60 protein-coding genes and 1 pseudogene (1 of these 61 cut by a window edge) are annotated in these 57671 nt (G+C 47.5%); 10 read left to right on the top strand and 51 right to left on the bottom strand.

The genetic code is table 11. The features are described from left to right. The first annotated feature begins 129 nt into the window (after positions 1–129). Entirely contained in the window at positions 130–1332 is a 1203-nt protein-coding gene (locus RUW00_RS09795; protein WP_014419153.1) for a multidrug effflux MFS transporter, read from the top strand. A gap of 32 nt (positions 1333–1364) precedes the next feature. On the opposite strand, the gene RUW00_RS09790 is transcribed toward RUW00_RS09795, so the two are convergent. From RUW00_RS09790 to RUW00_RS09695, 20 genes are all read right to left on the bottom strand, one after another. Then, the gene (locus RUW00_RS09790) at positions 1365–2783 is read right to left on the bottom strand and encodes an amino acid permease (RefSeq protein WP_012118711.1); all 1419 of its coding nucleotides are present in this window, start codon (positions 2781–2783) and stop codon (positions 1365–1367) included. Positions 2784–2807: 24 nt separating this feature from the next. Beyond that, entirely contained in the window at positions 2808–4490 is a 1683-nt protein-coding gene (locus RUW00_RS09785; protein ID WP_104842924.1) for a M20 family metallopeptidase, read from the bottom strand. 71 nt (positions 4491–4561) lie between these two features. Beyond that, positions 4562–6109: an L-glutamate gamma-semialdehyde dehydrogenase gene (pruA, locus tag RUW00_RS09780; protein WP_014419155.1), complete on the bottom strand. Its 1548-nt coding sequence runs from the start codon at positions 6107–6109 to the stop codon at positions 4562–4564. A gap of 207 nt (positions 6110–6316) precedes the next feature. Then, on the bottom strand, positions 6317–7603 hold the full coding sequence (locus tag RUW00_RS09775) for a Glu/Leu/Phe/Val family dehydrogenase (RefSeq protein WP_014419156.1): 1287 nt from the start codon (positions 7601–7603) through the stop codon (positions 6317–6319). Between the two features lie 232 nt (positions 7604–7835). Further along, entirely contained in the window at positions 7836–8771 is a 936-nt protein-coding gene (locus tag RUW00_RS09770; RefSeq protein ID WP_280144711.1) for a sensor histidine kinase, read from the bottom strand. A 1-nt stretch (position 8772) separates the two neighbouring features. Beyond that, a complete protein-coding gene (locus RUW00_RS09765) occupies positions 8773–9471 on the bottom strand; it encodes a response regulator transcription factor (RefSeq protein ID WP_014419158.1) in 699 nt (232 codons plus the stop codon). Between the two features lie 191 nt (positions 9472–9662). After that, on the bottom strand, positions 9663–10529 hold the full coding sequence (locus RUW00_RS09760) for a DUF4097 family beta strand repeat-containing protein (protein ID WP_233662418.1): 867 nt from the start codon (positions 10527–10529) through the stop codon (positions 9663–9665). 20 nt (positions 10530–10549) lie between these two features. After that, positions 10550–11254, bottom strand: coding sequence for an ABC transporter permease (locus RUW00_RS09755; protein ID WP_280144712.1), 705 nt, complete (start codon positions 11252–11254; stop codon positions 10550–10552). 65 nt (positions 11255–11319) lie between these two features. Next, positions 11320–12246, bottom strand: a complete 927-nt coding sequence (locus RUW00_RS09750; RefSeq protein ID WP_025649399.1) for an ABC transporter ATP-binding protein — start codon at positions 12244–12246, stop codon at positions 11320–11322. A 357-nt stretch (positions 12247–12603) separates the two neighbouring features. Further along, positions 12604–13059, bottom strand: a complete 456-nt coding sequence (locus tag RUW00_RS09745; RefSeq protein ID WP_003150986.1) for a dTDP-4-dehydrorhamnose 3,5-epimerase family protein — start codon at positions 13057–13059, stop codon at positions 12604–12606. Beyond that, positions 13056–13904, bottom strand: a complete 849-nt coding sequence (gene rfbD / locus RUW00_RS09740) for a dTDP-4-dehydrorhamnose reductase (protein WP_104842926.1) — start codon at positions 13902–13904, stop codon at positions 13056–13058. The genes RUW00_RS09745 and rfbD overlap by 4 nt, the downstream gene beginning before the upstream one ends. A gap of 20 nt (positions 13905–13924) precedes the next feature. Beyond that, positions 13925–14872: a dTDP-glucose 4,6-dehydratase gene (rfbB, locus tag RUW00_RS09735; RefSeq protein ID WP_021494763.1), complete on the bottom strand. Its 948-nt coding sequence runs from the start codon at positions 14870–14872 to the stop codon at positions 13925–13927. Positions 14873–14874: 2 nt separating this feature from the next. Then, positions 14875–15612, bottom strand: a complete 738-nt coding sequence (locus RUW00_RS09730) for a sugar phosphate nucleotidyltransferase (protein WP_029972897.1) — start codon at positions 15610–15612, stop codon at positions 14875–14877. 27 nt (positions 15613–15639) lie between these two features. Then, positions 15640–16644, bottom strand: coding sequence for a PseG/SpsG family protein (locus tag RUW00_RS09725; protein WP_267543478.1), 1005 nt, complete (start codon positions 16642–16644; stop codon positions 15640–15642). A gap of 1 nt (position 16645) precedes the next feature. Then, positions 16646–17386 carry a cytidylyltransferase domain-containing protein gene (locus RUW00_RS09720; RefSeq protein WP_061861642.1) on the bottom strand — a complete coding sequence of 247 codons (741 nt, stop codon included), beginning with the start codon at positions 17384–17386 and terminating at the stop codon, positions 16646–16648. Beyond that, entirely contained in the window at positions 17379–18500 is a 1122-nt protein-coding gene (locus RUW00_RS09715) for an N-acetylneuraminate synthase family protein (protein WP_061861643.1), read from the bottom strand. The genes RUW00_RS09720 and RUW00_RS09715 overlap by 8 nt, the downstream gene beginning before the upstream one ends. Continuing rightward, positions 18500–19363, bottom strand: a complete 864-nt coding sequence (locus RUW00_RS09710) for a GNAT family N-acetyltransferase (protein WP_017418668.1) — start codon at positions 19361–19363, stop codon at positions 18500–18502. Before RUW00_RS09710 ends, RUW00_RS09715 begins: the two co-directional genes overlap by 1 nt. Then, positions 19364–20533 carry a DegT/DnrJ/EryC1/StrS family aminotransferase gene (locus tag RUW00_RS09705; protein ID WP_061861644.1) on the bottom strand — a complete coding sequence of 390 codons (1170 nt, stop codon included), beginning with the start codon at positions 20531–20533 and terminating at the stop codon, positions 19364–19366. Between the two features lie 22 nt (positions 20534–20555). Continuing rightward, positions 20556–21980: a capsular polysaccharide export protein, LipB/KpsS family gene (locus RUW00_RS09700; RefSeq protein ID WP_267543476.1), complete on the bottom strand. Its 1425-nt coding sequence runs from the start codon at positions 21978–21980 to the stop codon at positions 20556–20558. Between the two features lie 4 nt (positions 21981–21984). Continuing rightward, the gene (locus tag RUW00_RS09695; RefSeq protein ID WP_014419170.1) at positions 21985–22755 is read right to left on the bottom strand and encodes a glycosyltransferase family 2 protein; all 771 of its coding nucleotides are present in this window, start codon (positions 22753–22755) and stop codon (positions 21985–21987) included. Positions 22756–23035: 280 nt separating this feature from the next. On the opposite strand from RUW00_RS09695, the gene gerQ reads away from it, so the two are divergent. Next, positions 23036–23632, top strand: a complete 597-nt coding sequence (gerQ, locus tag RUW00_RS09690) for a spore coat protein GerQ (protein ID WP_014419171.1) — start codon at positions 23036–23038, stop codon at positions 23630–23632. Positions 23633–23678: 46 nt separating this feature from the next. Here gerQ and RUW00_RS09685 read toward each other — a convergent pair whose 3' ends face one another. The 8 genes from RUW00_RS09685 to RUW00_RS09650 all read right to left on the bottom strand — a co-directional run bounded on the left by RUW00_RS09685 (position 23679) and on the right by RUW00_RS09650 (position 29062). Continuing rightward, positions 23679–24050: a DUF423 domain-containing protein gene (locus tag RUW00_RS09685; protein ID WP_003150969.1), complete on the bottom strand. Its 372-nt coding sequence runs from the start codon at positions 24048–24050 to the stop codon at positions 23679–23681. Positions 24051–24113: 63 nt separating this feature from the next. Then, positions 24114–25433, bottom strand: a complete 1320-nt coding sequence (locus RUW00_RS09680; protein WP_029972904.1) for a purine/pyrimidine permease — start codon at positions 25431–25433, stop codon at positions 24114–24116. A gap of 18 nt (positions 25434–25451) precedes the next feature. Beyond that, on the bottom strand, positions 25452–25874 hold the full coding sequence (locus tag RUW00_RS09675) for a YwdI family protein (RefSeq protein WP_315956629.1): 423 nt from the start codon (positions 25872–25874) through the stop codon (positions 25452–25454). A gap of 59 nt (positions 25875–25933) precedes the next feature. Beyond that, positions 25934–26617 carry a uracil-DNA glycosylase gene (locus RUW00_RS09670; protein WP_012118732.1) on the bottom strand — a complete coding sequence of 228 codons (684 nt, stop codon included), beginning with the start codon at positions 26615–26617 and terminating at the stop codon, positions 25934–25936. Between the two features lie 14 nt (positions 26618–26631). Beyond that, positions 26632–27438, bottom strand: coding sequence for a glycosyltransferase family 2 protein (locus RUW00_RS09665; protein ID WP_007407698.1), 807 nt, complete (start codon positions 27436–27438; stop codon positions 26632–26634). A gap of 85 nt (positions 27439–27523) precedes the next feature. Then, positions 27524–28051, bottom strand: a complete 528-nt coding sequence (locus RUW00_RS09660) for a hypothetical protein (protein WP_017418661.1) — start codon at positions 28049–28051, stop codon at positions 27524–27526. 44 nt (positions 28052–28095) lie between these two features. Continuing rightward, the gene (locus tag RUW00_RS09655; protein WP_021494753.1) at positions 28096–28731 is read right to left on the bottom strand and encodes a permease prefix domain 1-containing protein; all 636 of its coding nucleotides are present in this window, start codon (positions 28729–28731) and stop codon (positions 28096–28098) included. Further along, positions 28724–29062 carry a PadR family transcriptional regulator gene (locus RUW00_RS09650; RefSeq protein ID WP_003150960.1) on the bottom strand — a complete coding sequence of 113 codons (339 nt, stop codon included), beginning with the start codon at positions 29060–29062 and terminating at the stop codon, positions 28724–28726. The genes RUW00_RS09655 and RUW00_RS09650 overlap by 8 nt, the downstream gene beginning before the upstream one ends. Positions 29063–29211: 149 nt before the next feature. Here RUW00_RS09650 and RUW00_RS09645 point away from each other — a divergent pair, with 149 nt between their 5' ends. Then, complete coding sequence (locus tag RUW00_RS09645; RefSeq protein WP_095271322.1) at positions 29212–30024, top strand: bifunctional hydroxymethylpyrimidine kinase/phosphomethylpyrimidine kinase; 813 nt, start codon at positions 29212–29214, stop codon at positions 30022–30024. A 30-nt stretch (positions 30025–30054) separates the two neighbouring features. On the opposite strand, the gene RUW00_RS09640 is transcribed toward RUW00_RS09645, so the two are convergent. The 5 genes from RUW00_RS09640 to RUW00_RS09620 all read right to left on the bottom strand — a co-directional run bounded on the left by RUW00_RS09640 (position 30055) and on the right by RUW00_RS09620 (position 34600). Then, positions 30055–30330 carry a hypothetical protein gene (locus RUW00_RS09640; RefSeq protein ID WP_042635591.1) on the bottom strand — a complete coding sequence of 92 codons (276 nt, stop codon included), beginning with the start codon at positions 30328–30330 and terminating at the stop codon, positions 30055–30057. A gap of 63 nt (positions 30331–30393) precedes the next feature. Continuing rightward, positions 30394–31833, bottom strand: a complete 1440-nt coding sequence (locus RUW00_RS09635; protein ID WP_280144713.1) for a sucrose-6-phosphate hydrolase — start codon at positions 31831–31833, stop codon at positions 30394–30396. Next, on the bottom strand, positions 31830–33212 hold the full coding sequence (locus RUW00_RS09630) for a sucrose-specific PTS transporter subunit IIBC (protein WP_014419178.1): 1383 nt from the start codon (positions 33210–33212) through the stop codon (positions 31830–31832). Before RUW00_RS09630 ends, RUW00_RS09635 begins: the two co-directional genes overlap by 4 nt. A gap of 219 nt (positions 33213–33431) precedes the next feature. Further along, positions 33432–34262, bottom strand: a complete 831-nt coding sequence (locus RUW00_RS09625; RefSeq protein ID WP_014419179.1) for a PRD domain-containing protein — start codon at positions 34260–34262, stop codon at positions 33432–33434. 23 nt (positions 34263–34285) lie between these two features. Further along, positions 34286–34600, bottom strand: coding sequence for a hypothetical protein (locus RUW00_RS09620; RefSeq protein WP_089072470.1), 315 nt, complete (start codon positions 34598–34600; stop codon positions 34286–34288). Positions 34601–35125: 525 nt separating this feature from the next. On the opposite strand from RUW00_RS09620, the gene RUW00_RS09615 reads away from it, so the two are divergent. Next, entirely contained in the window at positions 35126–37537 is a 2412-nt protein-coding gene (locus RUW00_RS09615; protein WP_280144714.1) for a S8 family peptidase, read from the top strand. 41 nt (positions 37538–37578) lie between these two features. Here RUW00_RS09615 and RUW00_RS09610 read toward each other — a convergent pair whose 3' ends face one another. From RUW00_RS09610 to RUW00_RS09595, 4 genes are all read right to left on the bottom strand, one after another. Further along, complete coding sequence (locus RUW00_RS09610; RefSeq protein ID WP_094296203.1) at positions 37579–38580, bottom strand: LLM class flavin-dependent oxidoreductase; 1002 nt, start codon at positions 38578–38580, stop codon at positions 37579–37581. 163 nt (positions 38581–38743) lie between these two features. Further along, positions 38744–39493, bottom strand: a complete 750-nt coding sequence (gene nfsA / locus RUW00_RS09605; RefSeq protein WP_007407708.1) for an oxygen-insensitive NADPH nitroreductase — start codon at positions 39491–39493, stop codon at positions 38744–38746. A 102-nt stretch (positions 39494–39595) separates the two neighbouring features. Then, positions 39596–40783 carry an FtsW/RodA/SpoVE family cell cycle protein gene (locus tag RUW00_RS09600; protein ID WP_095060324.1) on the bottom strand — a complete coding sequence of 396 codons (1188 nt, stop codon included), beginning with the start codon at positions 40781–40783 and terminating at the stop codon, positions 39596–39598. A 201-nt stretch (positions 40784–40984) separates the two neighbouring features. Further along, positions 40985–41443, bottom strand: a complete 459-nt coding sequence (locus RUW00_RS09595; RefSeq protein WP_029972914.1) for a GNAT family N-acetyltransferase — start codon at positions 41441–41443, stop codon at positions 40985–40987. A gap of 291 nt (positions 41444–41734) precedes the next feature. On the opposite strand from RUW00_RS09595, the gene RUW00_RS09590 reads away from it, so the two are divergent. Further along, positions 41735–41995, top strand: coding sequence for a spore morphogenesis/germination protein YwcE (locus RUW00_RS09590; RefSeq protein WP_280144715.1), 261 nt, complete (start codon positions 41735–41737; stop codon positions 41993–41995). 43 nt (positions 41996–42038) lie between these two features. Here the strand turns inward: RUW00_RS09590 and qoxD are convergent, their stop codons facing one another. The 4 genes from qoxD to qoxA are packed head-to-tail and all read right to left on the bottom strand — an operon-like array spanning position 42039 to position 45980. After that, on the bottom strand, positions 42039–42407 hold the full coding sequence (qoxD, locus tag RUW00_RS09585) for a cytochrome aa3 quinol oxidase subunit IV (protein ID WP_014419185.1): 369 nt from the start codon (positions 42405–42407) through the stop codon (positions 42039–42041). Between the two features lies 1 nt (position 42408). Beyond that, a complete protein-coding gene (gene qoxC / locus RUW00_RS09580) occupies positions 42409–43023 on the bottom strand; it encodes a cytochrome aa3 quinol oxidase subunit III (protein WP_003150930.1) in 615 nt (204 codons plus the stop codon). Between the two features lie 14 nt (positions 43024–43037). Next, on the bottom strand, positions 43038–44987 hold the full coding sequence (gene qoxB, locus RUW00_RS09575; RefSeq protein ID WP_014419186.1) for a cytochrome aa3 quinol oxidase subunit I: 1950 nt from the start codon (positions 44985–44987) through the stop codon (positions 43038–43040). Positions 44988–45014: 27 nt separating this feature from the next. Continuing rightward, on the bottom strand, positions 45015–45980 hold the full coding sequence (gene qoxA, locus RUW00_RS09570) for a cytochrome aa3 quinol oxidase subunit II (RefSeq protein ID WP_012118744.1): 966 nt from the start codon (positions 45978–45980) through the stop codon (positions 45015–45017). A 503-nt stretch (positions 45981–46483) separates the two neighbouring features. Between qoxA and RUW00_RS09565 the strand changes: the two genes are divergently transcribed. Next, the gene (locus RUW00_RS09565) at positions 46484–46729 is read left to right on the top strand and encodes a GlsB/YeaQ/YmgE family stress response membrane protein (protein WP_014419187.1); all 246 of its coding nucleotides are present in this window, start codon (positions 46484–46486) and stop codon (positions 46727–46729) included. Positions 46730–46745: 16 nt separating this feature from the next. Here RUW00_RS09565 and galT read toward each other — a convergent pair whose 3' ends face one another. From galT to RUW00_RS09545, 4 genes are all read right to left on the bottom strand, one after another. Next, a complete protein-coding gene (gene galT, locus RUW00_RS09560; protein ID WP_280144716.1) occupies positions 46746–48287 on the bottom strand; it encodes a UDP-glucose--hexose-1-phosphate uridylyltransferase in 1542 nt (513 codons plus the stop codon). Beyond that, positions 48277–49461, bottom strand: coding sequence for a galactokinase (locus RUW00_RS09555; protein WP_280144717.1), 1185 nt, complete (start codon positions 49459–49461; stop codon positions 48277–48279). Before RUW00_RS09555 ends, galT begins: the two co-directional genes overlap by 11 nt. A 51-nt stretch (positions 49462–49512) precedes the next feature. Next, positions 49513–49899 carry a GtrA family protein gene (locus tag RUW00_RS09550; RefSeq protein ID WP_025649414.1) on the bottom strand — a complete coding sequence of 129 codons (387 nt, stop codon included), beginning with the start codon at positions 49897–49899 and terminating at the stop codon, positions 49513–49515. Positions 49900–49978: 79 nt separating this feature from the next. Further along, positions 49979–50602, bottom strand: coding sequence for a TetR/AcrR family transcriptional regulator (locus RUW00_RS09545; RefSeq protein WP_014419191.1), 624 nt, complete (start codon positions 50600–50602; stop codon positions 49979–49981). 334 nt (positions 50603–50936) lie between these two features. Here RUW00_RS09545 and RUW00_RS09540 point away from each other — a divergent pair, with 334 nt between their 5' ends. The 3 genes from RUW00_RS09540 (at position 50937) to RUW00_RS09530 (ending at position 52670) form a co-directional block, all read left to right on the top strand. Continuing rightward, positions 50937–51098 carry an anti-repressor SinI family protein gene (locus RUW00_RS09540; protein WP_003150917.1) on the top strand — a complete coding sequence of 54 codons (162 nt, stop codon included), beginning with the start codon at positions 50937–50939 and terminating at the stop codon, positions 51096–51098. 217 nt (positions 51099–51315) lie between these two features. Beyond that, complete coding sequence (locus RUW00_RS09535) at positions 51316–51996, top strand: class I SAM-dependent methyltransferase (RefSeq protein WP_061861650.1); 681 nt, start codon at positions 51316–51318, stop codon at positions 51994–51996. Next, entirely contained in the window at positions 51996–52670 is a 675-nt protein-coding gene (locus RUW00_RS09530) for a glycosyltransferase family protein (protein ID WP_039063812.1), read from the top strand. Before RUW00_RS09535 ends, RUW00_RS09530 begins: the two co-directional genes overlap by 1 nt. A gap of 20 nt (positions 52671–52690) precedes the next feature. Here the strand turns inward: RUW00_RS09530 and RUW00_RS09525 are convergent, their stop codons facing one another. From RUW00_RS09525 to cidR, 6 genes and pseudogenes are all read right to left on the bottom strand, one after another. After that, the gene (locus tag RUW00_RS09525) at positions 52691–53293 is read right to left on the bottom strand and encodes a DsbA family oxidoreductase (RefSeq protein ID WP_014419194.1); all 603 of its coding nucleotides are present in this window, start codon (positions 53291–53293) and stop codon (positions 52691–52693) included. An 85-nt stretch (positions 53294–53378) separates the two neighbouring features. Further along, positions 53379–54635 (bottom strand): iron uptake transporter deferrochelatase/peroxidase subunit, encoded by a 1257-nt coding sequence (efeB, locus tag RUW00_RS09520; protein WP_280144718.1) that lies wholly within the window; start codon positions 54633–54635, stop codon positions 53379–53381. Positions 54636–54653: 18 nt separating this feature from the next. Further along, positions 54654–54973, bottom strand: a pseudogene (locus RUW00_RS09515) (Efem/EfeO family lipoprotein); the annotation flags it as partial. A gap of 76 nt (positions 54974–55049) precedes the next feature. Further along, positions 55050–55724, bottom strand: coding sequence for a thiamine phosphate synthase (gene thiE / locus RUW00_RS09510; protein WP_021494737.1), 675 nt, complete (start codon positions 55722–55724; stop codon positions 55050–55052). Further along, positions 55721–56539: a hydroxyethylthiazole kinase gene (gene thiM / locus RUW00_RS09505; RefSeq protein ID WP_280144719.1), complete on the bottom strand. Its 819-nt coding sequence runs from the start codon at positions 56537–56539 to the stop codon at positions 55721–55723. Before thiM ends, thiE begins: the two co-directional genes overlap by 4 nt. Positions 56540–56541: 2 nt before the next feature. Next, entirely contained in the window at positions 56542–57450 is a 909-nt protein-coding gene (gene cidR / locus RUW00_RS09500; RefSeq protein ID WP_003150908.1) for a cidABC operon transcriptional activator CidR, read from the bottom strand. Positions 57451–57556: 106 nt separating this feature from the next. On the opposite strand from cidR, the gene RUW00_RS09495 reads away from it, so the two are divergent. Further along, on the top strand, positions 57557–57671 hold the start of the coding sequence (locus RUW00_RS09495; RefSeq protein ID WP_007407725.1) for a CidA/LrgA family holin-like protein. 272 nt of this gene lie beyond the right edge of the window; the window shows 115 of its 387 coding nt (coding positions 1–115); it begins with the start codon at positions 57557–57559; the stop codon falls past the right edge of the window.

Here is a 57671-nt window from a genome sequence, read left to right as displayed (position 1 = left end):
CAATTCTGGTTTTTTATTTACATTCAGATTTTAAATAAAATATTTAGTTTATATTCAACAGATAATATAAAATACGCCGTCCGGTTATGCTATAGTGATAGAATCATTTGTTAAGGTGGGGGTCATGGAATGAATAACGCTGATTCAAAGGCAGCCCGCGCAGGCCTCGGCATGGTACTGATTCTCGGGACGCTCGCTTCATTCGGGCCGCTTTCGCTCGATATGTATCTGCCCGCTTTGCCTGAAGTGGCGGCCGATCTTCATACGACAGCGTCACTTGCGCAGCTGAGCCTGACGTTTTGTCTTTTGGGGCTGGCGGTCGGGCAGATTGTTGTCGGGCCGCTCAGTGATATGATCGGGCGCCGGAAGCCGCTGATTCTGTCATTGCTGCTTTATACGCTGTCTTCTTTATTATGCGCCTTCAGCCCTTCTGTTTCGTTTTTAATTGTCATGAGGTTTATTCAAGGATTCACCGGGGCGGCCGGAATCGTCATCGCACGGGCTTCCGCACGCGATATGTATTCCGGAAAAGAATTGACGGCTTTTTTCTCATTACTGATGCTCGTCAATGGGGCGGCGCCGATTTTAGCGCCGATTACAGGGGGATTTATCCTTCAGTTCGCCGGCTGGAAAATCGTATTTATCGTGCTGGCGGTGATCGGCTGTATCATTTCTGCCGCCGTGCTTACGGCGTTGCCTGAATCACTCCCGCCGGAAAAGCGGACAAGCGGCGGACTCCGGGAGACGCTGATGACGTTTCGCGGCCTGCTTGGCGACCGGATGTTTATGGGATTTGCGCTCAGCCAGGCATTTGTGATGACCGGCATGTTCGCATACATTGCCGGGTCGCCGTTTGTACTGCAAAACATCTACGGCGTATCAGCGCAAATGTTCAGCCTGCTGTTCGCCGTAAACGGTGCGGGAATCATATGCGCCACCCAAATCACCGGACGGATGGCCAAAACACATGATGAACGGAAGCTGTTTGTCTCCGGGCTGTTGATCGCCGTCATCGGAAGCATCGCTTTGCTTTTATCACTTGCGTTTGGTTTAGGCCTGACGGCGGTCTGCATTTCTTTATTCATCATTGTTTCTTCTGTCGGGATCGTCACGACGACGGGGTTTTCTCTGGCTATGCAGAAACAGGAGAAAGGCGCGGGAAGCGCTGCGGCTCTTCTCGGACTCCTGCCCTTTATCGGCGGTGCGGCTGCCGCTCCCCTTGTCGGTATTGCCGGAGAAGAAAATGCCTGGCCGATGGCCGTCAGCATTTTCGGTTTTGAGTTCTGTGCCGTTCTATCCTATGTGCTGTCGGCAAAACGGAAAACAAAGTAAAGCCCGCCGCTTTAAGCGGAGGGCTTTTTTTCTTATCCGGCAGCGCCTTTTTCCGAAGAAGCCGGCTCACGCTTCAGGCGTTTTTTGATACCGAAGTGATAATACGCGTAACAGATGATCATCAGCGGGACGCCGCAGTACAGACCGATACGCTGGTCGGGGATAAAGATGAGACTGATTAAGATAAGACCGTAAACCGAAAATCCGAGAATCGGCACGATCGGATAAAGAGGCGTTTTAAACGCCAGGTCTTTCAGATTTCCTCCTTCAGCGAGAAAGCGTCTCCGGAAAACGAATTGTGAAGCGCAGATTGACATCCACGCGACGACGGTAATCATACCGGAGATGGAAATGAGCCATACATACACCGTTTCAGCCGCGAATACACTTGTCAGCAGGGATAAACCGGAGATGGCGATGGTGATGGAAAGAGCTTTCAGAGGCACGCCTTTTTTCGTCAGTTTCGTTAAGGAAGCGGGGCCCATCTTAGTTTTTGACAGGGACCACATCATTCTGGACGAAGCGTACAGCCCGGAATTCGCCACCGACAGCATGGCGGTCAGAATGACAAAGTTCATGATATCAGCCGCATAGGGAACGCCGATTTTATCCAGCACAGCCACAAACGGGCTTTCGATGACGCCTGCCGTTTGGTACGGCAAAATGGACACGAGAACAAACATCGCCAGCACGAAGAAAAACAGCGTCCGCCATATGACGTTTCGGATGGAGCGGGGAAGCGTCTTTTCCGGATTTTCGCTTTCTCCCGAGGCGATTCCGACCAGCTCGGTGCCCTGGAATGAAAAATTCACCATGACAAGGGTAAACAGCACGGCTTGGGCGCCGTTCGGGAAAAGCCCTTTGTCCGTCGTAAAGTTTGACAGATACGGAGCCGTCTGCCCGCCGTTAAAACCGACAAAGCCGAATACCGCAGCGCAGCCGAGAATAATAAACAATACAATGGCCATGACCTTAATGCTGGAAAACCAAAATTCCATTTCCGCAAAACTCCGCGCAGACAGCGCGTTAATGGAAAAAATGACGACGCCGAATACAAGGCACCACACCCAAATCGGAACGGCCGGAAACCACCGCTGCATTAAAATCCCCGCCGACGTCAGTTCAAGCCCCACTGTATTGGCCCAGCTGAATGCGTACATCCATCCGATCGTAAACCCCGTCGACGGCCCGAGAAACTTTGCGGCATACGCCTGAAATGATCCTGCGACCGGCATGGCGACCGCGAGCTCCCCCAAACAAAGCATCACCAGATACATTAAAAATCCGCCGATCACATAAGCCAATATCGCGCCGATCGGTCCCGCTTCACTGATCGTAAAACCGGAGCCCAGAAAAAGCCCCGTCCCGATCACGCCGCCGAGGGCGATCATAAACAAATGCCGGCCCTTCATCGTGCGCTGCAATTCAGTTTGATTGGTATCTCCCTGCATATACATCCCCCTTATTCCGTTATGTCAGCCATTTGTGCGTATGTCTAATCGGTAGCTGTGCAAAAGGTGCATTGTCGTCTGCTGAATGAGCTCCGGCAGCACATGGAATGTGTACGGCTTGTACACGCGTTCCGTCCATTTATGGCCGTCCTTTCCGTATACCCCTATATTGACCGACGGAATATTCAATTCCCTGATTTCTTTAAAAGGAATCGTCCCGATGACATCCCAGCCCGGAAAATTATCGGTAAAGGCGGAGACCTCCTCGTCTGTTTCATGCAGCGATAAAAAGCTTCCGTCCGCTAAATAAGGGAAAAACTTTTTAAAGACGAATGTTTCTCCGGTTGATGCCGCTGTTTTATCGACCGCTTCTTGAATGACATGCTGCAAAAGCCGGTCCCGTGTGCTCTCTTCCTTCAGATAATTGTGCGGAAGGTAAGGCGGCGCATAGAAAATAATGACCTTGGCTCCCTGCTCAGGATCGAGTTTTTGCAGTTCCTCGACGGCTTTAAAGCATCTCATCCGCAGTTCAAGATGTTCATATGTTTTAAATGCCTGCTCGATACACTGCGCCGGGTCTATCCCGCGGCTTCTCAGCCTTTTCAGATAATCTTCCAGACTGTACACTTGAACGTTCCATGACATCTCTTTTTTCGGCAGGCTCGTTCTCTCACAGTATTCGTCGTAATAATCAGATAATTTTCGTTCTGTCTCTTTGCAGGCTTCGTCAGCCACCGCAGTCAGCTGATCCATGACTTCTTTGGCGGTTTTCTCGTAAATAAAATAATTAAAATAGACATAGCTGCTGACGGCGGTCTGCACGTTATACGCTTCCTTGTTGTCACGCTGGTAGAGGCAGGTCGGCGGAAGCACAAGCTCCCCTTCAATGTTTTCCGCCATATGAATATTGTTGTGAACTCTTCTGGTGATTTCTGACGCGATCAAATTCGGATCGATGCCGGACAGCGTATCACCGACATGCACCTCCCGCCCGTAAATCGCAAAGCAAGGCAAAAGCTTCCCTGCCGCGCCCGTGTAGATGTACCTTGTCGTGTCACCCTCATACAGCGGCGTGATGAAGTCGTTATTAATCGCTGCTAAATAACGAAGCTGCTTTTCTTGTTTCAGCCGTTTTAATTCAGAAATGCTCGTTAAAATGCCGGAATGCTGGCTTTCTTCATCCGGGTTTGCCATGAACAGAATATGGCCCGGCAGCTGATCGCGCCGTTCAGAAAAGTGAAGCAGATTGGCGAGATGAACGGCAATACCGCTCTGCATATCAACCGAACCCCTTCCGAACATCCACTCGCCTGAGCGGGCGTCCCGCTGCACATCCCGATCAAATTCATAGTTTGAGAAATACTCCGCGAGACGGTCGGAATCAAAAGCGATATCTTTTAAAGGGCCGAAATCCTCGATGCCGACCGTATCAAGATGAGCGTGATAAATGACCGTATTCAGGCTGTCGCCGTTTCCCTCAATAAATGCGAAAATATTTTTGCGGCCGTAAGGGTCCTCAGGAATCGCCTGCTCCCACACATGTGACGGGTTCTCCTGAAAGTAGGGAAAGCTCTTGATCATATCTTTGATATAGTCGGCTTTTTTTCCTTCTCCCAATGTGCCGTTGATGCTGTTTAACGCCACCAGTGATTTCGTAATGGCTTCTATTTTCTCCTCCGGAAGCATTTTGCTGAGCTGCTGATACATGTTCCATCCTCCTTACCCTCATATAGAGAAAATAGCGCGACTCTCTTTTTCATCGCGCTATTTCCGAAAGATTAATAGGCTTCAGACGTTGTTTTTGCCTGCATATGAAGAATCAGATAGTCAGGTCCTCCGGCTTTTGAATCGGTTCCTGACATATTGAAGCCGCCGAACGGCTGGTATCCGACAATCGCTCCTGTACAGCCGCGGTTGAAGTATAGATTCCCGACGTGAAAATCTTCGCGGGCGCGTTCAATGTGCGCGCGGGTTTTTGATAACAGAGCGCCCGTCAGTCCGTAATCGGTATTATTGGCAATCTCAAGCATATGGTCGAAATCACGGGCTTTTGAGATCGCGACGACCGGCCCGAAAATTTCCTCCTGCATCAGGCGGGCGTTTTCATCAACATCCGCAAAAATGGTCGGCTGAATAAAGTATCCTTTTGAATCATCACCTTCGCCTCCCGTCAGGAGTTTTCCTTCTGATTTGCCGATTTCGATATACCTCATGACTTTATTATAAGATGCTTCGTGGATGACTGGCCCCATGTATGTATCAAAATCTTCCGGACTTCCGACGGTGAGTGATTTTGTTAAAGCGACGGCTTTTTCAACAACTTCATCATAGACGTCCTGATGAATGACCGCACGCGAACCGGCTGAACATTTTTGGCCTGAGAATCCGAAGGCGGAATACACGATTGAGGAAGCGGCAAGATCAAGATCAGCATCTCTGTCTACAAGCACCGTATCTTTCCCTCCCATTTCGGCAATGACCCGTTTCAGCCACTTTTGGCCCGGCTGTACTTTTGCGGCGCGTTCATAGATGCGGCATCCGACCGCGCGGGAACCTGTAAACGACACAAATCTCGTCTTCGGATGCTCAACCAGATAGTCGCCGATTTCTCCTCCGTCGCCCGGTATGAATTGGAGCACGCCGTCCGGCAGGCCCGCTTCTTTCATCACTTCAACAAATTTCGCCGCCACGACAGGCGCCGCATCCGCCGGTTTCAGCAGTATCGTGTTGCCTGTTACGATGGCTGCCGCCGCCGTTCCCGCCATGATCGCAAGCGGGAAGTTGAATGGAGAAATGACGATTCCCACCCCAAGCGGCTCATAGTGATACTGATTAAATTCTCCGTCACGGCTCTTTACAGGGGAACCGTCTTTCAGTTTCAGCATCTGACGGGCATAATACTCTAAAAAGTCGATCGCTTCCGCCGTATCAGCATCCGCTTCCTTCCACGGTTTTCCGGCTTCTTTCACTAGATACGCGGAGAATTCGTGCTTTCTTCTGCGGATGATCGCCGCCGCTTTAAACAGCACATTCGCGCGGTGTTCCGGCCGTACTTTTTTCCATGTTTGAAATGCCTGCAGCGCAGCCAGCATGGCCTTTTCCGCAAGTTCTTTTCCGGCTGCCGATACAGAACCGATCACTTCTTTTTTATCTGCCGGATTGACGGAAATGATCTTTTTATCCGTTTCAATCGCTTCACCGTTGATGATAAGCGGATAATGCTTGCCGAGCTGTGAATTCACATAAGCCAGCGCTTCCTGAAACGATTGTTTATTTGTCTCTTCCTGAAAATTTGTAAATGGTTCGTGTGCGTATGAAACTGTCATTAGAATTCCTCCCCGTATTTTGTAATGTGTGCTCACGCTTTATGAAGATGCAAGAAGCATACCAGCATAGCAATTTGTGATAAAAATAAGAAAATCTTTGCCGAAAGCGGACGAAGCTTGTCCGAATCTGTCAGCTGCAATCTGAAAACGCAAAGAAATTTTGCGATCTGCTATATAACTGACGCAAAATCTCTTTGCGGGTAACACTTATACCCAGCCGCGGAACCGGGCCGCTTCAGCCGACTTTCTGATGCCCGTCATATAGGCGGCCAAACGCATATCGACTTTGTGGGTATGCGCTGTCTGATAAATGGATTCAAACGAATTCACCATGACGCTGCGCAGTTTTCCGGCGACTTCCTCCTCAGACCAGTAAAAGCCTTGATTATTTTGCACCCATTCAAAATAAGACACCGTCACGCCGCCGGCGCTTGCCAAAATATCCGGCACGAGAAGCACGCCTCTTTCATTCAGGATTTTCGTGGCGTCTATCGTTGTCGGCCCGTTCGCCGCCTCCACAATGATTGAGGCTTTAATGTGATGGGCGTTTTCAGCCGTAATCTGATTGGAGATTGCGGCAGGCACGAGAATATCACAGTCCTTTTCCAGCAGCTCCCGGTTCGTTATGACATCCGAGAAGAGATTCGTCACCGTGCCGAAGCTGTCCCGCTTATCCAGCAGGTAATCAATGTCAAGGCCGTCAGGGTCATACAAAGCGCCGTGGGCGTCTGAGATGCCGATCACCTTGGCGCCGGCGTCATGCATAAATTTAGCGAGAAAGCTCCCCGCATTTCCGAACCCCTGAATGATGATCCGCGCATTTTCCAATGGAATCCCTTTTTTCTTAACGGCTTCCTCAATACAAATCGTGACGCCTTGCGCGGTCGCTGTCTCCCGCCCCTGTGAACCGCCGAGAACGATCGGTTTGCCCGTAATGAATCCCGGTGAATCAAATTCTCTCAGGCGGCTGTATTCGTCCATCATCCATGCCATAATCTGCGAGTTGGTATATACGTCGGGAGCCGGAATATCCTTTGTCGGACCGACGATCTGGCTGATCGCACGCACATATCCGCGGCTCAGCCGTTCCAGCTCTCCGAATGACATCGTCCGCGGATCACAGATGATGCCGCCTTTTCCGCCCCCGTAAGGAAGATTTGTGATGCCGCATTTTAAAGTCATCCAGACCGAAAGCGCCTTAACCTCTTCTTCACTGACTTCCGGATGAAACCGCACGCCTCCTTTTGTCGGGCCGACTGCGTCATTATGCTGTGAGCGGTAGCCCGTGAAAACCTGTACTGAGCCATTGTCCATTTTGACGGGGATGCGGACGGTCAAAAGCCGCATCGGCTCTTTCATCAATTCATACATATTGTCAGGGTACCCCAGTTTGCGCAGGGCCTCTTTTATGATCGATTGTGTTGACAAGAACAAATTAAGAACTTCTTTTTCTTCATCTTTCTGATTGCTTTTAGAAAGCGGGTTGGCTGACATGTTTTATCACCTCATCGTATTTTACGTGTAAGCTTCAATTACCGGCAGAACAAAATGTAAGCGCTTTTACACCAAAACCCATCAATCCCTTTCACATTGTCGTTACGCCCCTTTTTATATGCAAGATTCATGCCAGGTTTTTGTGTGTAAAAAAAAGAGGCTGTTGTCAGCCTCTCAGATTAAAGAGAAAGGGGATTTGAAGACGTATACAGAAGAAACCTTACTGCTTTTATTAAAATTTAATACGTCTTAAACGTACAGAAAACGTTGTTTCTTTGAAGGGGACACTATTTAGAGATATACTTCCTTCCATTTGCTCTACTAATCTCTTAGTAATCGTCAGCCCCAATCCGCTTCCCTGATAATTGGTATTTCTCGAGTCCTCCAATGTGTACATTCGTTCAAAGACACGGTCTTTATGCATTTCATTTATTCCTTTTCCTTTATCTGATATTTCTACAAAAACATCATTATCAGTTATTCTGATCTTTAAACCCACCATCTTACCATCGGAACCATATTGAATTGCATTCGTAATTAAATTATTCAGAACCCTCTCAATTGCATCTTCATCTCCGCTAACAAAGACAGAATCATCGGGTATATCAATCACTACTTCAAATTCTTTGCTGATTAAAATTTCGTAGTAATCCAAAATTATTTTTCGGCTGACTTCACATATGTCAATTCGTGAAGAATTTAATTTTTTATCTCCTGACTCTAATTTTACAAGTTCAAAAAAACGGTTTATTATCGCTAATACCTCGACCGTTTTTAAATTAACTGTTTTTAGTAAACTCATAACCTTTTCCGAAGTCAGACTTTTATCGTTATTTATCATTTCAATATAACCTAGTATAACTGTTAAAGGCGTCTTTAAATCGTGTGAAATATTTGATAACATTTTTCGCATGGACAGTTCAATACTATTGTAGTTCCCTTTGATCTTTTGATTATGGTCTAAAAGACGGTTTATTTGAATTAACAAGGATTTTATATATTTATCTTCCGTGTTAAGCAATAATCTTTCGCCTGTCTCTTCATTAACAACTTTTCGAAGTTTATTTCTTATATATTTAATCTCAGTCCTTAGATTTAATCGGCTTCGGAAAAGAAATATATTTACTGCTGCAGAGCATATGAATAAAATAACCAACATATAAAACAATTTAAAAATCTCCCAACTTATAACCGATTCCCCACAAAGTTTTTATGTACATTGGATGAGATGGATCGTCCTCAATTTTCTCTCTGAGCCGTCTAATATGAACATTAATTACATTCTCATCTCCATGATACTCATCTTCCCATACGGATTTATAAAGTTGAGACTTAGTATATACTTGTGAAGGATTAGAAATAAAGAGTTTTAAAATATTAAATTCTTTTGCCGTGAGATTAATCTTTTCATTGAATTTTTTAACAGAAAAGCCATGCAGGTCAACACTTAAATCACCTATTTTAATGATTTTTTCTTCCTTTGAAGACAGGGAGCTCTTATAGTGTCTTTCTCTTCTAATGGTTGCTTTAATTCTGGCTATTACCTCCAGCATAGAAAAAGGTTTAGAAATATAATCATCAGCCCCGAGGCCGAGACCAAGTGCCTTATCTACATCTTCATCTTTTGCAGACATGATAAGAACGGGAACCATACTTTTGGAACGAATCATTCTTAAACATTCCATCCCATCTATCTTCGGAAGCATTAAATCCAACAATATAACCTCAAACTTTTGGGTGTTCAATATGTCTAAAGCTTCTTCACCATCAAAAGCTGCTGTTACTTCAAACCCTTCTTTCGTTAAGCTTTCGCTTACCATATCGCTTATGAATTGGTCGTCTTCTACAATTAATATTTTGTAACCCAAGCTTTCCGCTCCTTAAATATAAAACTGATATTCTTATTTCACTGTTTATTTCAATCATTATACAGATAATTAATCTCATTATAATTATTTTTTATACAAAAGGAGATAAATATTCCAAAACATTTTAAATACAAACAAATAAGACAACCATTCTTCAATAGCGGGAATTGTTGTCTTGTGTTTTTCTCTTTTTATCTCACCTTTATCGAACCATCTTCACTAGATAGACTCACTTTATTACTTCCCGCGCCAATTTCACCTTTTTTCAGTTTTACGCCATCATGGCTCTTATTAAGCCCATCTAGATCAAACGTTACATCAGAATTACTCTGAGCAAAAACAGCAAGTGAAGTTGGCGCTTTTTTATAAGATACACCTATATCTCCTGATTTCGTATTTACTGATAAAGATGTTCCTTCTGTTATGTCCTTGATTGAAACCGCTCCATCTTTAGAAGTAACCTTTATATTGGAACTATGTATTTCCTTCATCTCGTTATCGCCGCTTGCAGATGTTATATTTAATTTCTCAAAAGAACTATTTTCAACGCTTAACGCCCCATCCCTGGATGAAAACTTTCCAGTATGAGCCGAAACATTATTGATTTTTTCATCACCGGAATGATTATCAACGACAATATGTTCAGCTGAAATTTCACTTAATTGTATATTCCCATCTTTATTGGTTATTTCAATATTGTTCATACCTGAATTGGGAACATTAATATAGATTGTGCCGCCCTGCTTCCCAAAAGTAAATCCATCCAAAAAGCCGCCATTCTTTTGTTCTTTTTGACTAACGACCAAATCTCTCCCATTTTCTTGAAATGTAACTGGAGCCTTATCTTTCTGTTTCCCATCAGCAGATATTGTTGCCTTATTTGAATTACTCTTTTTAAACTTCACATCCCATGAGTCAGTATATACTTTTAAAGTATCAATTTTTTCAACATTGTAGGACACGTTCTTTTTAAAGTTTTTAGTATCTGTCTTATAAAGGCTTAAAACAATTCCGCCGATTACGATTAACACTGCACATGATGCTATAATCTTCTTCATTGTATAATTTCTCCTTTTATCTACAATAAATCTTTCTGATCCACCTTACGGTAAGAAAGATAACCCACTAAAAAACCAAATAAACAAAGTATAATTGGAATGATAATAAATTGACTTAAACTGACTGTTTCTCCTCCGTCGGAAACTGTTGCATTGATAAAGACCCCGATTATGACAGCCCAAGTGATTGTAGCAGAAGTTGATTTTTTTCTCATGCCGAAAAATAAAGGAATCAGACTCACTCCTCCCATCATAAAAGCGGTGAGAAGAGACGATGGCATAGCGGAAATAACTTCACTCATTTCAACAGGCTTCTCGAATAAATATAAGTGCGGACTCACGAAGAGAATTAACAAGTTAATAACAAACGTAGCAATAACAATACTTACAAAGCAGAATAGGAAGACAATAGATAGTTTAGCTTGCATTAATTTTTTTCTTTGTAAAGGATAAGTAAACAGCAATTGTATTGTTTTATTTTTATATTCATCAATAACTAAACGGGATAAAATCACAGCAGAAAAACAAATAAACACAATTCTAATTAAAATATTAGTTAGAGATATAAAATCTGCATAATCACGAAACATAAGTTCATTTTCATTTTTAGATTCCCATCCCATAAGAGCCACTAAGGCAAAGATGATGAATATCCAAAGTGCCACCCATTTAAAATACTGTGATAAGTGATGTTTTTTGTACTCTAATTTCATAAGTTTTAACATTTCAATTAGCCTCCGGCAGAAGAATTTAAGACAATGCAAATAGGTGCATAACACAGACAGGCAATCTATCTAGTGTGTATTCCCTCCCCATTCATAGAATTTAAGAAGTATTCTTCTAAAGAACTGTGTTTTTTATTTATACTTTCTATACCAATGTCATTCAGAATAAGTGCTTTAGAGATTTCTTGTTGTGTAACTGCTGTTTCATAGATACGAATTAATTGCTGGTCAATCATTTTAAAATTTCTTATCCCCAGATTTTGCTCTAAAATATATAACGCTTTTTTTATATTTTGGACTTTTACCTCCACATACTCTGTTTGTTTTCCGTTTATACTCTTCATAGAAACTTCTTTTATTAACTTGCCATTCTGTATGATACCAACAGTATCTGACATTTGTTCCATTTCAGCTAAAATGTGACTGGAGACTAATAATGTAATTCCATATTCTCTGCAAAGTAACTTAAAGAGATCCCTCAACTCTTTTATACCTATTGGATCCAGACCGTTAATCGGCTCGTCTAAAATGAGAAGTTCTGGTCTTGTAGAAATAGCTCTGGCTATTCCTAACCTTTGTTTCATTCCTAAAGAAAACTCTTTCACTTTTTTATTATCAATATTATGTAACTTTACAAGCTCGATAGCGTGGTCAATGGATTTTTTATCGTAATAGCCCATATATTCACAATGGAAATCTAAATTTTCTTTAGCAGTGAGGTTGTCATAGAAAATGGGATATTCAATAATGGTGCCCATTCGTTTTAAAACTTCAAATGACGTATCTGTTAATTTCTCACCGAAAATTTCTATTTCCCCACTTGTTGGCTTGATTAAATTGGTAATCATTTTCATAATGGTTGTTTTACCTGCACCATTGGGACCCAAGAATCCATAAATCTCCCCTTTTTTCACGTGCATATTAACCCCGGAAACAACTTCTTTTCCTTTAAATGTTTTTGTAAGCTGACTCGTTTTTAAGATGTATGTCATTCGCTTTCCCCTTTCCATATATACTCCTACTATATAATGGAAAGTTCTCTTTTCCCTTAAGCAAATATTACTTTTTTCTTAAGATTTTTCTAATTAAATCCTAATCCTATCACCATTCTATAAATCATTTATTGTTTTTTAGGATGTATGTTCTTCATAGGAGAAGAAAATAAGAATCTCTTAATTTTTGGTTCCATTAAGGATTAACCGACATCTTCCAAGACATTTTTGATGAAATTGTCCTTCAGGCCAGCAATCATGATATATTGGACGGTCGTATCTTATTCACTGGCTCTACTCATATCAAAGTCAACAAAAACACAAAAACGAAGACATCCGCTGTCTTCGTCTTGTGCGCTACCGGTGAGCCGTCTGCCAGTCAAATCCGATGGTGTCATCATTCCACGGGATTCTTTTTTCGTCAGGCTGATCCGGATTGTAGGACATTGTCGTGAAATAAATAATGGTCAGCGGGGTTTCGCCCAGCACTCTGTACCCGTGTGCGACGCCTTTGGGAATGAGAAGGAGCATCGGATTGTCTTCTCCCATGTAGTAGACATCCGTTTCTCCCTTGGTTGCCGACTCTTCGCGAAGGTCATGGAGCACGACCTGGGCGTGGCCCGTCGGAAAAAACCACAGGTCATCCTGTTTCTCATGATAGTGAAATGCTTTAATGACGCCGGGATAGCTTTTGGACCAGGAAGCCTGCCCGAAACGCTCTAAGAGATGTTCATCGTCACGGACGAGTTCTGAGAAAAAACCCCGGTCATCGCTGTGTTTGATCAGCTTTTTGATTTTTACGCCTTCGATCACTTGCACTGTCCCTCCCTTTGTAAATAATCATGCAGCGCTTCCCGCCAATGCCTCATGCCGAGCCCCTGCCGTTCAATCGACTCAAGACTCAACACCGAATAAGCGGGGCGCGGCGTCTCATTTCCGTATTCCTCCGTCGTGACGGGCAGCACGGCGGCGGTTCTGCCGCTTTCTTCAAAAATAGCCTTGGCAAATTCATACCAGCTGCACACTCCGCTGTTTGCGGCGTGGTATAAGCCCGGCGGCCTGTCAAACAGACCGATCACCGTTTCGGCTAAATCTTTTGTATACGTCGGCGCCCCGATTTGATCGTTAACGACACGCACCTGATCATGTGTATCCGCAAGTTTCAGCATCGTATTGACAAAGTTGTGCCCGCCGCTGCCGTACACCCACGATGTTCTGATAATGGTGTGGTTTTTTCCCGTCAACCGGATCAGTTCTTCGCCGAGTTTTTTGCTTTTTCCGTAAATCGTGCCCGGATCTGCGGGATCATCGGTCTGGTATGGCCGTGTTCCTTTGCCGCTGAAGACGTAATCGGTGCTGATGTGAATGAATTTCGCGCCGGTGTTTTCAGCCTCAAGCGCGGCATAATAAGCGCCGATTCCGTTTATTAAATACGCTTTGTCGAGCTCCGTTTCACATTTGTCAACGGAGGTGTATGCCGCCGTATTGACGACGATATCCGGCTTGTAATGGCTGAACGAGTGCCGCACCGAACGCTGGTCGGATATGTTCATCATCGCTTTTGTCAAGGCGATCACTTCATACCCTTCCCGCTTCAGCTGGCGGCATAACTCCCGCCCCAGCTGGCCGGCCGCTCCGGTTACTAATACCTTCGTCAATCGGATCCCCTTCTTTCCGATTAGTCTTGGCTGTCTGTATACCAGCGAATGGTTCTTCTCATCCCTTCTTCAAATGTGACGTCCTGCCGCCATCCCAGCTCATTTTTCAGCTTTGAAGCATTGATGGCGTAACGGCGGTCATGCCCTTTTCTGTCTTCGACATGAGCAAACCGTTCCTCGACACCGAGCTCCTTCATGATAAATGACGCAAGCTCTTTATTCGTCCGTTCATTTCCTCCGCCGATATTGTAAATGTCACCGAGTGTTCCTTTTTCCAGGACGAGCTTAATGGCGCGGCAATGGTCTTCGGCAAACAGCCAGTCTCTGATCTGCAATCCGTCGCCGTACAGCGGAACCGGCGTGCCGTTTACGGCATGCCTGATAATGGTCGGAATCATTTTCTCGTGATGCTGGTACGGCCCGTAATTGTTGCTGCATCTTGTAATGATGGCTGGAAGCTTATGAGTTTTCACATAAGACATGACGAGCAGGTCTGAGCTTGCCTTGCTGGCGGAATACGGATTGTTCGGAGAAAGCGGCGTCGTCTCTGTAAAAGCGGGATCATCCGGCGCCAAATCTCCGTACACCTCATCTGTGGAAATGTGAATCAGTCTGCCGGCTTTTCCCTGCAACACCGCGTCCGCCAGTCGGTATGTGCCCATCACATTTGTTGTGATAAACGGCTCTGCCTGATTTATGCTTCTGTCCACATGGGATTCAGCCGCAAAATGAATGACAGCGTCATACATGTGGGAAAAGACTTTGTCAATGTCCTCTTTTTTAGAAATGTCACCTTTGATAAAACGGAAACGGCCGTTCTTTTTTAAGGCTTCTATTTCAAGCGGCCTGCTTGCATACGTGAGATTATCCAGGACGGTAATCTGCGCGTCCGTTTCTTTCAGCATCATCTTTGTGAAGGTAAGGCCGATAAATCCGGCGCCGCCTGTAATTAAATATGATTTTGGCATGATTAATGCTCCTGTCCTTTCTGTATTGCCTGATGCGCCAGGCTTCCGGCGAGGTAGAGCGATTCATGCGTGCCCGCATCCACCCACCAGCCCGTTAACACATCATACGTCAGCTCACTGTGTTCAATGTATAAATTATTGACATCCGTAATTTCCAGTTCGCCGCGTTTTGAAGGGGAAATTTGTTCAATATAAGAAAACACTTCTGCGTCGTACATGTAGATCCCTGTGACGCATAGTCTGGTCGGCGGCTGCTCCGGCTTTTCAATGATCGACTTGATCCGTTTGTTTTCCTCATCAATCTCGGCGATGCCGAAGCGCTCCGGATCGTCAACTTCTTTCAGCAGCACTTTCGCTCCTTTTCCCTGCTTTGCGAAACGCTCCGTATAAGGTTTTAATGAATCTTCAAAAATATTATCTCCCAAAAGCAGGACAAACGGGTCGCGCCCGGTAAACCGCTTTGCGTATGATAAACCGTCGGAAATGCCGGATGCGGCTGGCTGAACCTGATATGTGATTGAGACGCCGAGTTCTTCTCCGGTTTCGAGAAGTTTATGAAATTGCGGAATATATTCTTTTTGCGTAATCAGCAAGATATCCGTAATCCCCGCTTCTTCCAGCTTCATGATCGACCAGTAAATCATCGGATATGGACCGACAGGGAGTAAATGCTTATTGACCGCTTTTGTCAGCGGCATAAGGCGTGAGCCGGTGCCTCCGGCTAAGATAACACCTTTCACATGAACACTTCCTTACGTGTGGTTTTATCACAAATCATAAAGAATCGCCGCCGCCCGTTTGATGCCCCTGCCGTCAACCAGCGGCTTTCCGTTTTGATGAAGTCCGGACCGCATCGGATAATCAGCGGCCATGTCAGACATATGCCGTGCAAGAACGTCCGCTGATATGCATTCACCAAGGCCGAGATGAACGGCGGCCCCCCGTGCGGCGAATTTTTCCGCCGTCTCAGTTTGATGCTCCACTTGAGAAAGTACGATGCAGGGCACACCCGTACAAATGGTCTCATATAAAGTGATCCCGCCGGACACGACGGCCATATCAGCCCTCGAAAGAAGCGCGGCCATGTCATTTGTCTGCCTTACCATCTCGGCATAAGGCATTTGTGTAAGATGCGCGCCCACGCCATCAGCATGAGGCGCGGCGCCGCCCATGACGATGATCACTCGTTTTCGCTGAATATCGGGGATGCGGCGGCATGCTTCCATCACTTTAAAGACAAGCTTCTTCGGGTCGCTTCCTCCTAATGAGACCAATATGGTCCGGCATTCTTTTCTCAGCTGATAGAGCTGCTTTGCTTTTTCAAAACCCGGATGAAGAATGATATATTCCGGGCCTTCATATACAACGGCGCTGCCCATTTGAACCGTCCGGCTTTTCAGCCCTCCGTAAATGCCGTTTATAACGGCATCGCATAAATGAATGACATGTTCCCGTTTTTCTTCAAATAAGACGATACGTGCCGATGAATGCTTTTTGATTTCCTCTAACCAGTCACACGGCATATCGAGCAGATCGAATATGAGAAGGTCAGGGGCCTGCCTGTTTATTTCCCGGACAATAAATTCCTTCTGTCCCTTGTCAGGCTTGATGATCACTTCCCATTGATCAGAAGACAGATAAGAAGAAGCCTCTTTATTTGTGTGGAACGTTATTGAGCAATTGTTCTTAATGGCACCGGCAAGCAGCTTCATCCGGACCGCGTGCCCCATGCCGATGTCACGGCCCCCGTCCGCGAAAATCAAAACCCGCATGCTAATCAGCCTCTTTTTGCCGGATCATTTGATTAATGGCCCTGAGCTCCGGATCACTATTCAGCAGATGGATCAATTCTTTTGCCGGAATATCAGGACGCGAGCCCGCTTTTACGTACAGCTCGCGGGCCAGCCTGTAGTCCTCTTCTGTATCGACGGTCATCCGCAAGTGAGGAGCCCGGAGTTCCTGCGGGGGCTCAGGAAAGAGAAGCCGGTACTTCTCAGCAGATTCTCTTATTAAAAGCGTGACATGCTCCTGATATTTGTCCGCCAGCGTTTTGTCGGCATTGATCTCCGTTAAAAGGCGCGCGTTTACCGCCTCGCCGCCGATGCCGAGCGGTGTACCGCAGATATACGTGTAGTCTGCGTGCTGATCTAAATGCGATTGAATCAGAAAATCAAGCAGCGAAGGGTCGACAAACGGGTTATCCCCCGTCAGTCTGACTGCGATGTCCGGTTTTACTCGTTCGATGACTTGTGCAAAACGGTCAAGCACGCGCTGCTCGCTGCCGCGGTGCACACGGTAGTTCTTGCTGAGGCAGTGCGCAGACAGAATGTCGTCGGTCTTGCTGTCAGACGAGGCGACGATCAGATTATCCCGCGATTGATCATAATACTCGCTTTGCCGAACCCTTTTGACAATCATATCGAGGATCGTATACCCGCCGATCGGTTTCAGCACTTTACCGGGAAGACGCCCGCTTCCCATCCGCGCCTGAATGATAAACAAAATGTCAGTCATCATATGGGCTGCCTTTCGTCAAAAGGTCATCCCAAGTGATGCCCGTGTCGGCGGGGATATCCCTGACCGCACGCGCCCCGTCAGTTAAAAGCTCAAAATATCTCGGGTGAAGCCCCTGCGGTTTTTGGCCGGGACGAAGGACGGCAAGGTTTTCCGCCGTAAAATATTCGCCTTTTTGAATCGGCGCTGTTGAAAAAATGCCTCTGTAAGCGAACCTTCTGATATCCCCTTCAATCGGTGTCGTCGTTTTATGAGAACTTCCCGACAGCACTTCCGGCACCGGAGCATGATGCCCCTGCCGCAGCTCCGCTTCAACTGAGCGGATCGCCGCAACCATTTCTTTTAATTCATCCGGATTGAGAGCGAAGGAGTGATCAGCACCGGGCAGGTTTTTATCGATCGTAAAATGCTTTTCAATCAGTTTCGCTCCGAGCCTGACAGCCGCGCACGGCACATCATACGGATGGGCGCTGTGATCGGAGAAACCGATCACTGCATCCGGGAATGCGGCGGCAAGCATGGGAATGACGCTCAGATTGCTGTATTCAGGCGGCGCGGGATATTTCGCCACACAATGCATGATCGCAATTTCTGTGTTCCCCTCGCCGGTAATGGTTTGATAAGCCTCCTGAATATCTGAAATATCAGCGCCCGCGGTGGAAAAAATAATCGGGGTCTTCAGCCCCGCGACATATTTCAATAACGGCAGATGATTCAGCTCGTAGGAGGCGATTTTAAAGGCTGAAGGGGAAGTCGCATACAGTAAGTCGGCAGAGCCTTCGTCACATACCGTACTTAAAAACAGCACGCCTTTTTTCTTACAATATTCAAGCAGCGGTTCGATCCACTCGGCGGGCATTTCCATGGATTGCACCAAAGAAAAAATAGAGACGTTTTTTCCCGCAGCGGTTTTGTACAAGCCCGGGTCTTTCTGATACATTTTGTCAGCCTGAAACATTTGAAACTTGACCGCGTCCGCGCCGGCCTCACTGGCCGCATCTATCAATTCAAACGCCTGGCTCAGTTTTCCGTCATGATTAATTCCGGCTTCGGCGATGATGAATACGGGCGAACCTTCGCCGATTGACTTCGTTCCGATTTTGCATGATGCCATCAGTCCGCCTCCTTCCCGGGCCACACATGATAGTAGTAATAGGACGCATCCGCTTTAAATCCCATTCTTTCATACAGGCGGATGGCTCTTACATTGTGGAGCTGCGTTCCCGCTGATACAGTCTTATGCTGAAAGCGCAATGATTGTTCAATCACGTGCGCCGCTAAATGGAATCCCGCTCCTTTTCCTTCAAAGCCCGGCTTTACCGCCATCAGATCAAGGACGAATTCATCGCCTTTAGACAGCCCCTGAACAAAGCCCACGGTCTCTCCCTTATATGTGGCAGCGAATTGTAATGAAGCTCTGCCTTCCGCGTTATTCCGCGCCCACTCTTCAAACAGGCGGTTCGCACTTTCATAGCTGAGGCGGGGATCTTGGTAATACCTGCTTTTTGTAAAGGCGTCGCGGGCCAGCCGGCTGATCGCTTCCGTGTCGCCGGGTCCGGCTTCTGTAATCTCAAATGGCGGCGTGCTGTTATATACACGCACCGGGCTGACGAGCTTGAGCAGACTCCCTACAAAATAAGCGTTCGGAAGCTGCTGAACGACCTGCATCGCCCCGATATCTTCAGCCGGTATTTTAATAAATATAAAATCAGTGCCTGCCGCCCGCCTTGCCGCGTAAAATTCCTGAAACAGCCTTTTGAGCTGTCCGGTGCTGTTTGCGGCTGCAAGCTTCACATTGATGATATTTTTTCGGAACAATTGACTTTCCCACGAAGAGTTTTCATATAAAATCACGCCTTGAAGGCTGTTTTCTTCCAATAAACAGAGCGACGATTCATAGGCTTCCGGCTGGATGCCCTTCTGATGCAGGAAGGCATGAATCATGTCCTGAGCAAGATTTTCCCTCAGTCTGTACACCTAATCAGCCCCTTTGACGATATCCGTAACGGCTGCAATGACGTATTCAACGTCGTCATCTGTCATTGACGGATAAAGAGGGAGTGACACGGTGCGGTGATAATACGCTGCCGCGGCCGGAAAGTCAGTTTCCTTATATCCGTACGTTTTTTGATAATACGGATGGAACGGAACCGGAATAAAATGAACACTTGTGCCGATATTATATTGGTCTTTTAAAGCGGAAATCAGATCGTTCCGGCTGACCCCGGCCTCCTGCTCCTCTATTTGAAGAACATACAGATGCCATGCATGCCGTCCGTCATCACTGACATGCGGGATGGTCAGCCCTTTCATGTGTCTGAAGGCGTCCTGGTAGCGGCTCGCAATGTCGGCTCTTCTTTGCTGCATGCTGTCAATCCGTTTCAGCTGATGAAGCCCAAGCGCTGCCTGAAGATCAAACATATTCATTTTATAGCCGGGCGTTTCGACCTCGTAGTACCAGCTTCCGTTTGAAGAATAGCGGTTCCACGCGCCTTTGCTCATGCCGTGAAGGCTGAGCACCCTGATCTGATCGGCAAGCCCGTCATCGTCCGTCGTCAGCATGCCGCCTTCACCGGTTGCCAGGTTTTTTGTCGCGTAGAAGCTGAATGCCGTCGCATCACCGATTGATCCGATCATTTTCTGTTTATAAGTGGTATACACGGCATGTGCGGCATCCTCTAAGACAAATAACTGATGCTTTTCGGCAATGGCCAGAATCTCATCCATATCACACGACTGGCCGGCGAAATGAACGGGTACAATCGCCTTTGTCCGCGGGGTGACGGCCGCCTCAATTTTTTTAGGGTCCGCATTCAGCGTAAGCGGATCGATGTCAACAAACACCGGAACGGCGCCTGTGTGCACGATTGTATTGGCTGTAGAACTGAACGTCACGGCAGACGTGATGACCTCGTCGCCGGGACCGATCCCTTTCGCTTTCAGGGTCAAAAACAAAGCGGCGGTACATGAGTTCAGCGCGATCGCGTGCTTTGCCCCCGTCCATGCGGCAAAGGCTTTTTCAAACGCCTCTACTTTCGGTCCCTTTGAAAGCCAGCCCGATTCAAGCGTATCAATAACCTCCTGAATTTCGTCCTTCCCGATCATGGGCAATGAATAAGGAAGAAAAGCTGATCTTTTTTGCACCATTTTCTTTGCGCTCCTATCTTTTTTATGAAGGGTCAACCCGTCTGAAGCTGACTCCGGTTTTTTCCTGAAGCACTTGGCATAAAGCGGCAAGCGAATCCTGAACCGGGTAGTTCGCGGCGACAAAAGCACGGCGCGCCTGTTCCGCTTTTTGATATTCCGCGGGGCTTTCGCATATCCGGATTAATTCCTGAGCGAGTGCCTGCGGGTCCTCAAAAACAAATTCTCCAAGTGAATGATAATAAGGGTATCGGCGGGTTCCCGCTGATTTTCCGATCAGCACGGGCTTTTGAAACAGCATCGCTTCAAGACCGACCGTTGATGTCTGTGTCACCGCAGCGTCAACATAAGGGAGAATGTCATACAGCTCCATCTCTTTTTTGATGATTTTTCCTGCTTTATATTTCCGCAGCACCTGATTGTAAGCATCCAGCTTGTTTTTGCCGATTTCCCATGGATGCGGTTTAATAATGAGCTGCATGTTCTTTTGGCCGGCAAGCTTTTCAAGCACGCCCGTATAAAATTCATCAGAAAACGGCTGCGTGGCGATCAGCACCGTCCGCTGTGACGGGAGAAAAGAAAGTTTGCGGTAAAACGTGTCCTGATCTATCGGCTCTCTTGAGAAAATCTCGTCGAAACGGGGATGCCCCGTGATGATGATTTGTTCATCCCTGCAGCCTTTTGCTTTATACCACTCCGCTTCATAAGCCCCGAATACAGCCTGATAGTCCGTAAATACGGGCAGAAACGCTTCATCTCCCATGAGCGCTCCGTGCTGCAGACAGATGCTGACGGCGTTTTTTTTCGCGGACATCAGCGCCAGCACACGGCTGTAAATATCCTCTGTCGTGCCGACTACAACGGCGGAAATCTTCTCGGCCGTAAACAAAATATCAACGGCGTCAATCGCTTCAATAAATAATGGAATGTCTTTATACAAACGTTCCTGAAATTCTCTATTTCCGAAAGCGGGATGGCTGTGAAGCTCTTTCAAAATGGAATGGGCTTTTTCAATATAAGGGACGGGGTTCCCTTTTTGCCCCATTCCCGTCAGCTTCAATTTGCAGATAACGGGCAGCCCGTAGTGGTCAGGCAGACTCCATCTGGCCAGTACCGCTGTTTTTGCCGGATCAAACTGCCGGTAGTTTCCCTCGGTGAACCGAAGATGATCGAAATGCAGAATGACTTTTCCGTTTACCGGTTTCTCATCTGTTTTCTTAATGTTTTGCCTTTTTTGATCATAATATGGCTGTATACCGGCTTCAGGAATATGCTGATCAGCCGGACCGAAAAGCTCTGGGTTCTGCTCCATGCTCTCCCGAAGCGCCGGACTGATATATTGATAAAAATTACTGATCAATGCGAGCGGGATATCTTTGTAGCGAAGTGACTGAAAAAGATCAATATACTGCCGGTACAGCACCCAATAATTCGCTAAGTATGCCGACAAGCCCTCACCCCTTTCCAAGCTTTTTTAATGATTCCCTCAGCTCCCGGCACGTGGTCTGCTGCGGAAGGCTGTTCACAAACTCGTTTTTCTCCGCCGCGAAAAGCTGATAATGGATGGATTGATCGGTAATATAATTGATATCAAGCTCCTCAGAAATCGGGTAAAACGGATAAAAATGATTCACTCTCCAGAAGAAACGGGCGTCACCGATCCGGTAAAACGCGGGGCTTTCATCCCAATAGGAACCGAATGCCGATTTGACCTGTTCCAGCACGGAAAACCGGTGCATGACCGAACAATGGTCAATGGCGCACGGCGCGTTCCACACGATCCGTTCGGCGGGCCTGGCCGTCTCCTTCACCGTCTCTTTCCGCTGATTCAGATGATAGGTTTTGGAACTTGAATACACGACGGCTTTTTCCGGGTCTTCATCAAGCTCTTTCACCATTTTCTCAAGCCGTTCCGGCACATACGTGTTGTCGTCGGTCGCATACGTCACGTACTCGCCCTCCGCCATTTCTATTGCCTGATTAATCAAGGCGGCGTAGCGTGTTTTTTCCGTTCTTTCTTTGACGCCCGATACATCGCTTTGATAAAACCGGACGCGGGCATCCGTGAGAAAAGGACGTATTTCCGCCAATGTCGCTTCATTTGAGTTGTCATCCATAATGAACAGCTCAAAGTCCGTAAACGTCTGAGACAGAATACTTTTAATAGAGCGGGCCACATAGTCACTTTTGTTATAGCTCGTCATGATCACTGACACTTTAGGCAACTCGTCACCCCCTTTTCGCACCTGAAACTACCGCTATCATATGTTCCTTATGCGGAAGATGCGATAGGAATACAGACTATTATGTGAAAAGTCAGCTTTGCGCGCACAAAAAAAACCGGCTCTGATGTCCGGACTCATTGGAGCGTATTTTCTTTTTTCGCATAAATCTTTCTGCGGGCTCATATGGTGGAATAGATAAAAACAGCAGCTTCTCTGTCGGCTGTCTGATACTTGTCAGGAGGTTTCAGCATGAAGAGGTTTTCATCAAAGGAGGAACAATATGAAACCGAAAAAGAATCAATATCAGCAAATGCAAGGGATGGGGATGGGAATGGATATGCAAGGATACCAGCCGCAGCTCGGGCCTAATCCTTATCCGCAGCCTCAGGGCGGCCAAGGATCGCAAATGATGCCGATGCAGCAGCAAATGACAATGCCGATGCAGCAAGGCCAGCAGGGCTTCGGCGGGGGGTTTCCCGGCCAGCCGCAGCAGCAGGGCCAGCAGGGCTTCGGCGGGGGGTTCCCCGGCCAGCCGCAGCAGCAGGGCGGCGGCAGCTTTCAGATTCCGTCAGGTCCATCATCGTCACAAAACGTTCCCGGCATGCTGCCGATTGAAGAGTCATACATTGAAAATATTCTGCGGTTGAACCGGGGCAAAACGGCGACGATTTATATGACATTTGAAAACAGCAAAGAATGGAATTCAAAGATTTTCCGCGGTGTGATTCAGGCGGCGGGACGTGACCATATCATCATCAGCGATCCGAAAACGGGCACCCGCTATCTGCTTCTGACCATTTACCTTGATTACATCACGTTTGATGAGGAAATCGCTTATACTTATCCGTACTCCATGTCTTCTTATTCTCCGAGATAAATCAAAAAGCCAATCGCTCACTTGACAGAGGATTGGCTTTTTTTCTTTATAAATATTTGACGGCCGCGACGATAATCATAATCCAAGAGATGATAAACGCCACGCCGCCGAGCGGTGTAATCGCGCCGAGAATGGAAATCTGCGTCACGCTCAATACGTACAGGCTTCCTGAAAACAGAACGATGCCCGCAAACATCAGCCAGCCCGCAACAGAAACACTGCCTGCGCCAGAAAGCTTTTCGGCCAAAAACGCGACAGCCAGAAGACCGAGCGCGTGATACATATGATATTGCACGCCTGTGTGCCACACCTGCAAATATTTATCGGGGATTTTCCCTTCAAGCCCATGCGCGCCGAAAGCGCCCAGCGCCACGGCCAATAAAGCGTTAATCGCACCAAGAATAATAAACACTTTCATCTATTTTTCTCCCGCCTTTTCGTTAAAGTTTCCAATTCAATCATAACCCAACATCGGCAAAATTCAACGTCCGTCATCCGATGACACGAGATTGTCGGATTTTTTCTTTTTGATAAGCTGGATTCGGTCAATCGCTATCGCCAGCAGCGTCCCGAGCACAAGGCCGTTGCTTAAGAGCGAAATCAGGATCGGGTGCATCCCTGATAACGCGCTCTCCGGCACAAACATTACGCCGACCCCCGTCAGGAGCGCCAGACCGATAATGGAGCGGATTCGTTTTTGCTCCGCTTTCTCATAAGAGTCAAACTCCGTAAAGGCAAGACCCGCCATCGTGGAAAAAACGACGAAGTTTACCGCAAAGCCAACCGGTGAGGGCAGACTCGCAAACGCATTCATAAATAGCGGGATCATACTGATGATCATGACAAATACACTTCCCAAAAGAAACGGCTTTTTCGAAGGAAGCTTCGTCGTCTCAATAAAACCGGCCGCCCCTGAAATCGGCACAGGCGCAATGCCCCCTGACAGCCCGCTCAAAAGGTGGCTGATCGAAGCCGCAAACCCAGCCGGACGCTCACGCCGCTTCCCAACGGTGCCGCCGAATTTTTTCACCGCCGCTTCTACAACCCGGATGCTCGCGAGCATGTTGACAATCAAAAGCACGGTAATGAAGAGTGACGTAATGATCAGGCCGCTGTCAAACACGGGTTTTCCAAACGGAAAAAGAGCCGGCAGCTGAATTATGCGGTCCGGTATTTGAATCGGTTTGGCTGCGCCAAAGACGGCGAATAAGATCCATCCGCCGGCAAGCGAAAGGAGAATCGCATACTGTCTTAAGAACGTAACATTCGATCGGGACATGATGAACATCGCCGCCGTCACAACCATGGCGAGCCCGAATACAAGGCCGTCGACGCTGTTTTTTAAATAGCCGATGCCCAAAAGGCCTTTCACAATCGGCTGACTCAGCTGCATGACCAACAGCAGCAGATACACACCGGTCACAACCGGCGTAAACAGCACGGCCAGCCGTTCAATCACTTTAAAAAGGCTGAACAAAAAGAAAAAGACAGCGCTTAATAACAGCGCCCCCTGCAGCGCCCGCAGCGTCTCGCCGAATGTCGCGAACACCGTGCCCGTCAGTCCGCCGTAAATCGTATATACGCCCCACCATAAGCCTGCCGGGCTTTCATTAATCGGCAGACGATGTCCCTGAAGACATTGGATGACCGCGGCGACGCCAAGCACAAAAAATGTGCTCTGAATCAATGCGGCAGAATCGGCATGGTTCAAGTGAAATGATTGTGCGATGGCGACAGGAACTACAATCGCAGCCGCAATCATAAATGCCGTCCATTGCAAACCCCCGAGTATCAGTTTCAAGTCAATCAACCTCTCCTGTTAAAAATCGAAAATGGAATCCCCGTTTCCGTCTTCCTCACGTTCGTCTTTCACTTTTTTCTGATATTGGTTCAGCCCGGCGCTGCCCATCATTTTTTCAAGCAGCAGCGGGTCTGTCGAAGGAGACGCTGAAGGTTTCGGCGCCGCTTTCGGAATCGGATTCTGCACAGGCTCCGGAGCGGTGTGCGTCTGAGTGCCGAGCACGACATCACACAGAGAGCGGATGGCGGCCGCGTGCATTTTGACCTCCTCGGTGCGGGTCGCTGTTTTCGCCTGCCTCAGTTCTTCTTCCATCTTCTGAATCAAAGCAGAGATATGTATGTTCATGAGTAAATCCTCCAGCAGTAATTTGTCTTCTTCCTGCATTTTATCAAATTTCTGAGCGAATCGCAGAATTGAGTTTGTTATTTTTTCTGGCGGCATACCGCCCGGAACGTCAAAAAAGACGCTTCCGCCGGGCGGAAGCGCCTCAAAAAAAACGTTTATTGCGGCAGGTCGGGGATGCACCAATCGATCGGCTGCTCCCCCATTTTTTCAAGGGCGGCGTTTGTACGGGAAAACGGTCTGCTCCCGAAAAAGCCGTTCCTTGCCGAAAACGGGCTCGGATGAGTCGATTCAATAATAATGTGTTTCGATGTGTCAATACGCTCTTTTTTCATCTGCGCGTGACGCCCCCACAGGATAAAGACAATCGGCTTCTCTCTTTCATTCACCACATCAATGATGCGGTCAGTGAGCCGCTCCCATCCCTTGCCTTTGTGGGAATTGGCCTGACCGCGGCGAACCGTAAGCACTGTGTTTAACAAAAGCACTCCCTGCTTCGCCCAGCTGACGAGCGATCCGTGGTTCGGTACGGAGCAGCCGATATCGTCCTGAAGCTCTATGAAAATATTTTTCAAAGACGGCGGCTGTCTGACCCCGGGCTGAACGGAAAAACTAAGCCCGTGCGCCTGTCCTGGTCCGTGATACGGGTCCTGTCCGAGAATGACCGCTTTTACATCCTCATAGGGCGTATAATGCAAGGCGTTAAAAATATCATGGCTGTCAGGATAAATCGTTTGGCTGCTGTATTCTTGTTTCAGCATCTCTCTCAGCTCTTGATAATACGGTTTGTCAAATTCATCTTTCAGCTGATTCCACCAGCTGTCCTTTAAAAGCTGTTTCAAACTGTCCGTCCCCCTTATGAACTGTGCAGTCTTGAATGAACGGGCTTTCCGTCCCACACAATGTCAGTCGGCGCCTCCCGCCTCTTCATGTCCGGCTCTTCAAGAAGAACCGCGAAGTTTTTCGTCGGGAGCTCCCCAAGCCCGTGCTTTTCGCTTAACCGGTCTAAGTACCGCTTCCGTTTGCCGCCGAGATCCGCGGACTGATTGCCGCCTCCCTCAAAAAACGCATATATGACGCTCGCGCAAGGAACACGCTTCACACGGTGCTGTTTCGCGGCGCGCAAATAAAAGTCCCAGTCCCAATAATTATGGACATCCGGATCAAAATACCCTAACGTGTCATGCAGAGAACGCCTGTACATGCTGCCTGACGGAACGTACGTGGAAAACACCCGCATATCCGCATAATCCGCCGTATAGGCGAACGGCTTTCGTGACACCGGGTATCTCGTGCCGCCCCGTTCTTCAAATGACACAATTTCCGCGTCAGAATGGACAAAATCCGCATCAGCAAGTGCAGCCGCCATTCTTTCCAAATGGCCCGGCGTAATGAAATCATCATCATCGCACAGCATGATACAATCACCCGACGCTTTTTTCACACCTGCGTTCCGCGCTTCCACATGTCCGGCATTCTGTTCTAAATCAATAATCTGAATCGGCAGATCGCTGTACAGCTGCTTCGCTTGTTCGACCGATTCCCCGGCATCATTTACGATGATCACTTCATAAGGCTTTATGGTCTGCATGGAAATCGACTCCAGCAGCTCACACAAAGCCGGAATCCGGTTATACGTGACTATGACAATTGATATATTCATGACCCGCTCCTTCTGCTTTTTTCTCATGTTCTATTAAAACATAAAGCGGCGGAGAGATCAGGGGGGATTTTTGATTTCGGCCCATTCAGAAACAAATCCAGGTCATGCCCGCCAGCAAAACGAGAATGATCAGAAGGTCTCCCCAAACAGTGCATACCGCCTTGGCATTAAGTCTGCCCGCCTCCATGGCGTTCCAAAGTTTTGATTGATAAACAGGCACCAACACCATCGCATAGCATGTGCACAAGCAGACAAAAGCCGGCGGGACAAGCGCACATCCATCCTCATGCCAATCATGAATCAGTTCCGGTATACTCACCCCGCTGTCAATGTACAAGTATAATATACCCGCCAGCGGAATGAGCGAACTGATCTGCAGCTCGAAAAGTTTCACCTTCCACTCACGCGCAAACGAAACGGCCCAAATCCATCCCAGCGCATAAAACAATAGAAGAAGCAAAATACTGAAAACAACAAAAATAGCGTCTTGCATCCCATTCAGAACCATAATAAAAAGACTCACAACGGGCAATGCAAGAACCAAGCCGCAGACGGTAAATACGGTAACGGTTATTTGGGCGCACGCGCCGTACATCCACGAACCTAATCTCATTTTAACACCCCTATATAGATTCCCTATGTATATAGTGAAAAAGATCAGGCAAGTCTCTGCCTGCCTGCGTAAAAACCTATTTTGCCGCAAAACGGAAAACATACCGTCACAACGGCGCATACTGCCGCAAAACTCGGTGTGACCGCCGAAGGAAACAGCCCAGCCGGAACCAGATTGAACAAAAAGACAAACATAAAACATAGATTCGGCACCATTGAAGCCCATACCGTCCGCTCAGCAAGCTTTTTGCCGCCAGCCCCGAACTCCTTGCCAGCTTGATAGCCGATTTGGAACCAATACAGCACATAACCGATCATAATCAGCCATACTGACACGGAAATTCCTTTCCACAGCGCGTCAACAGCGGGATGAATCCTCCACGCGTGCATCATCGTAATCATCGCCCCCATCACAAAAAGACCGCAGTTGCAGAACAGATAAAAGAACATAAAAGTCCGCGCGGGCACCGCCGAAGCTTTTTGAAAAGCAGAGATAATCTCAGACGGAGTCCCCACTTCCCGCAGAATAAGCGCCATCGCTTCGCTTTCGGTTTTGCCTTTTTCCAGATGATCACATATGGCATGATGAATATGGCTTTCGATTTCTTTTAATAATTCACGGCTTCCGGCCTTGCCTTCCAGCCCTTTTCTGATTTCCTGCACATAAAGGTCTTTATCCATTCTGCCCGCCCCGCTTCAGCATCCGGTCCATCAGAGCAGAGAACAGATTCCATTCCTTCGTCCGTTCGGCTAGAATGTTTTTTCCTTCATCGGTGATCCGGTAATATTTTCGGTCCGGCCCTTTGGTCTGCTTTTCCCAGTAAGAAGAAATATAGCTTTGGCGTTCAAGCTTATGAAGCGATGGGTACAGCGTGCCTTCCTTCATTTGCAGTTCATTCCCGCTTCTTTTCTCCATTTCTTTCACTAGTTCATACCCGTACATGGGCCGTTCATTCAGCAGCGTCAGCACCAGAATGACCGTGCTTCCCTTTACAAGCTCCCTGTTGAGCATTTATTTTCTCACCCTTACCTAGTAATCTTATGTAGGTATTGTACGCACATCCCCCGCGGCTGTCAAATCGTTCCTCCAAGCCTTCCGTATTGTGATCGGGAGAAAATCTAACTATAATGAGATATAAAACACTGATGGAGGCCATTGATATGTCAATGCACAAAGCACTTACTATTGCCGGTTCTGATTCCAGCGGCGGCGCGGGAATTCAGGCCGATTTAAAAACATTTCAAGAAAAAAACGTATACGGAATGACGGCTTTGACCGTGATCGTAGCGATGGACCCGGAGAACAGCTGGGATCATCAAGTATTTCCGATCGATGCTGATACGATTCGCGCACAGCTGGCGACGATTGTTGACGGAATCGGCGTAGACGCCATGAAAACGGGAATGCTCCCTACCGTGGAGATCATAGAGCTTGCGGCGAAAACGATTAAAGAAAAACAGCTGAAGAATGTCGTTATCGATCCTGTCATGGTCTGCAAAGGAGCGAACGAAGTGCTGTATCCGGAGCATGCCGAAGCGCTTCGCACCCAATTGGCGCCGCTGGCAACCGTCATCACCCCAAACCTGTTTGAAGCAAGCCAGCTGAGCGGTATGGATGAATTAAAAACGGTGGAAGACATGAAAGAAGCGGCCAAGAAAATTCACAAACTCGGCGCGAAATATGTATTGATTACAGGCGGAGGCAAATTGAAACATGAAAAAGCGATCGACGTGCTGTATGACGGAGAAACCGCGGAAGTATTAGAAAGCGAAATGATTGATACACCTTACACGCACGGAGCCGGATGCACATTCTCCGCCGCCGTGACGGCAGAACTGGCCAAAGGCGCTGAAGTGAAGGAAGCCATCTATGCGGCGAAAGAATTTATCACCGCGGCAATCAAAGAATCCTTCCCGCTGAACCAATACATCGGACCGACTAAACATTCGGCGATGCGTCTTAGCGGAAAATAAAATAAATATCCCCCTCATGATCGAGGGGGATTATTTCATTTTTTTCGCGGATGACCGCAAAAACATCTCAATAGACTGCACAAACAGCGCATATTCCTTCATCTGTTCATATGTATGCATCAGCCGATCACTCCATTCATTGTGCGGCTCAGCCCTCTTGAGCATGCGATTCAGCTGAAGCAGTACTTCTTTATATTCTTCCCGCTTATCTTCCACTTGCTCTGCGGCTTTGACAAGTAAACATTTCGGCGTCATCTTCTGATTTTTCAAAACTGAGAAAACAACTCCTTTTATTCCTGGAATCATAGTCTTTCGTTTGAAGAATAGCACAGATGGCATAGGTTTCACATAAGAAAAAAGAACGATTTTCTACAAAAGTGTCCAAATTGAGCCATTTATTTCCGTTCTTCCTACCGAAGTGACGGTTACGTCATCATTTCCCGGGAAAGGAAAATATCTGGCACTGAATACCTCTTCTCCATCATTCAAAAACAATTCGATGGAGGATGCATCCAGAAAGAGCTGCACGGAATGCACCTCGCTGACGGCGCAGCTTCTCGTTTCTTTTTCTTCTCCGCTGAAAGCGGTGCGCTCCAGCACAGCCAGCCCCTCTTCCTGATGAAATATAAACCGGGCCGCGTCCCGAATTGAGATTTCAAAACCGGATTCGCAAGTGATGTCTTCCAGCAGCACTTCAGCCTGGGATGCATCTTTCACCGGCAGGCTTATAGACGAGCAATTCAATTGAAGACGGCGCTTTTGCTCATCCGTGCGGCGTAATTTCATTTCCGGAAGCGGACGCTGTATGATTCTGCCGTTGGACAGTGACAGCTGTCTCGGCATCGTTAAGCAGTGAATCCAGTGATACGCATGTGTCGGATGTTTGTCCTCATGCTGATCCGGAACGCCCATCCACGCGAACAGAATTCTCCGTCCCTTATCATCTTCCAGCGTCTGCGCCGCGTAAAAATCAAATCCTCTGTCAAGCTCCGTAAATTCACCGTGCTTAAATTCTGGCGGCTCTGTATGAAACCTGCCGAGGAAATAGCCCGCCTGGTGGCTGTTATGATATTTTATCCCGGCGGCTTCAAGCCCCTGCGGACATACGAGCAGCACGTCGGTTCCGTCAAGGGAAAACACGTCGGGACATTCCCACATATAGCCGAATGACCCGAGACCGCCGGATTCCGCCCCCGCAATCGCACCGAGAAACGTCCAATCCATCAAGTTCTCCGATGTGAACAACACAGCGCTTCCGGTGAGCTTTTCCGTCTGCGCGCCGAGCACCATGTAATACGCTCCGTCTTTCTTCCAAACCTTCGGATCACGGAAATGAGCGGTATAGCCTTCCGGGAGACGCGCGACGACTCCTTTTTTTTCAAACACGATCCCGTCTTCGGATACGGCGAGGCATTGATACGTTTCCCGATTGCCTTCTCCGTCACGGACATTGCCTGTGTACATTAGGCAGAGGCGCCCGTCTTTTTCGATGGCGCTTCCGGAATAACAGCCGTTTTTGTCATACCACTCACCCGGCGCAAGCGCGATTTCTTCCTCTTTCCAATTAACGAAATCCTTCGTCGTCACATGCGCCCAAAATTTCGCGCCGTGCCCCGTATGAAATGGCTGCCATTGAAAAAACAAGTGATATACGCCGTTCCATTGGATCACGCCGTTCGGATCATTTAAAAGCCCGACCGGCGGCATAATATGATAGTTCTGGCGGTATGGATCTGACGCGGCTGTTTCTTGCCGCTTCTTTTTCGCTTCCTCAGCCTGCAGGCGCAGCTCTTGATCCGGTGTCCTCATTTGACGGCCTCCTTTTCTTTAGCTCCCATAATGTAAGCGGCAATAAACGCCGAGACAGAGGCGATGCCCATTCCGATCAGATAGTTTATAAGATTTCCTAAACCAAGCGGAGCCGTGATGGCAATCATCGGAATTCCGGTCAGACCGTAGGCATTGGCGGCGACACCGGTCACCACGACATAGGCTCCTCCCAGCGCTCCGCCGATCATTCCCGCGATAAACGGCTTGCGGTATCTTAGGTTCACACCGAAAATGACTGGTTCGGTTACGCCGAGAAAAGCGGAAAATGCGGCAGGCAAAGCGATTTCTTTCATTTTCGCTTTTTTCGTCAGGAAAAATACAGCCAGTCCCGCCGCGCCCTGAGCGACATTCGCCATCGACCAGATAGGAAGGATATAGTTTCTGCCCAAATCAGCGATGAGGCCGGCCTCAATCGCATGAAAGCTGTGATGCACACCGGTAAGCACAATAAGCGGATAAAGACCTCCGAAAAGCAGTCCGGCAACAATGCCCGCATGATCATACACATACGTCAGCGAGACGGTAATGCCTGATCCGATCGCCCTGCCAAGCGGACCGATTGCGATAAAGGTGATAAATCCCGTGACAATCACCGTGACAAACGGCGTGACCAATAAATCGAATGCGTGAGGCACAATTTTTCGCGTGCCCTTTTCCACTTTGCTCATAATGTAAACGGCTAACAGTACGGGGATGACCGTCCCTTGGTAGCCGAGCAGCGCAATGTCGAAGCCGAAGAGCTGCATAAAATCAGGCGGTACATCCGCAAGCCCCCACGGATTCAAAAGCGCCGGATGGATCATAATTCCCCCGAGCACGGCACCGAGAAAGGCATTACCGCCAAATTCCTTCGCCGCGCTGAACCCGATGAATACGGGCAGGAAGATAAACGCCGCGCTTGAAAACATGTCTAGAAGCTTAAACAGCGATGATTGTTCAGACACCCAGTGAAAAGCCTTCATCATGCCGAGCAGCCCCATTAAAAGTCCGCTTGCCACGATAGCCGGAATGATGGGAACGAATATGTTAGACAGTGTTTTCGCAAATCTTGCGGCCGGATTCAGCTTTTTTTTCGCTGCGTCCTGATGTGTCTCACGATCCTCCCGCTCCAAATCAGCTTCTTTTGAAAAAGCGTCATAGACTTTATTCACGAGGCCGGTGCCGAATATAATCTGATATTGCCCCGAGCTGCTGAAAGCCCCTTTTACTCCTTCTGTCTCTTCAATGCCGGCCTGGCTGATCTTCTGTTCATCTTGAATGACGAGCCTGAGCCGTGTGGCGCAATGTGTCGCGCTGATGATATTTGATTTCCCTCCGATGTGTTTGATAAGCTGTTTTGCCGTTTCTTGATAATTCATTATGTATCCCCCTTTCTAAAATCAAAAAAGACCTAAAATTCGCCAACGAAAAAGGTCAGCATGATCCCTTTTTCATGTACGCAAATTTTAGGTCTTGCCTGCATTACCAGTCACAATCCCGCCGGATTCAGTTTTTTTAATGCGCTTTCATTCTATTCCATGGTAGCGCTTTCGTCAATATGTTTTCAAAAAAAAAGTCTGTTTCTCGAAACAGACGCGTTATTCCGGGTTTTTTTGCAGACGCTGGACATGCAGCGTGATATAGCCGGCCTCGGATTCCGGCAGTTCCAAATCATATTCAGTTTTTAAAAACGCCGCCAGTTCAAGCGCACACCGATAAGCAAACGGATACTTTTTTTGGATGAAATAAAGCATCTCCTCGTCCATGGAATGGAGTGCTTCATTTGAGTCCAACCGGCTGACCGCATACCGCAAGTGCGTGACGAGGCGCTGATAGGAAATACTGTCTTCATCCACCTTCTGTTCGAAAAAGGATTCGATCTTTTCGATCATTTCTTTGATCATGGTTGTATGCTTCATCGCCGAATACATACTTTTGGCATCCGCCTTGGCAGTGTGGATATGAAGCGCGATATACCCCGCCTCATCATCAGGCAATGATATACCGAGGGTTTGTTTCACGTGTTCAACCGCCCAGCGGCCGATCTCATATTCTTTTTTATAAAGCGCCTTAATTTCATGAAGCAATCGGTTATGCACCTGAAGGCCGTTTTGAATCCTTTCGATCGCAAAGGATAAATGGTCCGCCAGCGCAATGTGGATGTGATCGTTCAAAGGTGCCGCAAGCTCTCCCTCCGCATGGCTGATGATATCTTCAGCCGCCTCTATATGCTCTTCGGGAAGCGTTTCTAACACTTGTTTGAACTTTTCATTTTCGTCGTGCACGACAAATATTTTTTCAATTTTATGCTTTTGAATCACATCATTTTTTCTCTTTTGAAAAGCGATTCCGGGACCCATTACGATCTTTTCCCGTCCGTCTTCTTTTATTAACGCCGCATTGTTGTTTAATACTTTGTCTATTCTCAAGAGGTTCGCTCCCGTTCATATGTTTAGTGGGATTGTACCCTCTTTTTCATATGATGTAAAGGTGCCGGACCCGCGCGCTCCCGTTTCGGCAATTCTTTGCGGACAGGCATCCATCGGTTTTTATCCAGCCTGCCGCGGGCCGATTTCGTTTCATCGGTCAAATCCGCCGATCGGACACGGCTCACAAACGAAAAAACCCCAGCCGTCCGCTTCGCTTTCTTATGATAAGCCGCTTGGTTTCCGTACACGGCGGCTAATGGATATCTTCCGTTACCCGGCGCCATCCAGTTCATCAGAAAGACCATCCACACCCGTAAAGATACTAGCAAACGTTTCATTGCAAATCATCCCTCCGCTTCTTTTTGACAGACAGCTTGTTCGCAGGCCTGTTTTTCTCTCCGCTTTAACGGAAAAGGCGGCCGATCCTTCTCCGCTAAAAACTAGCGGGTCTAGCAACCCTATGACTCTATGATAGACGCGGCCGGGCGAATTGTTTGTCACAATATGAGTGAAAAAACAAACTAGTTTTCAGAAGTTTTGTTGAAAGCTGATGGAAATGACCTGAAAAATGGAAAAGCCGATAAAAAAAGTTATACACACTTTATCCCTTGGTTAAGCACAGCTTAAACACAGTGTATATCCACATATCCACAAACTCGGTCTATATTTTGTATAGGAACATTCGTTCCCAACAATATATATACACAAATTTATTCAGTTATACACAGGATTCTGTGTATAACTCCCTCCTTATTCACAGACCAATTTCCATAAATGAGTCATATGTCACAAGGATTATTTTGAATTTTCAAGAAATATATACTAGATTTCTAATTTAGATAAAGAAAAAGGGGGAAACACGATTGAAAAAAGGAATCATCCGTTATCTGCTTCCGGCTTTTGTCTTATCCTTTACCTTATCCACAAGTTCACAGGCTGCGCCGGCTTCAAAACCGCAAACTCCTGATCTTGAGAAGGCTGAGGTGTTCGGTGACATTGATATGACCACCGGCAAACAAACGACAGTCATCGTGGAGCTGAAGGAAAAGTCACTGGCGGAAGCAAAGGAACTCGGCAAAGCACAGACAAAAAGCAAGCTGAAAAGCGAACGTTCAAAAGTGAAAAAGAAAGCGCTCAAAACCATTAAACACGGAAAAATCAACAGGGAATATGAGCAAGTGTTTTCCGGCTTCTCCATGAAACTCCCGGCAAATGAAATCCCCAAACTGCTGAGTGATCAGGATGTCAAAGCGGTTTATCCGAATGTCACCTATCATACCGATCAGCTCAAAGATAAAGACATCACCCTATCTAAGGATGCCGTGTCTCCGCAGATGGATGACAGCGCGCCTTATATAGGGGCAAATGACGCGTGGAAGCTCGGCTATACGGGTAAAGGCGTCAAGGTTGCCATTATTGACACCGGTGTCGAATATAAACACCCTGACTTAAAGAAAAATTTCGGACAATATAAAGGATACGATTTTGTGGATAACGACTACGATCCTGAAGAAACGCCGTCCGGTGATCCGAGAGGCGCGTCGACTGACCACGGAACCCATGTCGCGGGCACGGTAGCGGCAAACGGAACGATTAAAGGCGTCGCACCCGATGCTACACTCCTTGCCTACCGTGTGCTTGGTCCGGGCGGAAGCGGAACAACAGAGAACGTCATCGCCGGCATCGAACGCGCCGTACAGGACGGAGCGGATGTCATGAATCTTTCTCTCGGCAATTCTGTGAATAACCCAGACTGGGCGACAAGCACGGCGCTTGACTGGGCTATGTCAGAAGGCGTCACGGCCGTTACATCAAACGGAAACAGCGGGCCGAACAATTGGACCGTCGGCTCTCCGGGAACGTCCAGAGAAGCCATCTCCGTCGGAGCGACCCAGCTGCCGCTGAACGAGTACGCCGTCTCCTTCGGTTCCTATTCCTCAGCGAAAGTAATGGGCTACAACAAAGAAGATGACATAAAAGCACTGAATAAAAAAGAAATAGAGCTCATAGAGGCGGGTATCGGCGAGCAAAAGGATTTTGAAGGCAAAGATCTGAAAGGAAAAGTCGCTGTCGTCAAACGGGGCAGCATCGCCTTTGTGGATAAAGCCGACAACGCCAAAAAAGCGGGCGCGATCGGTATGGTTGTGTATAACAATGCCCCGGGAGAAATTGAAGCCAACGTACCGGGCATGTCAGTGCCGACGATTAAGCTTTCATCAGAAGACGGCGAAAAACTCGTCAGCCAATTAAAAGCGGGCGGCACAAAAGCGACATTCAATTTATCCGTGGCTAAATCGCTCACTGAACAAATGGCAGACTTTTCGTCACGCGGTCCGGTTATGGACACGTGGATGATTAAACCTGACGTCTCCGCTCCCGGCGTAAACATCGTCAGCACCATTCCGACCCATGATCCGGCCGACCCGTACGGCTACGGATCGAAGCAGGGAACGAGTATGGCTTCCCCGCATGTAGCCGGCGCAGCTGCCGTCATCAAGCAGGCCAAACCGAAATGGAGCCCGGAACAAATAAAAGCCGCTCTCATGAACACCGCGGAAACCTTAACGGACGCGGACGGTGACGTATACCCGCATAATGCGCAAGGCGCCGGAAGCATCAGAATCATGAAGGCGATCAAAGCAGACTCCTTAGTCGCCCCGGGAAGTTATTCTTACGGAACGTTTATGAAAGACAAAGGCAATGAAACGAAAAAAGAAACCTTTACGATTGAAAACCAATCGTCCATCAGAAAATCATATCAGCTCGAGTACTCTTTCAACGGCACGGGCATTACCGTTTCGGGCACAGACCGGGTCGTGATCCCCGCTCATCAAACCGGAAAGGTCAATGCCAAAGTAAAGGTCAATGCCAAAAAAGTAAAGACAGGCACCTATGAGGGAACCGTCACAGTGCGTGAAGGCGGAAAAACAGTCGCAAAAGTGCCGACGCTACTGATTGTAAAAGAGCCGGACTATCCGCGCGTGACTTCAATCGACGTGCAGGACGGCACAACGCAGGGAACCTACCAAATTGAAACCTATCTTCCGGCGGGAGCCGAAGAGCTTGCCTTCCTTGTATATGACAGTAATCTTGACTTTGTCGGCCAAGCCGGCATTTACAAAAAGCAGGATAAAGGCTATCAATATTTCGACTGGAACGGCAAAGTCAATGGTGACACCGCACTGCCGGCAGGAGAATATTATATGCTGGCCTATGCCGCGAACAAAGGGAAATCAAGCCAGGTGCTGACTGAAAAACCTTTTATCATTGAATAACCGAACAACCCTGCTGGAGCATCAGCAGGGTTTCTTTCTGATCATTCGGCAAAAGCTTCTCGAAGCAGGCGGTATGACTGAAGTTTATCTTCAAAATGATGAGTAATGGTTACAGCCATCACTTCTTCTGTTCCGTATGCTTTACTGAGAGCCAGAATCTGTTCTTTCACTTGCAGCTTCGTTCCGATGATCATTCGATTCCGATTATCGGCAATTCGTCTTTGTTCATACGGTGTATACGTATTTCCGCGGACGGTTTCGTAAGACGGTACGCCGTGAAGCGGAATCCCCTGTTCACCCGCAAGCAGCGTATAATCCATGACAGCCGCGAGTTCCTCCGCTTTCTCCTCCGTGTCGGCGCACAGCACAAACACAGCCACGGCCGTTTTTGATTCTTTTCCTAATGCGGAAGGTTTAAATCTGCGCTTATATTGTGCTGTCGTGCTTTCTCCGCCTTCTCCATTAATAAAGTGGGCAAACATATAGCCTGCTCCCGTTTCTGCGCTCAGAAGCGCGCTTTCCCCCGATGAACCGAGAAGCCAGACTTCAGGCGCCGTCTTAATAAGGGGTGATGCGGTCAGATTCGGAAAACGGTGATTGTCGTCGGCTGCATCATGCAAATACATCGCCAGCTCACGAATCTGCTGCGGATATTGATCAGCATTCCGCTTCCCGCCGTCATTCAGCGCCCATGATGCGATCGGCATTCCGCCCGGCGCTCTCCCTAATCCGAGATCGATTCTGCCCGGCGTCAAACCTTCAAGCACGCGGAAATTCTCCGCCACCTTATATGCGCTGTAATGCGGAAGCATGACACCGCCTGATCCTACACGAATCTCATTCGTTTTCGCCGCAATATGGCTGATCAGCACTTCAGGGCTTGAACCCGCCAACCGCTCTGAAAAATGATGCTCTGACACCCAAAACCTCTTATATCCGAGCTTTTCCGCCTCCTGCGCCAGTCTTACTGTATTCCGCAGAGCACTTTCCGCAGAACTCCCTTCTGATACAGGAGATTGATCTAATATGCTTAATGAAATCATCACTGTCACCTCCTCAACATCGTACCACTGCTAAGCCGTTTTTTCTTTCTGTATGCTTATAAGCATCCCTGATGATAAACATTTATATACCTTGTTCCATTTTGTCGAAATATGTTACACGTGAAACATAAAAAAACCTCTCCCGGTCAGGAGAGGTTTTTTCTTAATTCTTTTGAAAACCTTTATCTTTTACATATTGATTTAAATAGGTTCTCGGTTTTTGTTTCATGAACTGCAGGATTTGATCAGACCACGTTTCAACCCGCTTGCCGTTTGTCCGTTTATCATAATAAGCGGAAATGGTTTCATCATATTCCTTCATATAACTGCGGAAGTGTTCTTCATTCGTATCGTACGTGTTTTCATGATATACGGCTTGTTTCGGCAGGCGCGGCTTTTGACCGGACGGATGAGCGGGATGACCGACTACCAAGCCGAACAGCGGCAGCACATGGTCAGGTGTTCCAAGCACTTCTGTCACCTGATCAAGTTCATTTCGAATGCCTCCGATATAACAAATGCCAAGTCCCATTGATTCCGCGGCAACACTTACGTTTTGTGCGGCAAGTGCGGCATCAATGACGCTGACCATAAACATTTCCGTATTCTCAAGAAGCTCGGTAATGTTTTCGCCTTTTTCCTCAGCAAGTTTTTTATGGCGGTACAAATCAGCGCAGAACACAAACAAGTGCCCGTTATTTTCGACGTAAGGCTGGTTTCCGGCCAGTGCCGCCAGCTTCCGCTTTTTCTCTTTATCGGTTACACCGATGATGGAGTAAGCCTGCACGTAACTGGACGTTGACGCCGCCTGGGCGCTTTTCACTAATGTATCTATCTCTTCTGCTGTCAGAAGCTCGTCAGTAAATGATCGGATCGACCGATGATTAAGTATAGTTTCGATGGTATTGTTCATATAAAAGCCTCCTTCTTTATATATCATATCCGAAAGGGAATCATGTCAAAAGCGAAATGCTCTAAACAAAAAAAGACAGCCCGAAAAACGAGCCGTCTCACATTAAGAATTGAACAAGTAGCTTTTATATTTCGTCAGCTGCACACTTGCGTTATATACGATCCCGAAGCTGATTAATGTAGAAAGCACCGAGCTCCCCCCATAACTGACAAACAGCAGCGGAATACCGGTAACCGGCATAATGCCGATATTCATCCCGATATTCTGGAAGGTGTGAATCACGATAAGTGCAGTAAATCCTACGCAAAAAAACGCTCCAAATCGGTTAAACGCATGCAAGCGGTCAATCAGCACCACAAGTCTGTAAATTAAAAAGAAAAACATGACAACCGCAATGGCGCAGCCTAAAAATCCAAAACTTTCACCCAAAATCGCAAAGATAAAGTCGGTCTGTCCCTCAGGTACGTACACCTTCAGATTATGAACGCCGTTTCCGGTAATGCCGCCCGATCCGATCGCCATAACGGCCTGATCCACCTGCCAGCTTTTATCGCTCTCTGCCTGAGTCGTTGCCGCACTGGAGTCAGACATCCACGATGTAATCCGGTTAATTTGATAATCCGCAATGCCGATTGAATTCGCCACATGGGGAAATTCAATCACGAGAACTAAGAAAAGGCCAAGCACAAGCGCGGCCGAACCGCCGATGATGGTGATCAGCTTCCAGTTTACACCCGACATAAACACCATCACCATAACGATAAACAGACAGATCGCACCCGTTCCGGCATCCTGCAAAACGATCAGCCCGAGCGGAATGACCGTCCATGCCGCAATTTTCAAAAGCAGATTCACATCTTCCCGAAGTGACCTTTGATCCTTCGGGCCCGCCTTCGATATAATGGACGCGACCATCATCATAATTCCTATTTTCGTGAACTCTGAAGGTTGAAGAGTGAAGCTGCCGATTTTAAACCAGCTCTTCGCTCCGTTTTTAATCGGCGCGATGGATTCCGGCGCCACACGTAAAAGGAGCAGCGACAGCACGCCGGCAATTAACACGTACAGACTCAGTTTTTCAAGCTGCTCTAAATCAAAATACATGATACTGACCATGAGACCGGCTCCGATGACATAAAAGACGATCTGTCTCATCCAGGCATCACTTCCGTACTGCCCGAACTGTCCGGCCGCATAAATCGCCGCAACACTAATTATTAAAAACACACCAAATATAAAAATCAAATCCCCCTGATAATAGGGATTTTGCTGTTTCTTATATCGACTCATTCTATCCCGCCTTACATTTTCATCGGAAGTCACTATTGTTTATTATACATGAACACCGTTCAAGAAAACATGATGAGGTTGCTTCCTTTTTATTTTTTACGGTTTGGGGACTACACGACATATGACGTGTCAGAAAAGGAAATGTTTCGGTCATGATGAAACTTTTCCGATAAAAAACCCCTTCTCATCAGAAAAGGGGTTTCAGCTTATGTTTAACGTCATAAACAAGCTGTTCGGGTTCTCTTTATAATGTGCAAACGGATCACAATATTGAAACCCGGCTTTTTCATACAGGCGTCTGGCGGGGAGAAAAGCCTCCATAGAACCGGTTTCTAAGCTGATCCGCTGATAGCCCCGCCGCCTTGCTTCTTCAAGCATATGGCGGAGGATCCGGTTGGCTGCGCCTTTTCTGACATGATGCGGAGAGGTTTTCATTGATTTGATCTCACCGTGCCGGCTGTTTAGCTCCTTTAAGGCACCGCAGCCGAGCAGAATGCCGTTTTCCCTCGCACTCCAAAACGTAACGTCAGGCTGACGCAGCCGGTCCGCATTGAGCGCATGTATACTTTCCGGAGGAGAATGCATGGTCATGCTCTTCAGATGATCCTGCAAAAGCGCAATGACATCCGGCGCTGTGACATCTTCTTTCCTTACGTCCACTTCAAACCACCCTTGCTGTGCATGTTTCTTTGACCATAGCAAAGGTTCACAGCCTGCGCCATTCCATTGTCCGGAAATGTGACAGGGTATTTGGCCTTTCCGGTTTCTTGTACCTATCCAAAAATGAGGCAATAGTTGCAATACATTTCTCGAAAAAGCGGTATCAAAAATTGGAAAACATGGTATAATAATTGTAACAAAATGTTCAAAAAACGACCACAAAACAGACACATTTTATTCTCTGTATTTCATTTTGGAAACGCTCCCATAAAATGAAAGGAGACATGTAAGATGGACATGTTTTTTGCTTATTTACTGGTCGCAAGCGCAACACCCCTCTTTATCTGGCTGGATAACAAAAAAGTGGCTCTTTCGGCCATACCGCCAATTATTCTCATGTGGGTTTTCTTCTACTTTTACGCAACCAGCAGCCTATCCCCTCTCGGCCACACACTCATGATCATCCTGTTTGCCGCCAACGTCATCATTGCCCATATCGCCGCCTTTATCATTTACGGCCTTCCGCGCCTGCGCCGGAGAAGAAGCCAATAAAGGCACAAAAAACCCTCTTCGCCTGAACGAAGAGGGTTTCTTTTTATTCCTGATGTTCGGAATGTTGCTTCGCACCGCCAGGAGGGTTTCCATCCATATGGTCACCGTGATGGTAGTGCGCCGCAAAGATCCAGATGGAACCAAGGATGATAACAATCGCTCCGAAAAATCCGAAGAGCGTGTTTCCGACTTGAATTCCGCCGTTTTCGCTTTCTGTCATGTGCATGAACATGAGAAGCTGAAGACCAGCTTGGATAAATGCGAATCCGAAAATGATCCAGAGTTTTGCTGATGGGCTTAATTCCGTATATACCGCAACCCAAAGGGCCAGCAGGGTCAGAATAATAGACAACGCAAAACCTACGATATGCTTCCACGGAAAGTGGCTGTGTTCAGCAGATTTGTTTGCCATATTATAGTCCCCCCAATCCGATGAGATAGACGCCTGTAAAGATGAAGATCCAAACAACGTCTAAGAAGTGCCAGTATAAACTTGAGATAAAGATTTTTGAAGACGTCTGCGGCGTTAATCCGCGTTTCTTCAATTGCAGTAAGATGCCGGCAATCCAGAAGATACCGATCGTTACGTGCGTTCCGTGCGTTCCCAGAAGGACGAAGAATCCAGACCAGAAAGCACTTGTACCGAGAGATGCTCCTTCATGTACATAGTGGATGAACTCGTTAAGCTCACATCCGACAAAGCCCGCGCCGAGAAGAAGCGTAATGATCGTCCAAATGACGACGCCTTTTAAACTTCCGCGACGCATTTCATGAACAGCGATCCCGCAGGTGAAACTGCTGATCAGAAGCAGGAATGTCATGATCATGACAAGCTTCACTTCAAATAATTCAGCCGGTAAGACTCCTCCTGCTGTTCTTCTTTGAAGAACGAAGAAGGTTGCAAATAGTGTTGAGAACAACACAATCTCTGCCCCTAAAAAGATCCAAAACCCGAGAATATTGAGTCTGCCGGTTTCAGATTGATATTCCATAGGCGCGTTAGAATTGCCGTGTTCTGCATGTTCCATAAATCACGCCTCCTTTATTCGGAAATCTTTCTTTCCGTCTCTTTTATTTCTTCAACAGGTATATAGTAGCCATTGTCATATTCAAATGAACGAAGCACCATGCAAAGCAGAATGCCGATCAAGCCGACAATGCCCATCCAGAACCATTCAAATACAAGTCCGAAGCCTGCAATACCGAACGCCACTGACATAATAAGCGGTCTTCCGGAGTTGTGCGGCATATGGATTTTCTTGAACTTGCTTTCCGGATGAATATCCGTTTTGTCTTCTTTCAATTGCAGGTACGCATCTTGAGATTTCACTTCAGGAAGCACCGCAAAGTTGTAATGCGGCGGAATCGCAGATGAAGTCGCCCACTCAAGCGTACGTCCCACGCCCCATGAATCTCCGCTGATCTCGCGAGTAGAGTAGCGGAAGCTGTAGTAGATGTTGTAGCAAAGGATTAAGAATCCGACACCCATCATGAAGGCTCCGACAGTTGAAATAAAGTTCAATGCAGTCCATCCGTCATTCGGTCCGTAAGTGTAAATACGGCGAGGCATACCTTGCAGCCCCAAGAAGTATTGAGGGAAGAAACATACATTAAATCCGATCATAAAGATCCAGAAGAACCATTTTCCGATTCTTTCGTTCAGCTTGTGGCCGAACATTTTCGGATACCAGAAAATAAAACCTGCGAAACATGCAAATACCGTACCCGCGATCAGCACATAGTGGAAGTGAGATACGAGGAAGTACGTATTATGGTATTGATAATCCGCTGCAGCCATCGCAAGCATAACCCCTGTTACCCCGCCGATAACGAAGTTCGGGATGAACGCAAGCGCCCACAGCATCGGTGTTGTAAAACTGATTCGGCCTTTATACATCGTAAAGAGCCAGTTAAAGATTTTAACCCCGGTCGGAACCGAAATCGCCATCGTTGTAATCGAGAAGAAAGAGTTAACAGACGCACTGTTCCCCATTGTGAAGAAGTGGTGAGTCCATACAAGGAAACTCAGGACGGAAATGGCGATAATTGAGCCGACCATCGCTTTGTAACCGAATAACTGCTTTCTTGCAAACGCTGAAATAATTTCAGAGAAAATACCGAATGCCGGTAAGATAACGATATATACTTCAGGGTGTCCCCAAATCCAGAACAAGTTAGCCCAAAGCATCGGCATACCGCCGGCTTCCAGCGTGAAAAAGTGAGCGCCGAACAAACGGTCAAATGATAACAGCGCCAATGCCACTGTCAAAACAGGGAAGGCGAATACGATAATAACCATTGTAATCAGCGTCGTCCATGTGAACATCGGCATACGCATCAGCGTCATGCCTTTCGTACGCATTTTCAGGATCGTCACCATAAAGTTGATACCCGTCATCAGCGTACCGATACCGGCAATCTGAAGACCGAGCAGGTAGAAGTTCTCACCAGGCCCGGGACTCATGTCGTTGCTTGCCAGCGGCATGTAACTCGTCCAGCCTGCGTTCGGAGAACCTCCGATAACGAAAGAAATATTGAAAAGCATCGCACCTACGAAGAACGTCCAGAAACTCAGGTTGTTCAAGTAAGGGAATGCTACGTCGCGCGCACCGATCTGCAAAGGTACGACAACGTTGATCAGACCGATTAAAAACGGCATCGCCATGAAGATAATCATGATCGTACCGTGAGTCGTAAAGATCTCATTATAGTGGTTTGAGTCTAAAAAACTGTTATTAGGAAGCGCTAACTGGGCGCGCATCATCAAGCCGTCGACCCCGCCGCGGAACAGCATGATAACAGCAGAGATAATGTACATGATTCCAAGTTTCTTATGGTCTACAGACGTGAGCCATTCAGACCAGAGCCACTTCCACTTTTTGAAGTATGTGAGTACAACGATGATAGCAATAGTGGAAAGCGCAATGGAAACTTGTGCGCCCAGAATTAATGGGTCACCTGTTACAAAAAATTCATCCCATCTCAATTTCATTCGGGCTTCCTCCTTTCTTGTTCAATTTCAATCTTGTTTATCGTCGGATACTTTAAATTCGTTTTTCTTTACATTTTCCCACGGATCTGTTTTAGAGTGCGGTGATACGGCTTTGTAGCCAAGGCGTTTGCGCGCCTCCATCGCATATTCGGCATCTTGGCCGTGGTCAACGTATTTTAAGTGTGTAGAAGAGAACGTTAATTTTCCGACATTCTCCGGAAGCATCAGTTCGTCATACTTCTCTTTCGTCAGCTTTGGAGAATCGCTTTGGGCTTTTTTCACCCAGCTGTTAAAGTCTTTTTGCGTAACAGCTTTTACGTTGAATTTCTGGTCGGCAAAGTGTTCGCCGGTGAAGTTCGCGTTGCGGCCTTCATATGTTCCCACTTTGTCAGCCTGTAAGTATTGATCCATCAGCATTCCCGCCATCGCGTATTTTTGTCCCCCAAGCTGAGGAATCCATAGCGATGCCATTGAATCGGCTGAAGAAATTTTAAATAAAACCGGACGGTCTACAGGAATGTTCAGGTAGTTAACCGTCTCAATATCCTGCTCTGGGTAGCTGAATACCCATTTCCAGTCTACCGAAGTAGCATAAACAACAAGAGGCTCTTTATCCTTTGTCGCTTCAGGCGCTTTTTCTAACGAATATATCGTCTGTACGGTAGGCACAGAAAGTGCAATAACAATTAAAATTGGGATCACTGTCCAGACTACTTCTAAGAACGTGTTGCCGTGCATCTCGGGCTTGTAATTTCCGCTGTCTTTGCCTTTGCGGTCGCGGTATTTCACTAAAATGATTGTAAATAGTACGAATACGACGCCGACAATGAACAGCATAAATCCGATTGACAAGAGAATCAGATCTTTCTGCTGGTCTGCTACAGGTCCTTTCGGATCTAAAACGGAAATGTCGCTGCATCCGCCCAGTACGAAAACAACAGCCAACATCGCTAATAAAAGTAACGGTTTAAATGCTCTGAACAAGAAGATCACCATCCTTCCTATTGATGTAGTGAATCTGAAATGTACTTTCTCAAAATCTTTTCTCTATCTACCTTGTTATGCTATCAAAATCTGCCCTTATTAGCTTTATTTTTTTCTAAAGTTCATCTTTTTTTCGACCTAATGTCACAAAATCGTCAAAAAATGCATGAACTTTTTCCACTTGCGCAAATCAAACATAAAAAGTTTTAGATCATTTAGCATATATAGAGAAAAAAGATAGTGAGAACGAATAATACCAAATAAAGGTTTACCATAATAAAAATCGCTGGTCAACAAAAAGTTTCATTTTGTTAAACATTCTACAAAAGAAATATTTTTTCCTTTGCTCACACCTTTTCACACGGTTTCCATTTTAACGCAACGCATTGTGAAAAAAAAGACCGGAACGCGCCTTGAGTATGTTCATTATAAAAAACGCATTCATATGTTTAATATGGACAAAACGAAGGAAACATATAGGCATAAATAATAAAAAATAGGAAGTGATATTTATGAGTTTTATCGTATCTCTGATTGTCGCTATTATTATCGGCTGGATCGGAAGTTTATTTGTAAAAGGCAGTATGCCCGGAGGAATCATCGGGTCCATGATCGCCGGTCTGATCGGCGCATGGATCGGGCACGGACTGCTCGGCACATGGGGTCCTCACCTTGCCGGCTTTGCCATCATTCCGGCAATCATCGGAGCTGCGATCGTGGTATTCTTATTCAGCCTGATCGCCAGAAGCAGAGGATAAAAAAAAGCCTCGTCCCTTATGGGATGAGGCTTTTTTCCGGTAGAGCGCCCAAATGGCGGATAAACCGCCGGAAAGCCGCTCTGCCTTCTTCTGTCTGTTTAAAGACACCGGCATGCTCCAGTATCCGCGCAAAGGCATGGCCGATTTCCTCTTTCAGAATCTGTTCCGCGTTTTCTTTCGTTACCTTCCGCTTATGCAGCACACTGAGCGCCCAATCTTTATGCTTTGCCGCAGAAGGGTCTGCCGTTAAGACCGCTTCCGGGTCCGGTGAGCACAGCGCTTCAGCCGTGTATTTCATTTCTTGTTCAAGGCGGCCCGGCAGAATCGCAAGCCCCATTACCTCAATCAGTCCGATATTTTCTTTTTTCAGGTGATGAACTTCCTGATGGGGATGAAAAATTCCCAGGGGATGCTCATCAGAGGTGCGGTTATTTCTGAGGACGAGATCTAATCCGAATAAACCGTTTCTCCGCCGGGCAATCGGCGTAATTGTATTGTGCGGTGTTTCTCCTGAAAAGGCGAGGAGATCAGCCGCCTCATCGGAATAACCGCGCCATGCCCGCAGGATGGCATCCGCCGCGCCGGAAAGCTCAGACGCGCTCCCGCTTTGCAGGCGGATGACCGACATCGGCCACTTCACAATTCCCAACACCGTTTTCGGATAGTCAGGCAGCCTGTACCGGCTTTCTGTCTCCGCCCGCGCCATCGGGAATTCATAATTGCCCCCCTGAAAATGGTCGTGGCTTAAAATACTGCCGCCGACAATCGGCAGGTCAGCATTGGAACCGAGAAAATAATGAGGATACTGGCTGACGAACGACAGCAGCCGGTCAAACGTTTTTTTGCTGATCTTCATCGGTTCGTGCCGGTCTTTCAAAACGATGCAATGCTCCCGGTAATACACATACGGAGAAAATTGCAGAAACCACTGCTCATCGCCGAGAATTACCGGAATGACACGAAGGTTTTGACGCGCCGGGTGATCCGGTCTCCCCTCGTACCCGACATTTTCTTTACAAAGAACACATCTCGGATAATCGGATTGAGGCTGCTCTTTGGCAGCGGCAATTGCTTTCGGATCTTTTTCCGGTTTTGAAAGGTTGATCGTGATGTCCAGCTTTCCGTAAGCCGTCTCAGCCGTCCACCCGACATTCCGCTGTATTCTGTCCGAACGGATATAATACATATCCTCTGAAAATCGGTAAAACGCCTTTGTCGCCTGCTCCGGCCCGTGCACCGCCTTTGTTTCTTCAAAACGACGGACAATCTCGGACGGCTGCGGGGCAAAGCAGCCCATGATCTTCGCGCTCAGCAGGTCGCGATAGGTGTCTGTATCGGCTGCAATCCGGCCCGTTTCTGCCGCCCATTCATAAATCGGGGCCAATATGTCCGGCAATGATGCCGCCGATTCATTTTCTTTCTGTTCTGAAACCTCCGGATGGGTGATATGCAAAGCTTCATATAAACGGTTTCTTGTATATTCAATATCAAGATAGGAAATCAGCTCTTTTTGCAATCCGTACCGGATTAAACGTTCCACGTGCCGCTCAATTGCCATCGTCATCCCCCTTTAGTTCTCTCGCTCCGGCTCCGACATCCGCCGTGTAAAAGTCAGCTTTTCTCCCTGTCTTCTCCTCATAGCGGGCCCCTGCCGTTTCAATAAAATCCGAAACCGCATCGTCCTTGACGATACTGACTGTACAGCCGCCGAAACCGGCTCCCGTCATCCTTGATCCGATCACCCCGCCGTGGCGCCAGGCCGCTTCAGCCAGTGTATCCAGCTCATGACTCGTCACCTCGTAATCATCGCGTAAAGAGAGATGCGAATCCCTCATTAATTCACCGATATGATGAAGCTGATTGTTACTGAACATGTCGGCGGCCTCTATTGTGCGGTGATTTTCATAGACGGCGTGTTTCGCCCGGCGTCTGTTCACTTCATTCTGAATCAGCTCCGCATGGGCGTCAAAAGCGGAAGGGGTCAGCTCTCCCAGTGATTGAACGGAAAGATGCTTCTGAAGATCACAAAGCGCCTCCCCGCACTCCTTGAGCCTCGTATTATAGCCTGAGTCTGCAAGCGTTCGTTTTTTATTGGTATTTGCAATAACGATCGACAGCCCCGACAGCCCGAGTTTTGTATATTCAAAGCTGAGCGTCCCGCAATTCAGCAGAATCGCATGATGTTTCTTTCCCATTCCGATGGTGAATTGATCCATCATTCCGCAGCTGACGCCGATAAAGGAATTTTCCGCCGACTGAGCGAGCTTCACCAAGTCGAGCATATCCGCCTCAAGCTCATGGCATTCCTTGAGAATGACCGCCGTAACAAGTTCAATGGAAGCCGAAGATGACAGCCCCGCGCCGTTCGGGATGTTTCCCCAGAACACAATATCGAAGCCGTGCGGAAGGGAAAAACCGCTGCCGAGACATTCCGCCATGACCCCTTTCGGATAGTTGGCCCACCCGTCCTCTTTTTGATAGCGGATATCATCGAGACTGCATTCCTTTATGCCCGCTTCCTTAAAATGATGAGAGTACATTCTGACGAGCCTGTCCTCTCTCTCCCGGACGGCTGCATATGTACCGATCGTCAGCGCGCACGGAAAGACGTGGCCCCCGTTATAATCCGTATGCTCTCCGATGAGATTCACTCTGCCGGGCGCAAAGAAAATGCGCAGGTCCTCCGATTCCCCGAATACATCAGCAAACGCTTTCTTTATTTTGTGCTTCATACGCATCCCCTTTCACCATTACACTTTCCCCCGGGGCGCGGAAAGAAACCGTTATGACACGCCCTCTTCTTTCGCTTTTCTGAAGACAATCCACTTGCTGGCCGCATAGTTGACGACTACGATAATGACGTTATCGGCGATTTTCGCCAACGTTTCGTTCATATGAAATTGACTGACCAGAAGAATCATCATGGCGAGATCGATGGCGAGAGACAATACCCGCACGCTGAAAAAGGCCGTCAATTCTTTCATCAGACTCCGCATCCCCGCGGTCTTTTGCTGAAATACATACAGTTTATTCGTGACATATGCAAATAGAACGGACAGAACCCAAGCAGCGACAGTCGCCGCCTTATAATCCATCTCAAATGCCGACGTCAGAATGTAAAAACTGACGATATTCACGATGGTCGTGAATATCCCCATAATGATATACATCATAATTTCTCTGTAACGCATGGCAGTTCCTCGCTTTCTGAAAGACTTTTCTAAACCTTTTGTCAAATCAAGAAGAACGTTACCCTGATTTTCTGCCGCTGACAAAAACATAAAGCGCGTCAAACATGCTGCGGAAAGTAACCGGCCTTCCCAGCACATTGGATTGCTTAATCATCCCGTCGATGAGCGCGCACATCATTTTAGCGGTATGCTCGGTATCTATATGGTCTTCTATTAAATTTCTCGATTTGAGCCAATTTATGTACATGGTGCTTTCTTCTATCCATAACTTATAAAGACGGATATAAGCTTCATATTCACTGACGACTTTGTAAGTAGGCATATGAACGGCAAAAGACACAACATTCCAGGCAGGCTTGCTGTTTACAAACCGCATCAACAGGCTGGCCGCGCTTGCCGCAGCTTCACAAAGCGTCAACGGCCGCGCGGTTTGCTTTTCTAATTCGTCGAGATAGCCGGTGATGATCCTTTTTTTAATCTGACGCCTGTCTAATAAATGCTTCAGAAAATCTTCCTTGCTTTCAAAATGAACGTAAAACGCGCCTTTGCTGAAACCCGCCGCTTTACTGATGTCATCGATTGAGACTGAATCGTAAGCTCTTTCAATCAGGAGATGAAGGCCTGCGTCAATAAAACTTTCAAATGTTTCTTCTCTCTTAATTTGAAATTTGTTTTTTTTCATTTTTTACCCCAGCTGTTTGATCATTCACTTTATCTTACACCGAATCATTCTTTTGCGGTATTTTTTATGCAAAAAGAATATGCTAGTCGACGCTTTGAGGGTAAATGTTAATAGGTCATATGATTTATTTTTATTTGCATACTATCCAGTCAGTATTTATTTGTTTATTATTATATGTAAGAATTCTTGAAGGATTTGGTTATTTCAGTCATTTTCTTAGGGAATAGGTAGGTGAATTCATCTTCAATTTGGGATTACCGGCCAACTATGTGTGATATTTGTTATACATTGGCTGCTGTAGCTGGGCAAATCAATTTTTCAATTGGAGGTTCTTATGAAAACTCATGTAATGAAAGATATAGATCAAGATTGGCAATTGTTAATTCAAGAGGCTAGAATCATGGGTTTGCACATTGACGATGTGAGGCGCTTCTTAAATACTGAAAAAGCGGTGAAGAAAAAAACACCAATGAAAAACACCATCCGCCAGCGGTAAGATTTACAGGCGGATCCTTTTACTATATGACCTGCCACAGTCCGCCCGCACCCGAGTTTTCAAAGGAACATCCGCAATAAGAGGGGAATCAGAGAACAAACCGTATACCGGACAACCATTCCCGTCCGCATTCCGCAATTGAACAGCCAAACATGGTGATATGAGATCCCCCCGCTGCATATCTTGTGTATATGCCCATTTATGAGGTGATACACAGATGGATACGAATCCCTATTATGATGAAAAACAACAGAACTACTACGAAGGCCTGAATCCTTATTTATTGAACAAAATAGACGAAAACTGGCGGACAGTGCTTGATGTCGGCTGCGGCACAGGCAATTTAGGAGCGGCGATCGAAGACCGCGGAATAACGGTTTACGGCATTGAAGCGTATCCCGAAGCCGCAAAAAAGGCGGAAAGCAAATTGAGCCACGTGCTTTGCGGCGACATTGAATCCGCCATTCTTCCGTACGATTCAGAGCAATTCGACTGCATGCTGTTCGGAGACGTTCTTGAGCATCTTATCGACCCGTGGTCCGTGCTGAAAAAGCTTCGTCCTTATGTAAAAAAAGACGGCACGGTGCTTGCATGCATACCGAATGTCGGCCACATCTCAGTGGTGCTGGAGCTTTTAGCCGGCAAATGGACTTACAGTGACGCCGGATTAATGGATCAGACCCACCTGCGTTTTTTTACCCGGGAAGAGATGCTTTCATTATTTAAAGCCGCCGGTTATGAGGTGAAACGCATTGAGGCGATCCGCGTTGATCACCCCACTTATCACAAAGCCATCGCATCATTGCACGAAGTATGCGTACAGCTTGGCATAAGGCATGACTTTATGACAGAAGCATCGGCCTATCAATATGTGATTGAGGCCGAGAGGAGCATGTAATGGATTCACATTCGTTTCTGTTTGTCGTCTGTGTGAATGACGAGTCGCTGTACTCCCGGTGCAAAAGCCATATCATGCAACTTACCGTCCCCCCTTCATACTCCGTTGATATCATGCCGATATACGATTCAGCAAGCATGGCCTCGTCTTACAACAAAGCGCTGAGACACCCCTCCAAATATAAAATTTATCTGCATCAGGATACCTTTATCATTCATCAGCATTTCCTTCATGACATGCTTCATATCTTTCAATCTCATCAGGAGCTCGGCCTTCTCGGTGTCGCCGGCTGCAAAACCCTGCCGCCGAACGGCATTTGGTGGGAAAGCGGAGAGCGGATGGGAAAAGTGATTGAATACCGGGGGAATGCTTATCATCCGCTGGACTTTGAGCACGGTGATGAAGACGGCCTGTTTACGCCCGCTGACGCCATTGACGGCTTGTTAATGGCGGCTCAATATGACGTGGAGTGGCGGGAGGATTTGTTTCGCGGCTTTCATTTTTATGACACATCACAGTCGCTTGAATTTCAAAAACACGGCTATCAAGTCGGCGTCGCCTGCCAGAAAGACCCTTGGTGCCTCCATTTTTGCGGCGACTCATTTGACGCCGCGGCATATGAAGCGGACAGACAAACATTTGTCAAGCACTATATGGCAAAGCCCTCTCGCTGATCGAGAGGGCTTTTTACGGGTTAACGTTTATTCAGTTCCCGCTCAATGATTTGTTCAAAGGTTTCCTTTCCCGCCGCGCCAGGGATTCTCTCATCGCCGATGATAAACGTCGGCACTGCCGTAATGCCGGCTTCCTCATAAGCATGGCGGAGCGCTTCCTGCTGTACGTGTCTGTACGCTCTTGTCTCAAGCGCCTCTTTGAAGGCAGCACCGTCAAGTCCGGCTTCTTCCGCAAGCTTTGTCAGCACGCCAACGTCACCGATATTTTGTTCTTCCTGAAAGAACGCCTGAAAAACGCGTGTATGGTATTCGCTTCCTTTCCCATGTTCCTTTGCGAAATGAAAGCCTTCAAATGCCAAATCCGTGTAAGGATGCGGTGACACGCGGGGGAACGTGATGTCAACGCCTAACGACTGCGCCATCGGCTCAATGGAGTTTTTCCACATCTGCCGCTTGGCGGGATCATTCACCGGATCAAGTTTCGGCGAGGGGCTCGGACGCAATTCAAACGGCATCCATTCCACCTGTACGTCCTTGTCCTTGATTGCTTCTTCAAACGCCGCTTTGCCGACAAAGCAAAACGGACATACATAATCAGAATATACTTTAATCTGCAGTGTCATTGTAAGTCTCCTTTCCTATTCATTTTAAGATGTAACACATATAGTTACAAGTGTTTTTTTAAAAACACCCTCCATATGGAAGGTGTCACGATTCCAGCAGCCTTTGGGCGATATATTCTCCTTTTTTACAGCCGCCGGGACAGGCGAATAAGGAAGAGCCGATCGTTTGTGTGTATTCATTCAGCGCATCCTTTGCCGCCAAAGCCTTCAGCATCGGGACAAATTGGCGGTCCGGGTCTTTTTGAAAGCAGATAAACAGCAGGCCTGCGTCAACATAGCCCGTCTTCGGATCAATTCCGTCCGTATAGGAAAATGCCCGGCGCAGAATCTGTCTGCCGGTTGATTTTGCCACGCTGACATGCGAGTCGGCGGGAATTTGATTCAGCTTCACGGGATCGGTTTCCTTTTTTTGTCCGAAAGGCGCGCCCGAGCTTTTCACCCGCCCGAACGTGTCCTCTTGTTCCTTCAAGGATGAACGGTCCCATATATCTAAAAACATCTTAATTTTCCTAAACGCCATGTACGTGCCGCCCGTCATCCAGTCCGGCTCCCCTGATTGAACCCAAACGATCGAATTCATCAGGTTTTCATCCTTCGTGCTTTGGTTGCCGGTGCCGTCTTTGAATCCGAAGAGGTTGCGCGGTGTTTCTCCGTTTTTCCCGCCGCTTAAGAAACCTTTATTGAGAAAGCGGACTTCGCACACCCCCGATGCCTGTTTCATCAGGTTGCGCACCGCGTGAAACGCCGTTTGTTCATTATCCGCGCAGACCTGTATGACGATATCACCGCCGCCTTGTTCCTTATCGAGCTTGTCGTTAGGCATCGGCGGAATATCGGCGAGGTGCTTCGGTTTTTTATCCTTCAGTCCGAAGCGGTCTTTCCCGTCTTTCTCGAAAAACCCGGGGCCGAAGCCGAAGGTAACGGTCAAATTCGCCGGTGCCAGATCCTGCGACTCCCCGGTATCCTGCGGAGGCATATCTTTATTTTTCTGTTCGCCCGACGGGACGGCGCCTGAAGTCAGCAGCTGCGTCAGGCTTGTCCAATGTTTGAAAAGGGAGATGACATCGGCTTTGTCGCTTGACATGACATCAAGCGCCGCAAAATACACATACGTCTGATGCGCCGTTGTGATTCCTGCTTGGTGCTTTCCGTAAAAAGGAACGATTTGATCACGATCCCTTTTTTCATCATTCTTCTTTGAAGCGGTGGCCGCCGGTTTGAAGAGCGGCGCGAGTCCTCCGAGGCCGCTCGCTCCGACAGCAACGGCGGCGCCCGCGACGGCGCCCCACTTCAGGACATCCCGTCTGTGGATCTGTTTTTCCTTGTTATGTTCATCGCTCATGCTGTGTCTTAACTCCTTTTAAAGCACATCGGCAATCTTCGACATGGTTTCAGAAAGGGCCGTCAGCTTCGTGCTTATCTCTCTGATTTGATCTGTACTTAATGTATCACAGGACGTATACGATTGATCGCACGTTTTGTATTTCGACATCAAAACTTCAAATTCGCTGAATTCCGCATTAAGTTTTTCCGTGACCTCGAAATGATCTCTCACTGCGCGCTTTTCACTGTTTTATAGAGGGCTTTTGAGCCTTCGGCGCCGACGGTGATTGGTTCAGGCGTCACTTTGAGCGAAACGATAGAGCCATCAAACGCTTCGGTCGATATTGCAAGCTGATTGCCCTGTTCTTGACATACGGCTTATATTCTCCAAGGTCCGTCACTGCCTTTTTGCGCACACAGAAAAAGGGCCGCCCTATCGGGACAGCCCTGCTTTGGAGTGCTGAATTTCCTCTGAAAACTTGCGCGCCGCCGCTTTTGGATCTTCGGCTTGGCTGATGGCGCTGATCATGCTGACGCCGTCTGCACCCGCTTCAATGACGGGCGCCGCGTTGTCAGCCGTAATGCCGCCGATTCCTACAATCGGAATGGTGATGCCCTGACGCCGCACCTCTTCAATCAATGTAACGCCCTGCACAGCTTCAGCATCTTTTTTTGTTTCGGTCGGATAGACCGGGCCCATTCCGACGTAATCGGCTCCGGCTTCTTCCGCCCGCTTCACCTCGGAGACGTTATGTGCTGACACACCGAGAATCATATCGCCGATTGCCGCTCTCGTTTCTTCGGCGTCTGCGTCATCCTGTCCGATATGCACTCCGTCCGCCTCAAGACGCAAGGCCAATTCGACATCATCATTAATGATGAAAGGAATCCCGGCCTGCCTGCAGACATCCTGCACCTGCTTCGCGAACAGGACACGTTCATCCCCTGTTAAAGAACCGCTCCCCTTTTCCCGAAATTGAAAAAGCGTAGCGCCGCCCTCAATGGCTTTTTTTACCACAGAAACGGGGTCTGCGCTTGTATTGTTTGATCCCATAATAAAATAAACCGATAACATATCCTTCATCATTTCCCGAGAAATACGCGTCATTTTTCTGTCACCCTTTCAATTGCAGCAAGCTCGGCCGCTTCTTGTTCGGAGATGCTTGCCAGCTTGTTTAAAAGCTCAATCTGGAAGCTGCCCGGCCCCTTATGGGAGGTGTCCAAAGCGGCAAGCTGAGCGGCGCTTCCGTATACAGAAACGGCTGAAACGGCCGCTTGCAGAACGTCCTGCCCCGCTGCGCAGAAGGCTCCGATTACAGACGTCAGCAGGCATCCCGCCCCCGTCACCTTCGTCAGCAGTTTATCACCGTTATGTACGGCGTATGTGCCGGTGCCGTCGGAGATGACGTCGGTTTTTCCGGTAATTGCAATGACCGTCTTCATCCTGCTTGCAGCCGTCTTAGCGAGCTGAACCACATCTCCTCCGGCTTCCCCCGCATCCACGCCTTTTATCTTCCAATCAGGGGCGCCGGCAATATTGGCGATTTCCGCGGCATTTCCGCGAATGACGGACAAGCGGACCTCCTGTATGATCTTGCTGGCTGATGCCGTCCGAAACGGCGTGGCGCCGGCGCCTACCGGATCAAAAATGACCGGAACACCGTTTTCATTGGCCGATTTTCCGGCTGCGATCATAGCTTCAACCGACGCCGAACTGAGGGTGCCTATATTCAGGACGAGCGCTCCTGCGATTTTCGCCATGTCGGCGGCCTCCTCAATTGCATAAGCCATAACGGGCGATGCGCCGAGCGCGAGCAGTCCGTTAGCGGTGAAGTTCGTGACGACATTATTGGTGATACTGTGAACGAGCGGGTTTTGATCCCGCACTTTACTCAAGTGTTGAGCTGCGGTTTGTGCGTCCATGCTTAATCATCCTTTTTTCTCTTTTTCGGATTCCATAAATACGATTTCGTATGCTCCAGCCAGGCTCTGGCGGCAAAGGACATATAGCGGTCTTTCCGCCAAATGATGGCTAAATGCCACGGAATGACCGGATGAACGAGCGGAATGGTTCTGACTTTGTCAGGATCAAGACCGCGGCAGATTCTTTCCGGCAAAAGGCCGATACCGAGATTGGCCGATACCATTTCGCTGATAAAGTCCCACTGTGACGTTTCATAAATGACGTGCGGCCTGAATCCGGCTTTCACGCATTCCGTCATAATTCGATTATGAAGGACAAAATCCTCCCTGAAAAATATGAACGGCTCTTCTTTCAATTCGTGAAGACTGCATTCTTTCTCGTCAGCGAGCCGATGTGACGGATGGACGACGAGCATAAGGGTTTCCTTGACGATTGTGAACGTATGAAAAATTTCTTCATTCGCGGGAAGCACGACGACCCCGATATCAAGCGAGCCGTCCTCCACCCCTTGCTGCACTTTAATAGAGCCGTCCTCAACAAGCTGAAACGTCACATCGGGATATGTGACGCGGAAGTCACCGAGCACTCTCGGGAAAAAGCCGGACCCGATCATCGGCGGAAGACCGATGCGGACGTGCCCTTTCTTCACTTCCATAATATCATTCAGCTCTGACGTCAGGTTTTGGAATGACTTTGTGATTTCCTGCGCCTGCACATACATGCTCTGCCCGGCGTCAGTCAGTTCAACTTGCCGGCCATTGCGGTAAAACAGCTTAATGCCGAGCTCCGTCTCCAGGTTTTTAATCATTTTTGAGATTGTCGGCTGTGAAACATACAGCGACTGTGAAGCCTTCGTAAAGCTTTTCAAACGGGCCACTTCCAAGAAATACGTTAAGTGCCGGATATCCATTACATTTCATCCTTTCTATAGACAAAAGGAATACACATTATTCTTTATATGTATTTTACCTATAGCAAAACCTTCTGTACAATATAAATATAAGGGAGGCATCATTATGAAAAAATTGCTGCTTACCGTTATTCAAATCGCTCTGCTGTTTATATTTGCGCGTCTGATCAATTGGGTCACGGCGGCTCTTCATATAAATATTCCCGGCAGTATAATCGGGA

The organism is Bacillus sp. IS1, assembly GCF_032461585.1.
Lineage (GTDB): Bacteria > Bacillota > Bacilli > Bacillales > Bacillaceae > Bacillus > Bacillus velezensis.
The sequence above is the reverse complement of the archived record's forward strand: the minus strand, read 5'-3'. Positions and strand labels throughout refer to the sequence as shown.

Excerpts from the sequence above, each read along its gene's own strand:
- RUW00_RS09660 (WP_017418661.1), bottom strand. The coding sequence starts at position 28,051 with ATGAGATTAGGTTCGTGGATGTACGGCGCGTGCGCCCAAATAACCGTT.
- RUW00_RS09635 (WP_280144713.1), bottom strand. The coding sequence starts at position 31,833 with ATGAGGACACCGGATCAAGAGCTGCGCCTGCAGGCTGAGGAAGCGAAA.
- RUW00_RS09545 (WP_014419191.1), bottom strand. The coding sequence starts at position 50,602 with ATGAAAAAAAACAAATTTCAAATTAAGAGAGAAGAAACATTTGAAAGT.
- RUW00_RS09715 (WP_061861643.1), bottom strand. The coding sequence starts at position 18,500 with ATGGCATCATGCAAAATCGGAACGAAGTCAATCGGCGAAGGTTCGCCC.
- nfsA (WP_007407708.1), bottom strand. The coding sequence starts at position 39,493 with ATGAACAATACCATCGAAACTATACTTAATCATCGGTCGATCCGATCA.
- RUW00_RS09645 (WP_095271322.1), top strand. The coding sequence starts at position 29,212 with ATGTCAATGCACAAAGCACTTACTATTGCCGGTTCTGATTCCAGCGGC.
- thiM (WP_280144719.1), bottom strand. The coding sequence starts at position 56,539 with ATGGACGCACAAACCGCAGCTCAACACTTGAGTAAAGTGCGGGATCAA.
- efeB (WP_280144718.1), bottom strand. The coding sequence starts at position 54,635 with ATGAGCGATGAACATAACAAGGAAAAACAGATCCACAGACGGGATGTC.
- RUW00_RS09550 (WP_025649414.1), bottom strand. The coding sequence starts at position 49,899 with ATGTATATCATTATGGGGATATTCACGACCATCGTGAATATCGTCAGT.
- RUW00_RS09610 (WP_094296203.1), bottom strand. The coding sequence starts at position 38,580 with ATGATTTCATTAAGCATATTAGATCAATCTCCTGTATCAGAAGGGAGT.
- RUW00_RS09655 (WP_021494753.1), bottom strand. The coding sequence starts at position 28,731 with ATGGATAAAGACCTTTATGTGCAGGAAATCAGAAAAGGGCTGGAAGGC.
- RUW00_RS09675 (WP_315956629.1), bottom strand. The coding sequence starts at position 25,874 with ATGCCGCCAGAAAAAATAACAAACTCAATTCTGCGATTCGCTCAGAAA.
- RUW00_RS09530 (WP_039063812.1), top strand. The coding sequence starts at position 51,996 with ATGGATTCACATTCGTTTCTGTTTGTCGTCTGTGTGAATGACGAGTCG.
- RUW00_RS09640 (WP_042635591.1), bottom strand. The coding sequence starts at position 30,330 with ATGATTCCAGGAATAAAAGGAGTTGTTTTCTCAGTTTTGAAAAATCAG.
- RUW00_RS09785 (WP_104842924.1), bottom strand. The coding sequence starts at position 4,490 with ATGTATCAGCAGCTCAGCAAAATGCTTCCGGAGGAGAAAATAGAAGCC.
- qoxD (WP_014419185.1), bottom strand. The coding sequence starts at position 42,407 with ATGGCAAACAAATCTGCTGAACACAGCCACTTTCCGTGGAAGCATATC.
- RUW00_RS09665 (WP_007407698.1), bottom strand. The coding sequence starts at position 27,438 with ATGAATATATCAATTGTCATAGTCACGTATAACCGGATTCCGGCTTTG.
- RUW00_RS09685 (WP_003150969.1), bottom strand. The coding sequence starts at position 24,050 with ATGAAAGTGTTTATTATTCTTGGTGCGATTAACGCTTTATTGGCCGTG.
- thiE (WP_021494737.1), bottom strand. The coding sequence starts at position 55,724 with ATGACGCGTATTTCTCGGGAAATGATGAAGGATATGTTATCGGTTTAT.
- gerQ (WP_014419171.1), top strand. The coding sequence starts at position 23,036 with ATGAAACCGAAAAAGAATCAATATCAGCAAATGCAAGGGATGGGGATG.
- RUW00_RS09555 (WP_280144717.1), bottom strand. The coding sequence starts at position 49,461 with ATGAAGCACAAAATAAAGAAAGCGTTTGCTGATGTATTCGGGGAATCG.
- galT (WP_280144716.1), bottom strand. The coding sequence starts at position 48,287 with ATGGCAATTGAGCGGCACGTGGAACGTTTAATCCGGTACGGATTGCAA.
- rfbB (WP_021494763.1), bottom strand. The coding sequence starts at position 14,872 with ATGCCAAAATCATATTTAATTACAGGCGGCGCCGGATTTATCGGCCTT.
- RUW00_RS09650 (WP_003150960.1), bottom strand. The coding sequence starts at position 29,062 with ATGCTCAACAGGGAGCTTGTAAAGGGAAGCACGGTCATTCTGGTGCTG.
- RUW00_RS09705 (WP_061861644.1), bottom strand. The coding sequence starts at position 20,533 with ATGGTGCAAAAAAGATCAGCTTTTCTTCCTTATTCATTGCCCATGATC.
- RUW00_RS09590 (WP_280144715.1), top strand. The coding sequence starts at position 41,735 with ATGGACATGTTTTTTGCTTATTTACTGGTCGCAAGCGCAACACCCCTC.
- RUW00_RS09775 (WP_014419156.1), bottom strand. The coding sequence starts at position 7,603 with ATGTCAGCCAACCCGCTTTCTAAAAGCAATCAGAAAGATGAAGAAAAA.
- RUW00_RS09600 (WP_095060324.1), bottom strand. The coding sequence starts at position 40,783 with ATGAGTCGATATAAGAAACAGCAAAATCCCTATTATCAGGGGGATTTG.
- RUW00_RS09620 (WP_089072470.1), bottom strand. The coding sequence starts at position 34,600 with ATGAAACGTTTGCTAGTATCTTTACGGGTGTGGATGGTCTTTCTGATG.
- qoxB (WP_014419186.1), bottom strand. The coding sequence starts at position 44,987 with ATGAAATTGAGATGGGATGAATTTTTTGTAACAGGTGACCCATTAATT.
- RUW00_RS09630 (WP_014419178.1), bottom strand. The coding sequence starts at position 33,212 with ATGAATTATCAAGAAACGGCAAAACAGCTTATCAAACACATCGGAGGG.
- RUW00_RS09755 (WP_280144712.1), bottom strand. The coding sequence starts at position 11,254 with ATGTTAAAACTTATGAAATTAGAGTACAAAAAACATCACTTATCACAG.
- RUW00_RS09760 (WP_233662418.1), bottom strand. The coding sequence starts at position 10,529 with ATGAAGAAGATTATAGCATCATGTGCAGTGTTAATCGTAATCGGCGGA.
- RUW00_RS09795 (WP_014419153.1), top strand. The coding sequence starts at position 130 with ATGAATAACGCTGATTCAAAGGCAGCCCGCGCAGGCCTCGGCATGGTA.
- RUW00_RS09540 (WP_003150917.1), top strand. The coding sequence starts at position 50,937 with ATGAAAACTCATGTAATGAAAGATATAGATCAAGATTGGCAATTGTTA.
- RUW00_RS09720 (WP_061861642.1), bottom strand. The coding sequence starts at position 17,386 with ATGACTGACATTTTGTTTATCATTCAGGCGCGGATGGGAAGCGGGCGT.
- qoxC (WP_003150930.1), bottom strand. The coding sequence starts at position 43,023 with ATGGAACATGCAGAACACGGCAATTCTAACGCGCCTATGGAATATCAA.
- pruA (WP_014419155.1), bottom strand. The coding sequence starts at position 6,109 with ATGACAGTTTCATACGCACACGAACCATTTACAAATTTTCAGGAAGAG.
- cidR (WP_003150908.1), bottom strand. The coding sequence starts at position 57,450 with ATGGATATCCGGCACTTAACGTATTTCTTGGAAGTGGCCCGTTTGAAA.
- RUW00_RS09790 (WP_012118711.1), bottom strand. The coding sequence starts at position 2,783 with ATGCAGGGAGATACCAATCAAACTGAATTGCAGCGCACGATGAAGGGC.
- RUW00_RS09535 (WP_061861650.1), top strand. The coding sequence starts at position 51,316 with ATGGATACGAATCCCTATTATGATGAAAAACAACAGAACTACTACGAA.
- RUW00_RS09525 (WP_014419194.1), bottom strand. The coding sequence starts at position 53,293 with ATGACACTGCAGATTAAAGTATATTCTGATTATGTATGTCCGTTTTGC.
- RUW00_RS09750 (WP_025649399.1), bottom strand. The coding sequence starts at position 12,246 with ATGACATACATCTTAAAAACGAGTCAGCTTACAAAAACATTTAAAGGA.
- RUW00_RS09565 (WP_014419187.1), top strand. The coding sequence starts at position 46,484 with ATGAGTTTTATCGTATCTCTGATTGTCGCTATTATTATCGGCTGGATC.
- RUW00_RS09725 (WP_267543478.1), bottom strand. The coding sequence starts at position 16,644 with ATGCGGGTTTTGATTTTCGCGGACGGGGGCCGTGACATCGGCATGGGG.